Source organism: Pseudobacteriovorax antillogorgiicola (assembly GCF_900177345.1).
Lineage (GTDB): Bacteria > Bdellovibrionota_B > Oligoflexia > Oligoflexales > Oligoflexaceae > Pseudobacteriovorax > Pseudobacteriovorax antillogorgiicola.
The window spans coordinates 56,940-114,610 of sequence record NZ_FWZT01000001.1 but is presented as its reverse complement, the minus strand read 5'-3'; the positions used below and the strand labels follow the sequence as shown (position 1 = coordinate 114,610).

Below are 57,671 nucleotides of genomic sequence, written 5' to 3'. Positions count from 1 at the left end.
AATCTCGGCCATGAAGCATTTTTCAATTGGCGAAACATCAGCCAAATAGGCTTAAAATAGGGAGCTTTGAAAAAATCAGCTAAATTGTATCTAAACTTTGTTTAAGAGTTGCAACATTTATTCAATAGTTCCATATAACCATTAGAAGAGTGTAGGCCTGGGGTATTATCCCTAGGGACCTTGGGCAATATGTTCCCGGCTTAACTAAGTCAGCATGTCTTATGATTATGATTGGTGATTTTCTTACTCAAATCGACAAGTAGCAGGCAAAAAAAGAGTAAGTTTTAGCCCCCCACTGGCCGAAGATCAAAGTCAAAAGGACGACTGAACCTCAGGAAAAATTTTAGGAGATAGTATGGCCTTTGAAGTCCGTGTTCCAGCAGTAGGTGAATCTGTACAGGAAGGCGAAATATACAAATGGCACAAGAGCGAAGGCGACTACGTAGAACTTGACGATGTTTTGGTAGAGCTTGAAACGGACAAGGCAACCGTTGAGATCGTAGCTGAAGCTTCGGGTGTGATCTCACTGAAGAAGGCAGAAGGCGATACCGTTACCGTTGGTGACTTATTAGCGTCAATTGATACTTCTGCCTCTAAGCCAGCTGGTGGCGCTAGCGAAGCTAAAAAAGAAGAGAAGAAAGATGATGTCCCCGAACCATCGTCATCAAGCAGTTCAGCGCCTCCTCCCCCTCCACCACCGCCTGCACAGAAGTCGCAGTCATCTCAGGATGACCGACCTCAAAGCCCAGCAGTATCGCGGATGGTCAAAGAGAATAATATCGATAGTTCGCAAATCAGTGGCTCCGGCCGGGGTGGTCGTATTACCAAAGACGATGTGGTGAATCACTTGCAAAATCCGCCACAGCCGCAGCAGACTAGCTCAGGTAGTAGCGCAAGCTCTGCTTCATCTGACTCTGGAGAGCGTGGTGTTCGCCGCGAGAAGATGTCTCGTTTACGCCAGAGGATTGCAGAGCGTTTGGTAGAAGCCCAGCACAATGCTGCCATGCTGACTACGTTTAATGAAGTTGATATGTCGGCAGTGATGAACCTGCGTAAGCAGTATAAAGAAGACTTCAAAGAAACTCATGGTGTCGGTCTTGGCTTCATGAGCTTCTTTGTGAAGGCTGCTGTAGAGGCCTTGAAGGCCTACCCCGCCATCAATGGCTATGTCGATGGTACTGATGTTGTCTACCATGACTACTATGACATAGGAATCGCGGTATCTACCAACCGTGGCTTGATGGTTCCTGTAGTCCGCAACTGTGACAAGCTTGATTTCCCTGGAGTCGAGTCAGAGATTCTATCCTACGCTAAAAAAGGTCGAGACGGAAAAATCTCTCTCGATGACTTGTCTGGGGGTACTTTCACCATTTCTAACGGTGGTGTTTTTGGGTCTCTCTTGTCTACGCCGATTCTAAACCCGCCACAGAGTGCTATTTTGGGAATGCACAAGATCCAAGAACGGCCTATGGTGGTGAACGGTGAGATCGTCGTAAGGCCTATGATGTACTTAGCCTTGTCGTATGACCACCGGATTGTTGACGGCAAAGAGGCGGTAAGCTTTTTGGTCAAGATCAAAGAAAACATAGAAGACCCAGCACGATTGTTACTAGGAGTGTGATATGGCGGAAGATCAATTTGATGTGCTAGTGATTGGCGGCGGACCTGGTGGCTATGTGGCAGCGATTCGCGCTGCCCAGCTAGGGCTAAAAACTGCTTGTATCGAATCCCGGGGCAAGCTTGGGGGAACGTGTCTCAACGTAGGTTGTATCCCCAGTAAAGCTCTCTTGCAATCATCAGAGAGCTATCATCATGCTCTGCATAAGGCAGAGGCTCTAGGCTTGACCTATGAAAAGGTAGGTTTTGACCTCAAAAAAATCCACGAGCATAAAACTAAAGTCGTGGGTCAGCTCACTGATGGTGTTGAATACCTTTTTAAGAAAAATAAGGTTACCTACCTAAAAGGCTTTGGCAGTTTTGTGGAGCCCGGCAAGGTGAAAGTGAAGAGCGATTCGGATGAGAAAGTCTACTCGGCAAAGAATGTCATTATTGCCACTGGTAGTGCGCCGGTAGAGCTTCCATCTGCACCTTTCGATGGCAAGACTGTTGTGGACTCAACGGGCGCCTTAGATTTCGATAAGGTTCCAAAACACCTTGTTGTGATTGGTGGAGGCGTCATTGGGCTTGAGCTTGGCAGCGTGTGGGCTCGCCTTGGGGCTAAGGTCTCTGTTGTTGAGGCTGCTGACACAATCTTGCCAATGATGGACAAGGATGTGATCCGCGCTATGAAAAAGTCGCTCGGTAAAGAGGGGCTTGAGTTCTATGAAAAAACTAAGTTCGTTGAGCTGAAGAAAAAAGGTCGATCAACGGTTGTTGTTTGCGATAAGGCCGGTGAGGCTGTGGAGCTATCCTGCGATAAGGTGCTTGTTGCGGTTGGTCGACGAGCTTACTCCGAGGGCTTGGGGCTTGATGCGGTTGGGATCGAAACCGAACGCGGCAAGATTCCAGTCAACGACCGTTTTCAAACTAAGGTAGACGGTGTTTGGGCCATTGGCGATGTGATCGATGGTCCGATGTTAGCTCACAAGGCGGAAGAGGAAGGGGTGGCCTGCGCTGAGTTCATCGCGAACAAGCATGGTCATGTCAACTATTTCGCAATTCCTAATGTGGTCTACACCTGGCCTGAGGTGGCTAGTGTTGGGATGACAGAGCAGGAATGCAAGGAAAAAGGCCTAGAAGTGAAAATTGGCAAAGTGCCATTTTCTGCCAATGGCCGCGCCAAGTGTCTTGGTGAAACAGACGGCTTTGTAAAAATTATTGCAGATAAGCGAACAGATCGGATGGTGGGGGCTCACATTGTGGGGCCAAATGCATCCGAACTCATTGGTGAGCTGGCAATCGGCGCAGAGTACTCAGCAAGTGCGGAAGACATCGGTCGTTCGGTACATGCTCACCCGACGCTATCAGAAACCATCAAAGAAGCAGCCCTAGCGGTCGATAAGATGTCTTTGAATGCTTAGATGGTGCGAAACACTTTAGGGCGATGATCCCAGAATAAGGAAAGGTCTTCTCAATGAAGGGTGTAATTGACGAGGGAAAGTTTACGTTTGCCAATGGCACGAACGCTGCGTTCGTGGATGGTCTTTACAAGGACTATCGCAACGATCCAAACAGCGTAGATGAAACGTGGCGTAAATTCTTTGAAGGGTATGAGTTTGCACTTTCCGGCAAACCGCAGGATGGTGGTGGCAATGGCGACGATGCCGAAGCCAATGTGGAATCATACATCAACCTTTACAGGCGCCTTGGCCATCTCAACGCTCACTTGAATCCTCTCGATGACAGCCCCACGGTGCGAGAGTCCTTTGCTCCTGAGGATCACGGTCTGGGTGATGTGGACATGAAGAGACTCTTCCATCCATCGAACCTACCTGTGAAGGCAGTGACCTTTGGCGAAGTACAGAGCCTGCTGCAAGAAACATACTGCGGCAATATTGGAGCTGATTTTCGTGATATAAACGAGATCGAGTCTGTGCGCTGGTTTCAAGATAAGATGGAGCGTTGCCGGAATAAGCCCGAAGTCGATACCTCAACGAAAAAGCGTGTATTTGAGAAGTTAATCCATGCGGAAGGCTTCGAAAAGTTTCTCCAGGATCGATACCTGGGTCAGAAGCGCTTCTCGGTGGAAGGGCTGGAGGCCTTGATCCCACTTCTTGACATGATTGCGACTGAGGCAAAGGCTGCCAATGTTGATGAAGTATGTATGGGTATGGCTCATCGAGGCCGACTCAACGTGCTGGCTAACTTCATGGGCAAGCCTTATGAGCTGATGCTCAAGGAGTTCGAAGGCAGCGAAATTGATTCTTATGGCATCGACGGTGATGTGAAGTATCACATGGGCTTTGCTAATAATATCAAAACTATGACAGGTGCTAGCCTAAGAGTTTACCTCTCTCCCAACCCAAGTCACTTGGAAGCGGTAAACCCTGTGGTGGAAGGTTTTGCTAAGGCACGGCAAGTTATGCTTGGCGACGAGCAGCAGAAGGGTGTGATGCCAATTCTTATTCATGGGGATGCTTCATTTATCGGCCAAGGCTTGGTCGCTGAAACTCTTAACCTTTCCGAACTTGAGTCCTACAAGACCGGTGGCACGATCCACGTCATCACCAACAACCAGGTTGGCTTTACCACCAATCCAGACGAGGGACGATCATGTCACTACAGCTCTGATATCGCAAAAATCGTGAGAGCACCTGTGCTTCATGTGAATGCAGACGATCCTGAAGCTGTGATATGGACTGCTCAAATGGCAGTTGCTTACCGGCAGAAGTTCCAACGAGATGTGGTGATCGACCTTATAGGCTATCGTCGACACGGACATAACGAAACAGATGAGCCAGGCTTCACACAGCCTCAGATGTATAAGAAAATCAAAAAGCATCCTACCGTACTTAAGATTTACGGGGATAAGCTTGTTAAGGAAGGGGTTCTTACTGAAGATCAAGTTAGCTCATCCATGAAGGAATTCCGAGCTAAGCTTCAGGATTGCCTGAATCGCGTCCGCGGTGAAAAGGTCGAAGTTCTCACCACCACTCCAAAAGAGCTAGAAAGTAGCACCAAGTTGGTGAAAGCGGAGCTAAGCGAGACTTTCAATCAGATCGACACTGCTATCAAACCCGATGTCATCAAGACTATCGTTGAGAAAGTGACCAGCTTTCCAGACAGTTTCAAGCCGCACCCGAAAGTGGCTAAGTTATTCAAGAACCGCAAGGCTATGATCGATGGCGACGGCAAGATCGATTGGGGGCTCGCAGAAGTTCTTGCCTTTGGCTCTCTAGCCCTTGAAGGTAAACATGTTCGCCTCTCGGGGCAGGACTGTCGGAGAGGAACGTTCTCCCATCGTCACGCGGTGATCCGCGACTATGAAACTGGTGCTGAGTTACACACTTTGAACCAACTTTCAGACAAGCAAGAATTCGTCGAGGTGATTAACAGCCCGCTTTCTGAGCAAGGAGTACTTGGTTTTGAGTTTGGTTACTCAGTTGCGAACCGAGAAGCTTTGGTCATGTGGGAAGCCCAGTTTGGTGACTTCAGCAATGGTGGGCAAATCATAATCGATCAGTTTTTAGCTGCTTCAGAAGCTAAGTGGAAGCAAGCGTCAGGCTTGGTCTTGCTCTTACCTCATGGCTACGAAGGGATGGGGCCGGAGCACTCTAGCGCGCGCCCAGAACGATTCTTGCAGCTATGTGGTGACAACAATATGCAGGTGGCGAATCTAACAACGCCAGCGCAGCTATTCCATATCTTGCGCCGACAATTGCATCGGCCTTATCGCAAGCCTCTTGTGATCATGACTCCTAAAAGCCTTCTGAGACATCCAGAGTGTGTTTCTGCGGTAAAAGACTTCACAGAGGGCTACTTTACAGAAGTTATCGACGACCAGTTTATCCAAGATAAAGGCTCTGTCGAGCGGGTGGTTTTCTGTACTGGAAAGATCTTCTATGAATTGGACAAGGCCCGTCGCGATGATGACAATCAGAAAGTTGCGATTGTTCGTGTTGAGCAGCTCTATCCATTCCCAGAGGAGCAAGTGGATAAGATCCTTAAAGAGTACAGTAAGGCAAAAGAAGTGCTATGGACGCAGGAAGAACCCTCCAATATGGGTGCATGGACTGCTATTCGCCACAAGATCAAGCAGCTCTCAACGAGAGAGCGGTCATTCCGCTACAGCGGTCGTACGAGCGCTGGTACCACAGCAGAGGGTAGTAGTAAATCTCACAACATTGAGCAGCAGCGTATCATCGAAGACGCTTTAACAGTTGGCTCTAAGCCGGGTAAGAAGCGAGCTAGTAGCAAGTAGTCATTCAAAAGCTATCACAAACCAAGCACCATGGATTTAAATCCATGGTGCTTTTGTTTTATCAGTAGCCCATAGGCTGGCCATCACCACGAGTATCACTCACCCCAATCCACTCGTCCCCGTCTCGAAAGACGGCTTGAATATCGCCAATAGGATAAGGGGTTGATTTGATATCATAGCCTAGCTCCTCCAAGCTTTTGGAGGTCTGCAGAGGCAAGAAAGAGTTCTCTACAAATACCATATCTGGCAACCACTGATGGTGGATGCGGTAGCCATGAACAGCATCTTCGGGGCTCATCCCGTAGACATAGCGATGAAGAATGGTCTGGAACGTTGCATTGATAATGCGTGAGCCTCCTGGCGACCCGACAATGCCAACCAACCTGGAGCCTTGAAAGATAAATGATGGCGACATGGAGGACAGCATTCTTTTGTTCGGTTGAACCTCGTTTGCCTTGCTACCCACGAGCCCAAAGGCATTGGGAACGCCAGGCTTTTTGGAGAAGTCGTCCATCTCGTCGTTTAGTAGAATGCCAGTGCCTGCTGCAACGACCCCAGATCCGAAGGTATAGTTGATCGTTTGTGTGGATGAAACGCCGTTGCCCCATTGATCAACGATGCTGAAGTGGGTTGTTGATGGAGACTCATAGGGAACCGGGTTTCCTGCGCCAATGACTTTCGAGTCGCCGGCTTTGTCAAGTGGTAGCTCCTTCCGTAGGGCGGCCGCATATTCCTTGCTGATGAGGCCTTTCACCGGAATTGAAACAAAGTCGGGGTCACCCAGGTACTTCGCGCGATCTGCATAAGCGCGGCGCATGCTTTCCACGAGTAGCTGTATGTAACGAGGGGAATCCAGAGGGATTTTTCCCATCTCGGTGCCCTCTAAAATATTCAACATCTGAGCGATATGAACGCCGCCAGAAGATGGAGGTGGCATGGAAGCTAGTTCAAAGTTGCGAAAGCTTGATTGAATGGCCTGCCGGACCACCATCTTATAGCTGTCCAGGTCTTTTTGTGTGATCAAGCCGCCGCCGTCTTTCATTTCAGCAATAATCTTCTCTGCAACCCAGCCGCTGTAGAAGCCTTTGTCGCCGTTATCTCTGATGGCCTTGAGGGTTTTGGCGAGGTCGGCTTGGATCAGGACTTCTCCCGCTTTCAAAGGCTTGCCATCAGGAAAAAAGATCTTAGCTGTGGCAGGGAACGCCTGAAGAACCTGGGCTCTCCTCTCGATGGCTTTAGCAAGGTTAGGGTAGACTTTGAAGCCGTCTTCAGCCAAGCGGATCGCTGGCTCTACGAGCCTATTCCATGGTAGGGAGCCGTGGATTCGATGAATGTCCCAGAGGCCGCGAATAAGCCCAGGAACCCCTACTGAAAGATGGCCATTGACAGAAGCGTTCGGAACCGTCTTTTTCTTGTAGACGAAATCTTTTGGGTTCTTATCCTTATCGAGAAACATGTCCCGACTAGCTTTAAGCGGAGCGACCTCCCGAAAGTCATAGGCAACAACATCGGTGGTATTGCTGTCATAGTGAAGGAGAAAGCCCCCTCCCCCAATTCCAGTAGACTGAGGTCTTACCACAGAGATTGCCATGGATACGGCAACGGCAGCATCTACGGCATTGCCACCTAGCTTTAGTATCTCCACCCCGGCCTGGGTTGCGAGGGGGTGTGCAGTAGCTACCATGCCTTTTTTACCATCAGCTATGTAGGCGTCCCTTTCGGGGTTGATTCCTCGTGGCGGATGGGTGCCAAGGGGCTCTCCTTGGATAATATTATGAGCGCAGGATGTGATTCCTAGGAGGAGGAGTGTGCAGGTAAAAATTTTCATAAGTAAGCAACCTCGCTATTACATTTTTCCCAATATAGCAACTTGGTGAAGAAATAAAATCGTGCTCTTTGGCATATGCTGAGAGAAAGGCCTTGACTTTCAATCACAAAAAAATTAGCGTCATGTCCGCTTTCATGTATGAAAGTACGATCATCTCAGGAGAGGTGGCCGAGTGGTTGAAGGCGCACGCCTGGAACGCGTGTAAGTGGGAAACTGCTTCGAGGGTTCGAATCCCTCTCTCTCCGCCAGTGAGGTTAGAATCGACACTTTGCTTTAAAAAGCGCAAAGTGATAGCTAGATCCTAGATGATGCTTCTCCATGAACCCCGCCAGGACCGGAAGGTAGCAACGGTAGTGGATGTGAGTAGGTGTCTGGGTCATCTAGCTATCACTTTGCGCTTTTATCGTTTTCGGGAGAGTTCGTTGTCTTACCAGTCCTTAGCCCGCAAGTATCGGCCTCGCCATTTCCAAGATATGGTTGGTCAAGATGCAATCACCAAAGCCCTCGCCAATGCTATTCGTTTGAAGCGAATTCCTCAGGGAGTGATCTTCTCAGGGGTCCGTGGTATCGGCAAGACAACCACAGCGCGGCTTTATGCTAAGGCTTTGAATTGCGAGCAAGGACCTACAGCTGAGCCGTGCAATCAATGCGAGAGCTGCCTTGCAATTAACGACGGTAATCACGAAGACGTTCTAGAGATTGATGGCGCATCCAACACCAGTGTCGATGATGTTAGAGCCCTGCAAGAAACCTTGGAATACGTTCCACAGCGCTCTCCCTATAAGATTTACATTATCGATGAAGTGCATATGCTGTCGCAGAGTGCCTTCAATGCCTTGCTCAAGACATTAGAAGAGCCGCCGCAGCATGTGGTGTTCACTTTTGCAACTACAGAGCTGCAAAAGGTCCCCGAGACGATTCTCAGTCGTTGCCAAACCTTTCATTTGAAGCGTTTGAGCTTGGCAACCATTACCGACCGCCTCAAAGAAATTCTGAATCAAGAGAAAGTGGCGTTTGAGGATCACGCGATTGTCACAGTGGCGAAGGAAGGTCGTGGCTCCATGCGGGATGCCTTAACCTTTTTGGATCAAGTGATTGCCCTTGGCGATGGTCAGGTGACGGCTGCCTCTCTCAAAGGTTTGGTCAATGCAGCGTCTTCTCAATCCTATATCGACTATATCCAAGCCCTAGTGGAACGCAATGGCCACGGGATCATTAAAATTATAGATCAGTGGGATGAGCGTGGCATTCCACTTGATGATGCGGTGGAAGAGGTGGCTAAGTTTTGTCGCCATGGTTTCGTTTTGAAGGACTTGGGGCTCGATGCTCTCGATACACAACTCTTGGGGCTTGCACCTACAGAGCTAGAGCATCTTTATAGAGTTGCTGATCAATCGCCCAGCTTCGACTTGAACAGGATTTTTAGGTTCCTTGTTAAATGTCGCAAAGACTTGGATGGCTCGGAACTAGATCGCTTTATTTTAGAAAATTACAGTCTTGAGTGGTGCTTTGACCCTGGCTTGCCTTCTCTGGATGATCTCAAGCAGCTTGCTGAGGGTAAGGGCTCTAGCCCTGCAAAACCGGAAAGCCAACAGGGCTCACGGCCGAGGCAGTCAGCAGAAGATACTTCTGGGACTGGGAACCGCTCTGGAGCGTCTTCTGGCGCGAGCCTGAAGCAACGCTGGGCTAGTGCCTTTGCTCAGGACGAATCTAAACAAACCCGTCCTGCAGCTCCCATCGACACTGCTCCAGCGCCATCACCTTCCCCTGCTAAAGAGCCTATAGTGCCTCAGAGGAATAGCGAAGTACAATCTGGAGCAGCTCGTGCCAATTCACAATTTGAGCCATCCTCCAAGTTGGTGATGCAAAAAGAGGCCGAGGCAGCGCCGGCGTCGGGCCCTCCAAGCTCAGATGCGCCGCCACCTAGAAAGAAGGCTATATCATCGGTCCTTCAAAAAATTGCTGCTTCAGCAGAGCCTAAGCTAACAACGGATCAACCATCTGCACCCCAAGCGGCTGCCCCAGAGCCAGTGCCGGATCAGAGGGGGGCGGCGAGCTTTCCTGAAAGTTGGCGGGCTCTCGTTGACATCTGGAAATCAAAGATGCCGCTTCAGGGGCGTATTTTAGAGGAAACTGTCCCACTGGCCTACTCAGTGGACACCATTCGCGTCGCTGTTGATCCCAGCAGCATGGCTGGAGCGAAGCTTCTCCACCAAGAGCATCGCAAGAGAGTTGTGGATGGGATTCGCGAGTTATTTGGCTTTTCCGGGGAGCTGTTGGTAGAAAGCCAAGAGTCCAGCGTCAATCAGGAAAGTTCTGATGAGGCTCCAGCCCCAGAATCTCTGCTCCAAGTCAGGCAGAAAGAAGAAGAGGCAGCTCGGCAGGAGCTGTTCGAAGAACTGCGCCAACATCCGATAACCCAGGAGGCACTTTCCGTTTTTGGTGGTAAGATAGACGGAATCGATATGCTAGATGTCTAGTGGAGCGAATTCGTCATGGCCTTTACCAACTTGGAAACCAAGGAAATAAACTGCAAGGTTCTATATTTTGGACCCAAGGGTGCTGGTAAAACGGCTAACTTTGCTTCAATTTTTCAGCAAAGCCAAACTAAGTTGCACCAGGGTCGATTTGAATTAGATGCTGATGAGCAACCCTTTTTTGAATTTATTCCTATCAGCTTGGGGCATCTCAAAGAGTTTCATGTCAAGCTCCACCTCTACACACTTCCAGCTAATCCACTTTATGAAACTGTTCATTCAGTAATGTTAAAGGGTCTCGATGGGTTTGTTTTTGTTTTCGATAGCCGCTTAAGTTCTATGAGGGAAAATCTTAAAAACTGGCTCGAAACGAAGGAGCTTCTGAGTCGCGAGGGTTATAACATGCTCACGCTGCCACGGGTTTTACAGTATAACAAACGAGACCATCCTGAAGCTGTTTCCCTTGATGTCTTGCGCCATGAGTTGAACCCAGGGGGCACAACGGACATTGAAAGTTCGGCCATCAACTCTGTAGGGACTATGGAAACAGTTCATCAGGTCGCTCAGAAAATACTTGATCAACTAGCACAGCCCTAGGAGAAGCCTTCCATGGATACAGACTTTATTTTGCTTGTCGGGTGTCGTGACCATCGCGATTTGCTCAGATTTCCGACCGACGGCGGTGAGTTTCATGGCTTTCAAACTAAAATGGAACGTGATGCTAACAAGCTGGAAGAGGTGCTGCGGGCGGTGAAGAAGGCTCTTTCCTTGCCGAGTATCGATTCAGTGAAGGTGCATACTTTTATTGAAAATGGGCTTCAGGATGCCTCTGGGCGAAAGTTTCAGCTGGCGATTGTAGAAGTTGAGTCTCAAGCAATGCAAGCGCCGGAAGAGTGGCAGACGCTCCCAATCATCCTGCGAAAGATGGAAAAGGGGCCAGCTCGCCTCATATACAATAAAGCAATGCAAGTCTATGCTGGTGCCATGACAGAAGATGTCGCGGCCCTTGAAGTCGATGAGGAAGTTCGCGAACGTCTGCGAAAATTGGAGGACGAGGGCAAGCTCTGAAGCCAACTTGACTGCAAATTCCTCCTTGGGGTACCTTTAAGTATACGCCTGTTCCATAAAACTCTCCGTTTGCTGGTTTCACATCAGGGATACGTTGCGAGGTACCCAATTTTGAGACGTCTGCTATTAATCATCTCACTCCTAGTATCGTCTTCCAGTTTTAGCCAAGGTGATACGCTCCGATGTAATCGCAAACAGTCAGTCTGCGAGATTCAAAACAGGCGGATTACCATCGGGGATAAGATTGGGGTCTTCGCCCGTGACGGCTTTTTGGTGGCTATCGGTGAGGTGATGAAGATTCGCGGCACCCTGCGCATCATTGAGATTAAAACAGCCTACGGTCGGATTCTTAAGTCCCATCGTGCAGAGATCATAAGGGATCGGGAAGCTAAACAACCAGAAAAGTTCTTCAAAGTGATGAAAGGCTTGAAAGAGAGCTTCTGGGGTGGGCACTTGGGGATATATTCTATGGGCATTGGTGATGGCATCACGGCGACTAGCTTCGAAGGTCAGTATCAGTGGAAGTGGAAAAAGTTCACCTACTTTATTATAAAAAGCAGTTTTATCACCGGCTCCGGAGAAGCGTCAGCCAAGCTTCTGGATGTGACCAATACGACCGTCGACATCAGTGTTTTTACGGTGGCAGGTGGCCTGTCAGAAATTTTTAGGCCCTATGAGCCACTTTCTGTGCGAGCATCGGGGGTTGCAGGATTCGGGCAATCATCGGTGTCTTTGGGAGTGGATGGCAGTGTGAGTGATATCCTCAACGATCGGATTGTAGAAGGCACGGTACTCTTGATTCATGGGGAAGTGTCAGCCTTTTATCGGATGGATGCAGGCTATCACCCCATGGTGAGCCTGAATGTGATGTCGCTCCATAATTCAACGAATATTGGTTTTTCCGTCGGAGTATTTGCTGAACTCTGAGCACTAAGAAAACAGCTGATTATGAATATGGCTGAGAGTGGGCTCTAAGTCCTTCTGTTCTAAAAATAGGCTCACTGTGCTGTCCTTACTATCCATCAAGACAATGTCGCAGTTTAGCCCGTCTAGGATCTTGGCAAGAATCTGTGGTTCCTGCCAAAAGCCTTCGCCAACAATGGTTATAGCGGATAGGTCTTCTGCCACTGTGGTGAGTGTCCCGCCTAAGTTCTGCATAAATCCTTCAAAGGCTGAGCGTACCTTACTTTCCACCACCAAGAAAATATCATCGCCCTGAGTTTGGCAATATAGAGGTGTACTGCCTTCAGACCAAAGCCAATCAAGGAGTTTTGGTAAGTGAGTGCTTTTTAGCTGACTGATGCGGAGCTGATCAAGGTGGTCCTTGTGGGCAATGCCATGGGCTCGTGCTGATTCCATATTTTTCTTAGGTCCTATTTGTGTGCCTGGGGCATCAAGGTTAAAGCTGGAACGTATCTCCAAGGGAATCGATTCTTTCTTGGCCAAATTGCTAGCTCGACAGTGAATCACTCCTGATCCATGCCAGGTCAAGTGGCAGAGGCTATCCCAATCTAAGTAGGGCAGCACCTTAGCTTTACGAGCAATCCTGGGATCGGCGGTGCAGATGCCATCCACGTCTTTGTAGATCTCGCATCGATCGGCTTTTAGGCTATGGCTTAAGGCAATTGCGGTGAGATCTGATCCGCCCCGGCCTAAGGTTGTGATTTCTTTGCTACGAGGACTCATGCCCTGAAAACCAGCAACAATGACTACTTTATCGCGTCTGATACCCTCCCGGATGCGGTCACCTAAAATACTTTCAATCCGAGCATTGCCATGGCGTTCGTCAGTAAGAATGCCACTTTGTGATCCCGTCAAAGATACCGTGGGAACTCCATCGCTATTAAGGGCGATACTTAATAGAGACATTGTGATTCGCTCACCTACCGAAAGAAGCATATCGACCTCCCGTTGAGGAGGCTTGGGCGAAAGTTCCAGGGCCATTTTTAGAAGTTCGTCCGTCGTTTTGCCCATGGCGCTAACGACCACAACGATCTGATCTCCATTTTTCTTTTGTGAGATGATATGCTTCGCCACATGACGGATGCGCTCTAGGCTACCGACTGAGGTTCCGCCGTATTTTTGAACTATGAGGGCCACGTTGCTTACTCCAAATCTCGGTTAGACTGCCTACCGAGCTACATGTCTGTCATCCATTGGTCAAAGCAAGTCCGCTGGTCTCCCTACATTATGCGAATCGCCAATGAGTTCAAGTTGTTTCAATATCTATGGGTAAGCTGTGAGCGAAGTTTTTGGTGCGAGCGAGGTGAGCGTTGAATCCCCTGAAGTTCTTAAAGCTCTTGGAGTCGAGGGTTTGCGAGCTTTTCAAGCAGAGGCCATTCAATCGGTAATTGATGGCCGAGATACCCTAGTGGTGGCTCCCACCTCAGGAGGAAAGTCTTTCTGCTACACGGTTCCAGCGATTTTAAAACCAGGGTTGGTGCTGGTGATTTCTCCCTTGATCGCTCTTATGAGAGATCAGATCCGGGAGCTGCAAAAGCGCAATATCAGGGCTTTGGCGCTCGATAGCATGCAATCTCCCGAAGAGAAGGCGGCCGTGTTAGAAACTGTTCGTCGCGACCAGGTGCAGGTTCTTTTTGTGTCCCCTGAGAGGCTGGCTCTACCATCGTTTCGAAACTTTCTAAGCCAAACTGATCTGCAGCTTGTCGCTATTGATGAGGCCCATTGCGTGAATCAGTGGGGCTTAGACTTTCGTCCTGAGTACAGTCGGATCGCGTCGTATCTGAGAGACTTTTATGAAGGGCCAAAGATCGCTTTAACGGCCACGGCCACGGCCAAAGACAGGCAGAAGATTCAAGACTTATTAGAGCTGGCCAAGCCTAAGATTGTCACCAGTCAATATGCTCGCAAGAATCTAAGCCTTAAGGTGTTTCGCTCGCGAAGCAGAGATGATCACCAAAACGCGCTGTTACAAGGTGTGCTGTCGACTGAGGGCTCAGGCATTGTCTATGTTGCTACCCGGAAGCTTTGCAATGAGATTCATGAGTCTTTGCGTCAGGCGGGAGTCGCCGTGGATCGCTATCATGGGGGGATGTTTGCGGACCAAAGAACTCACGCATTTAATCGCTTTATGAATGGTGAGGCTCGGGTCATGGTGGCCACCAAGGCGTTTGGTATGGGGATCAATAAGAAAGATATTCGCTTTGTATTTCACGGAAGCCTGCCTGGGTCTATCGAGGCCTATACCCAAGAAATCGGTCGAGCAGGACGGGATGGAGGTCCTGCACGATGCTATTTATTCTTCACCTCTCGGGACTATCACGTTCAAAAGTTTATGATCGAAAAGTCGTTCCCAAGTATGGAGTCTCTTAAGAAAGTTTATGCCCTTCTCGAAGGGGTTTTTGAGCGGCGGCCTGCTATTGGTGAGGCTGAACTAATGTCTGACTTGGCTAGACGATCAGGTCAAGCTGAGGATCAAATCGATATGGTTCTCGACTTCTTATATCGCGATCGCGTCTTGAAGCGCATGGACTTTGTTCGCGAGTCTTGGGAAGATCAAGGTATCGATGTCATGGTCGCCTTGGCGAGTGAATACCCGGGGATTGAAAGTATTTGCCAAGATATCGACCTAAGAAAAAAAGAGAAGCTCGACAAGTTATCGGCCATGTACGATTTGGCAAAGGGTGAGCAAGATCCCGAATACTATATCGAACGCTATTTTCTAAGGTGAGGTTGTCATGCGGGTTCATATTTTAGGTTCAGGAACATCAGCTGGAGTGCCGGTTATTGGCTGCCACTGCGAAGTTTGTCAAAGCACAGAACCTAAAAATAAGCGCACCCGCGCGTCGATAGCTGTAGAAGTTGATGGCAAGACTATACTCATCGATACAGCCCCTGAAATGCGACTCCAGGTGGTCAGGCAAGGTATCGAAGCCATCGACGCCGTATTTTATACCCACATGCATGCCGACCATGCTCATGGTTTCGATGACCTGAGAGCTTTTTGGTTTCACTCCAAAAGCGTACTTCCATTATATCTGATGCCGGAATACGAAGAGGAGCTAAAAACGCGCTTTTCCTATGCGTTTCAAGACACGGGTTATCGGGGTGCTGTCCCCCAAGTTGATGTCCGTATAATTGACGGAGACTTTGATTTTCAAGGGCTCAAAATCGAAACGGCCCGTCTGCATCACGGCTCGGTGGATTCATGCGCTTTCAAAATCGGTCGATTTGCTTATGCTACTGATTTTAAAAAATTTTCTGAAGAACAGATCGAAAGCTGGAGAGGCAAGATCGATGTGATGGTGGCTAGTGGTATCCACTTTGGTGAGCATTATACCCATAGTGTGATCCCCGAGACCCTGAAACTGTTCGAAGATTTAGGTGTAAAGGCTGGCTATATCTCACATTTGGCTCATGAAGTTGAGTACTTAAGAGACTCGGAGAGGCTGCCCTCGTTCGCCTCTCTAACCTACGACGGAATGATCATTGACCTGTAAGCCTGACTAGCGTAATAACGGTCTGTTTTCGGTGCGGATCCTTTAACTATGAACATGGGGTAGTCTTATGATCATCGGTGTACCCAAAGAGGTAAAAAACAGAGAGAATCGCGTGGCTGTGGTGCCAGGCGGAGTGAAGATGTTCACGGCTGCGGGACATGAAGTACTCATCCAGCAAGGCGCTGGTTTGGGTGCCGGTATCACGGACGAAGAATATAAACTAGCTGGTGCTAAAATCCTTCCTACTGCGGGAGATGTTTGGGGCCAAGCTGAAATGATAATGAAAGTCAAAGAGCCCATCGCTGAGGAATTCCCTCTCATGCGTGAAGGCCAAATTCTATACACTTACTTACACCTAGCTGCTGCTCAAGACTTGGGACATGAGCTGGTGAAGCGTAAGGTATCTGCCATTGCTTACGAAACCATTCAATTGCCCAATGGCGCTTTGCCTCTCCTCACGCCCATGAGTGAAGTTGCAGGTCGCATGTCTGTTCAGGTTGGTGCGCAGTGCTTACAGAAACACCGTGGTGGTAAAGGCCTCCTACTGGGTGGCGTTCCCGGTGTTCGTCGCGGTCGCGTAACAATCATTGGTGGTGGCGTGGTTGGTATCAATGCAGCGAAGATGGCTATTGGCCTCGGTGCTCGTGTGACGATGCTAGACGTGAATGCTGCTCGCCTTGCCTACCTGGATGACGTTTTCGGCACTGATATCGACACTCTGATGTCGAACCCAGAGAATATCTCTAAATCAGTTGAAGAGTCGGATCTCGTCGTTGGCGCGGTTCTTATCGCAGGTGCAAAAGCTCCATGCCTTGTCAATCGTGAGATGATTGCAACTATGGAACGCAACTCTGCGGTGGTCGACGTTGCAATCGATCAAGGTGGTTGTATCGAAACCATTAAGCCAACCACTCACGACGACCCTGTATTCGTTGAAGAGGATGTCATTCACTATGGTGTGACGAACATCCCTGGTGATGTACCTAGAACAAGTACGTATGCCTTGACTAATGTTACCCATAAGTATGCGATGGACCTCGCTAATAAGGGTCTGGAAAAAGCATTGGCGTTAGATCCAGCGTTGAAACTAGGATTGAATACCTTCCAAGGTATCGCGACTTACCGTGCCGTGGCTGAAGCTCTTGGCCTCGATTATCAAGATATCAACTTCTAAGAATTTGAACCGATTGTTAGGAGTTCGAAAACGGCTTTGTCTGCCCCCTAGTGGGGAGACGAATTTTCGAACCCCTGCTGATGGGAGCCTATGAATACCTACCAACTCATCGATTCTGGAAACTTTCAAAAGCTTGAACAAATTGGACCCTATCGCATGGTTCGGCCTTCACCCCAAGCTGTGTGGCGACCTCGCCTGCCAGCATCCGAGTGGAAGCGGGATGTGGATGTGGTCTTCAAACGCTTTTCCGGGGGAGATGGTAAGTGGACGGTATTGAACAAGCGTCTCGATCGTGAGTGGTTCATTGACTATGGTGGCTTGAATTTGAAATTAAAGCGCACCGACTTTGGTCATTTGGGTGTGTTTGCCGAACAGATAAGCAATTGGCAAACTATACGCTCCCTGTCGAAGCCCGATATGGAGGTCTTGAACCTTTTTGCTTACACCGGTGGCTCTTCGCTTGCAGCGGCTCAAGGGGGTGCTAAGGTCGTTCATGTCGATGCCTCGAAGACCAGTGTCGCTTGGGCTCGTGAGAACGCTGAAGCGAATCAGCTAGCAGATCACCCGATCAGATGGATCGTTGATGATGCCCAGAAATTTGTTGCGAAGGAAGCGCGCCGAGGTCGACGCTATCATGGAGTCATCTTAGATCCACCGAGCTTTGGTCGCGGGAGTAAGAACGAGGTCTGGAAGATCGAAGAGCACCTTTCGCCTCTTTTGGATGGCATTAAAGAGATCCTCCATGAGGACTTTAAGTTTATTCTTCTCAGCTCTCATTCTCACGGCTATACCCCTGTGGCGATGAAAAATAATCTGCTCGAACTCGTGGGCGATATAACCGGAGAGTTCCAGCTCAGCGAGATGCTTGTTGAGGAGCAAGATGGAGGCCGAGCCCTACCGAGCGGTGCGAGCTGTTTCTTCATTCGGAACTAGAGTCATGATTGAATCCCTTAAAAACCAAAAGATCAAAGACTTAATCAAGCTGCGGGACGGGAAGCACCGGCGGCGGATGCAACGTTTTTTGCTTGAGGGTGATCGGGAAACGGATCGAGCCATTCGAAACGGGATTCAGGTTCTAGAGATCTATGCTTGCAAGGCTAGTCTTGGAGAGCTAGGAAAAAGTCTGGTTGAGAAAAATCCAGACTTGGTGACCTGGGTGAGCCCGGCAGTTTTTGAAAAAATTGCTCTCCGAGATAGCACCGGTGGGCTATGCTCTGTGGGTCAGCCGCGATATGCGTATCTGGATGATCTACCTCGGGAAAACTTATTTCTTATAGTTGCCGAAGGCTTAGAAAAGCCTGGCAATCTGGGTGCTATCCTCCGCACAGCAGATGGGGCTGGTGCTGATGGTCTGGTGTTGTTGGATGAAACCGCCGATCTTTACAACCCTAACTGCATCCGTGCTAGCCTGGGAGCAGCTTTTTCGGTACCCGTAATCAGGTCTCGCCATCAGGAGTTTTTAGATTTTTGCCAGCAGCACAAGGTTCAGTTGGTAACAGCTTCCCCCCATAGCGACTCTTTCTACTACGGCCTCGATCTTAAATCCTCGGCGGCAATTGTTTTAGGTAGTGAAGCTCATGGCCTCTCTGGCTTTTGGGAATCCCATGGGACCGCAGTGAAGATTCCCATGCTGGGGGTCTGCGACTCTTTGAATGTATCGGTTTCTGCTGCTATTCTGGCCTATGAAGTCCGTCGGCAGCGATCTTAAGTAGCATGGCCGTACTAACCATAACCAGCTGTACTCCAATAGAATACAGCACGTTCCCTTGAAGGAACGCACGTCAAGCTTCCGTCTGCTCTTTGCCCTTGCGGCTACCTCGATACATTTCAAAGATGAGGAGCTTGCAGCGAATGCTGCCGTTAAGCAACGGGATCTTTTTGCTAGGGCGCAATCCGATAAACTTATAGGGGGCATCTTCTGCAGCGAGCAAAGCCACACGCCATCCAGAATATTGCCGTTTTAGAGTGTTGCCAATTTCTTGATAGAAGTCTTTGATAGACTCTTGGCCTTGACCATCCAACCGCTCGCCATAAGGCAGGTTACAGACGAGGAGGCCAGGATCGCATGGGGGCTGAAGTTCGAAAAAGCTGCCGTGCTTGAACTGAATGTGCTTCTCAACCCTAGCGCGCAGAGCATGAGACCGAGCCATCTCGACAAACTCACCGCTGATATCAGAAGCATAAATGCCTGCTGGAGCTTCGCCGCGCTTGGACTGACGAACCTCGTCTTGCACTGAACGCCAAAGCTGGTAGTTGAAGTCCTTTAAATTTTCTAATGCAAACTCACCCTTCTTACGATGAATCAAGGGTGCCTTATCTAAGCTGATATACGCTCCTTCGATAGCGATAGTCCCACTGCCGCACATAGGGTCGTATAAGTTTTCCGACCCATCGTAGCCCGCAGCACTTAGGATCGCTGCGGCGAGGGTCTCCTTGACCGGTGCTGGGTGAGATTCTAGCTTGTAGCCACGCTTATGAAAGGTCTTGCCGGAAGTGTCTATGCTGATGGTAAGCCGTTGCTCGTGAACGAAGGCTATGATTTTTGCTTTGGGGTTCTTAAGGTCGACCCTAGGCTTTTGCAGACCCTTCCGCTGGTAGTACTGCTCCAGCCCAAATCTCACCGCCTTGCTGATCTGTGTTGAACTAGGTGCCTTAGGGCCTCGATCGCCAGCTACGCCTTCGATCAGAAAACTGGTAGATTCATTGAGGTAGTCGTCCCATTTCACCTTGCTGGCTTGGTTTGTGATGATGGCGAGAGAGCTTCCTGAACCAGTTTTAAGTACTTTAAGAAGGCGACTCACAGTGCGAAGGCCGAGGTGCATGCGATAGATGTTCTCCTCCTTAGCCTCAAACTGGATGGCTTTAAAACCACTTCGGATTTTGGTGCCTCCCTGTGTGCGCAACTCAGCTGCGACAAGGTCTTGAATTTCCAGGGGGCAAGTAGCGATATATGGCTGAAGCATGGCGAATCCTATTCGGCAATCTGATCGTTTTTCGAGCCCTAGCTTATTGCCTTTTTGACGTAATTTGTCAATCCATTTGCAAGAATTGGGAGCAGTTTTCGTAATTTGCCGTTGACCAGAGGAGCCCTTTCCTTTAGCAGGAAGACATCGTCGTTCAGTAAAGACAAGGATGCAACATGGCAAATGTAACAAGCGAAGTTCAGGAAGCCCTTAAAAACATTGACTTTGAGAAAAATTCCTACGAATTGACTTTCGAAACTTCGATGGGTGATATCAATCTTGAGTTCTATCCGGAAATTGCACCAGGACATTGTGGTAACATGATCGCCCTGGCAAAGGTTGGATATTATGACAATCTTACGTTTCACCGTATCGTACCCGGCTTTGTGATTCAGGGTGGATGTCCTGATGGCACTGGTATGGGTGGCCCCGGATACACGATCGATGCTGAGTTTAACGACAAGCCTCACCTTCCAGGTGTGCTGTCTATGGCCCGAACTAATGACCCCAACTCTGCAGGATCACAATTTTTTCTTTGCCTGGAGAAGGTGCCTTATTTGGATAACCAATACACTGTCTTTGGAGCGACCAAGGATGATGAAAGCCTGGCAGTAGTTAAGGCGATCGGCGCCGTGAAAACTGGTGCTCAGGACCGCCCACTGGAAGATGTTGTTATCAAAAAGGCAACTGTCTCAGAAAAAGCGAAGTAAGAGTAAAGCCACTTCGGTGGCTTCTCTAAAGAGGTTTTTTCACAGCCATAAATGCTGCGCCCCAGCCCAGTAATAGAATCAAGATCCACATCATCCCAGCAATATTTTGCTTTCGAGCTGCAATCGCGCCAACGCCCCCTAGCAAGACCCAGATAGCCAACTTGACCATGACCCAGCCTTGAACGCCTGTGCCGATGCGCGCCAACAGGCCAAAGCCCGCAATAAGTGCGATTAGGAGGCCCAAGCCATGCATGATGCCCAGCCATTTTCTCCCTTTATGGTTCTTATCGCCACCGTTCAGAGCGTGCAGGCACTGGGCACCCAAGCCGGAGAAAACCATGAAAATTCCCAGGTAGTGTAGAATCTTGTAGAACGTATAAGAAAACAACGGGAGACCTCCTCAGTGTCAATTGCAAAGTCCCCAATGTACGGGATTTCTTAGGGGGGATAAATGGTGAAATCATCGATTGTAAAACTCGATAGCTTTTTTGTGGCAATCCTTCTGGGTGGCCCACTTTATTATTGGCTCTATCTGGGGTTTAGCGATGGACTTGGTGCCAATCCGGTGGAGGCTATAACCCATGAAACGGGAGTTTGGGCTCTCAACCTTTTGGTTCTAAGCCTTACTTTGACCCCTCTTCAAGTTCATCTTAAATGGCGTAGGCTGGGACGCTATCGTCGAGCTGTTGGGCTGTCGGTGTTCTTTTACGGAACTCTACACGCCTTGTCCTATGTCGTTCTCGATCATGGTGGCGATGTGAATCTTATGCTTGAAGACATCACAGAGCGGAAGTTCATGGCGGCAGGAATGCTGGCTTATCTTCTACTTGTTCCATTGGCGATCACATCTAATCACTGGTCTGTTAGAGCGATGGGGTATCGGCGTTGGAAACGACTCCATCTCCTGGCTTATGGTGCTGGGGCGATGGCAATACTGCACTTTGTCTGGCTCGTGAAGTCGGACTATCAGGAGCCCATGCTTTATGGAACTGTATTTCTAGTCGTCCTTCTGCTTCGGCCGGCGCTTGCGCCGAAAAAAATCTTTAAGTACTTGGCTGCACTCATCGGCAAATAAACCATGCTCTACTGGAAAGGCGTGATTGAGGCGCTCGTCCTGATGGATGGAGTAGAGGCTTCCCAAGGCCCCACCTTTAGGGTCGGCTGTGCCGTAAACAACCCGACGGAAGCGGCTTTGAAAAATCGCCCCACTGCACATGACGCAGGGTTCGAGGGTGACGAACAGGTCGCAGTCCACCAAACGCCACGTACCCAAGAGTTTTGCTGCCTTCTTGATGGCCAGGAGTTCTGCATGGGCTGTGGGATCTTGTAGCGTTTCGCGCAGATTTAGACCTGTACAAAGAAGGCGATCTTGGAAGGTGATGACGGCTCCCACAGGAACTTCATCGATCATGGCTGCGGATCGAGCTAGGCTCAAGGCTAATGCCATCCAGCGCTCATCGTCATGACTTGGAATTGTCCTGCTCCTCCTGGCGTCGCCATTTCTGGGCGTGTTTACCGATGTTCCCCAGGCGTCTTAAACCAAAATGGGCCATGATGTCTCCAGGGCTTTTTCCTAAGCCTAGCTGGAATTGCACTGCGTAGTGCCGCAAGAGTTCCGTATTAAGGTGTTTGATTCCAGCAAGATGGCCTAGTTCGTAGACGAGAAACTTGAGCCCATGACGGCTCATCTTGGGTAAGATAGTGGCGAAGTCACGGCCTTTAAACGATATAAAGAGGCTTTCTTTTTCGAAGCTGAATCCTTGAGCTCGCTCCGTAAATGCGTCCCGATAGGCAGTTAGCGCTGCGAATGTTGTAGGGGAAAGTTCTATCGTTCGCGATCGGTTGCCGTGGAGCTGCATCGTTGCTCTTTCAGCACCCAGAAATAAATGAGTCCATTTCAGATTAATCACTTCCGTGGCCTTCAAGCCTTCAAACGCTAGAAGATGGAGAATAGCTAGGTCCCGTTGGGTTTTGATCCCCTTGGGTTGCGCCTTTAAGATCAAGAGAATTTCGTCAATATCTTCATCTGCAAGGCCTTCAGGGAGTGATTCATCGCGCTCCGGTATCGGCACGTGATCGAGAGGTGATGTATAAGTGCGGTCTTCATCGGCTAGGAAACGAAAAAACTGACGAATTCCTATGATCTTACGCCTGACGGAGTTATCGCGCTCCGAAGATCCTAGCTGGGCTTGGTAGGCTAGCAAAGTTTCTGGCTCTACCTCATCGGTGCGGATCGCACAATCGTTTAGGTACAGCAGGAAGTCTGCTGCATCGCGACAGTACGATTCGATTGTAGAAGGGCTTTTGCCGCTGGCCTTCAAAGCGAGCAGAAATCTCTTCACGGATTCTGGGTGTGCCTTCATGGTATATCTTCTTATAATATAGCAAGCCAGTTCAACCTTTAGAATCTAGCAAAGCGGGCAAAATCTCGAAAGATTTACTTATTTGGAGGCGTTATGGGATATCGATGGTTCATTCTTGCTATGTTACTGAGCACCCAAAGCCAAGGGAAGGACCTTTTGGACCACATCACGATTCAGGTAAACGGAGACATCACGAAAGTAGAACCCGGGAAGGCTTTGAAGGTTTTTGAGGGTGACCAAGTAAAAATAGTCGCTGCAAAACTAGCAAGTGGTAAGCAGCCTGAATTCGTGAATCTCGTAGGCTTCAGGCGCCCCGGAGGGGATAATCCATTTGACGACACCGGCAAATTAGTCTTAGTTGGGGATGAGCTTAATCGGCAGTGGGCGATCAGGCGTCAGTACCTAAGATACCGGATCAATGTTAGGACGAAGTCAATATTGCATGGTAGGGTGTTTTTGGATGTTCACCAGCCGATCGTCAGAAGTATTCGGGTCCAGGTGAATGATAAACTGCTCGATATCAAGCCAAATCAAACTCTACGGATCAAAGAAAGTGATCAGATCAAGCTCGATCGGGTAGACGCCAATTTCGATGTTCAAAGTCCCGGTTTTCGCTATCGATTTAAAAATAGCGATCGTGAACATGACATTGTCATGACAAGATATGGCCGTAAGGTCGCTGTGTTTCCAATAAAGGTCTATTAGTATCATGTTCAAGGTCCAGCTTGCGACTCACGAGGAAAAGAAACGACTGGTCGAGTTTATCCTGATCATTGTGATCTCGGTGGTGCTCGTTGCATTGTCGCGCCTGGAAGGTAACCTATTCGAGCTAAGCAAGCAGCTCTCTGAGCACCAAGACTTTCTCACTTCGGTCGTGTATTTCAGCCTTATCAATATCAACGTAGTCCTGGTCCTAGTTCTGAGTTTTCTCATATTTCGAAATGTGGCCAAACTAGTCCTTGAACGTCGTCGTGGGGTCATTGGCTCCCGCTTGCGGAGCAAGTTGGTGGTTGCTTTGGTGTTCTTTGCCTTGGCCCCTACTGCTTTGCTTTTTTATATCTCCACAAGGTTTCTAACTGAGAGCTTCGATACTTGGTTTTCTGCTAAGGTCGAGGCCACAATGCACAAAACCCGCGAGGCAGGAGCCTTGGTTTATGAAAGGGATAAGAGGCGGATCGAGGGCTTGGCTCGCATTGCCTTACAGCGGATTGATGTAGCATCAAGCTATCCTTTTGAAAACTCTTGGTCGCAGATCGATACTCAGAGGCTAAAAGGTTTTGCTCAAGAGTATCGGGTGTTTGGGGTGCGTGTTTTTGATCGGGATGGGCAAGTGATCTGGAGTTCGGCTTTATCTTATAACGACGAGCCGATTTCGATCCAAACCAGGCAGTTCGTGCTGGGGGCCATCGAACGCTTTCGCGCCTACCCAGGGATGACGTCGCGAGCAGTGGTCGACGTGGACCAGGGGCGCGATGTGGTGCGTGGAGTCGCACCGATTGTTGATCCCAGCTCTCAAGCGATCGTTGGGGTCGTGCTCACCGAGGAGCGATTTGATACCCAAATCCTAAAGAGCGTGGAAGGGATCATTCAGGAGTTTGCGAACCTTAAACCCGGTGCCGAGTTGATCCGACTAAGCTATTTGATTCTCCTCGTTTTAATGGTTTTGATCATCTTGTTTTCAGCTACCTGGCTGGGTTTCTATGTATCCAAGGGCATCATGGCGCCTATTCAAAGCCTTGCCGAAGCTACCAAAGAGGTGGCACTTGGAAACTATGAGGTGAATTTGGTTGCAAAAACAGACGATGAAACTGGGCAGCTGATTCGCTCCTTTAATAGTATGACTGCTGATTTGAAAGCTCACGAGCAACAGGTTCGAGACTTTACCGCCAAGCTTGAAAAAACCAATGTTGAGCTTGATCAGCGCCGTAAGTATATGGAGGTGATCCTTAGGAACATCTCTGCAGGTGTGATCTCGGTGAGTTCATCCGGTATTGTGACATCCATCAATCGAGCGGCAGAGAAGCTGCTGGGAATTTCGGCGGAAGGAGCCATCAATCATCACGAGTCATTAGTTTTTACTGGCTATTTGATGGAAAGCTTCTGGAAGCCTATCCAAGAGAGAGTTTCCGAAAGTGCCGAGTTCACTGGGCAGATCGAGCTAGATGTGGGAGATCGTTCGTTAACGCTGCTAGCTGATGGCATCAAGATCTCGGATGAAGCTGGGGAAGACCTTGGTATGATCGTTGTCTTTGATGATGCAAGCGAACAGGTGAAAGCCCAACGAGTTGCAGCCTGGCGTGAGGTTGCGCGGCGGATCGCTCATGAAATTAAGAACCCCATCACACCGATCAAGTTGAGTGCCCAGCGTTTGCTACGGAAGTTTGGCAACCAGTTTGAAGGGAAGGACCAGCAGGTATTTTCCTCCTGTGTTGAAACCATTGTCTCAGAGGTCGATGGCCTGAGAGATCTGGTTAATGAATTCTCTAAATTTGCCAGAATGCCTGCGGTTCGGACCCAGCCAGAAAACTTGTATAATTTGATTCGCGATGTCGTGGGAATGTATAGCTTGAGCTACAGCCACGTCACCTTCGATATAGGTCAGCTGCCTAAAGATTTGCCCTTGGTGCAGCTCGATCGGGAGCAGATGATTCGGGTTTTCACCAATCTGATAGCCAACAGTATCGATGCTTTGGCTGAGGTGGGTCTGATTTCCATATCAGCCTCAATGCTCCCAGGCTATGAAGTGGTGCGAGTTTCCATTGCCGATACAGGGTGCGGTATCCCCGACCGGGTGAAGCAGAAGGTTATGGAACCCTATTTTTCGACTAAAAAACATGGCACGGGCCTTGGCCTTGCGATCGTGAATCAAATTGTCTCCGATCATGGTGGATACTTGAGAATTCAAGACAATGTTCCGGAGGGCACGATTGTGGTGATGGAGCTGCCGGTAGGATAAGGAAGAATCGATGGAGAACCAGTTGGATAAAAGCCGCCCTTTGGCGTTGATCGTTGACGATGAAGAAAGCATTCGCAATACCCTCGCTGACGTACTGGATGATGAGGGTTGGGATACGAAGTTGGCCGCCAATGGCTATGAAGGGGTTGATCGGTTCAAAAAAGCTTCCCCAGATTTGGTTTTTTTAGATGTTTGGATGCCGAATCTGGATGGCATTCAGACCCTGCAAATATTAAAAGAGCTGAATCATCAAACTCCGGTCGTTGTCATGAGTGGGCACGGGACCATCGATACTGCAGTTCGTGCAACCCGTATCGGAGCTTTTGAGTACCTTGAGAAGCCCTTGTCTCTTGAGAAGATCTTGCCTTTGCTGGAGCATGCGAACAAGCTCCGCAAGGCTCACTCTCGCACGAGTCAGCTAGTGGAGGCCACCGAAATGATCGGCCGAAGCGAAGGCCTGATGCAAATCAAGCGGCAAATCAACATGGTTGCCCCTCGCAACGCATGGATCTTGATCACTGGGGAAAACGGTACGGGTAAGGAGGTGGTTGCTCGGAATGTTCATGCACGTAGCACCCGCTGCAATGAAGCTTTTATTGCTGTAAACTGCGCGGCGATTCCTGAGGAGCTGATTGAGAGCGAGTTGTTTGGCCATCAGAAGGGGGCATTTACCAATGCCATTGCGAGCAAGCAGGGTAAGTTCGAATTGGCAAATAACGGAACCTTGTTTCTAGATGAAATTGGGGACATGTCTCTGAAGACTCAAGCTAAGATCCTGAGAATCCTACAGGAGCAGAAGTTTGAGCGGGTTGGGGGTGTTGAAGCGATAGAAGTTGATGTGAGGGTGATCGCAGCAACCAATAAAAATTTAAAAGAAGAGATTGAAAAAGGCCAGTTTCGAGAAGACTTGTACTATCGCTTGAATGTAATCCCCTTTGAGCTTCCTCCGTTGCGTGACCGTGGAGACGATATCTCAGATCTATGTGACTACTTTTTTCAGCAGTTTTCTTTGGAATTAGCTGAACCGCAAAAGCGTCTTTCAGATGATGCCTACCTGATGCTCAAGCAGTATCGCTGGCCAGGGAATATTCGTGAGCTAAAGAATATGCTGGAACGAATCTGCATCATGATTCCCGACGAAGTAATTCGTGTCGAGCATTTGAAGGGCTTGCTGCCGGTTGATGATGAGCCACGCCCCACTCCGACACTCAATGCTCAAGCTGCAACTCTGAAGCAGGCAAAAACAGATTTTGAAAGAGCCTTTATTCTTGATAAACTTGAGGAAAATCAGTGGAACGTAACTAAAACGGCGGAAGCGATCGGTGTTGAGCGCAGCAATCTGCATCGGAAGCTGAAAGTATTTAAAATCGACCCCAAGCAAAGAGGCTAGCTTATGACGCAGTTCACTCCCATTGGAATTGGCGCCACCGAAGGAGGTGAATTGCTTCTGCAAGATGAACTCAGTGATGGTCAGTGGCGAGCTCTAAAAGTCGGCACGGACACAGTGCTGCTTCATAATGAAGGCATCGCAGACCAGATTAGCTCTGCTTCAGGGCGATGTGGTACAGATGTTTTAGTCAGCCTTATGTATGGTTTGGTTCATCGGCGCTTCACAGGTATTTTTAGTATTAAAGTCGATGACAATCACAAGTCCCTATACTTTCAAAACGGCGAATTGGTGTTTGCGCGATCCGATCTGATGGACGATCGGCTGGGCGAAGTTATCTATCGGGGTGGGCGTATCACGATCGATCAGATGACAAATGCTGCAGTTGAAGTCACAAGAGAGCGTAAATTTGGTAAGGTGCTGCTTGAAAGTAAGGAATATAACAGTGCCGATCTTTGGGACTTCTTGAAGCTTCAGATTAAAGAGATATTCCAGTCGGTTTTCTTGACCTCTCATGTGGTTTACGAAATTAGAGCTGATAGTAGTCAGCCCCCCGTTTCGATTATCCTTGAGGAAAGTACAAAAACTCTCATTGAGCAGTGCGCTAGCTTTAGCCAAATGTTTCGTGGGTTTCGGAGCCGCGTCGGAGCCAGGTCTAGGCTAATTGTGAGGGAAGAGGATCGTGACCACAAACACGAAGAGGGAACACATCTCTACGATATGCTGTTGCTGATTCGAGAAAATCCAACAGTCGCAAACCTATTGGCAAAATCGAAACTAACCGAAAGCAACACCTATCTCAATCTATTTCATCTGGTGGTGGAGAGATATATCGAGGTTGAAGAACTGGATGAAAATAGCCAGGTGTTTATCGCCAGCGACCACCAGCAGCGTGAGCTTAAAGGCTATATCGATGCTTATCACATTGTCCTGAGGACGTCTGTGAAAGCCTTTGGTGATGCTAAGGTGACGTTTCCATACCTCGACCTGCAAAGCTTTGTCAGGCGGCTCTATCAGGATCGGAACACCCCCATATACTTGAAAAGCGATGGTAGTATAGCCGTTGAGAGTGTAAGACACCTCTACGAAAAGGGGCGTGACAGCGCCACACAGCAGCAGTCCATCGCATGGGCTCTGCAAGGCCTGATTCAATTTGTCCTGCAAATCACTGGTGACTTGCTGCCGAAGAACGGATGGGCAGTCAAAAAATCTATTCAAGAAATGTTAATATGAAAAAACAAAATTTTAGAAGAAAAAACAAACCTTCAACAAAACCCGAGGGCTTGTATGTTGAAAGTTGGTCTGCTCTTCAAGAATATCTCCAGTATCAAGAACAGAGAATCAAAAAAATTGAGTGCCCTGACCGAGACATGAATCGATTAGGGAAGCTACTTGAAGGCCGTAGCTTACCGTGTCCTATCGAGCAAGGTGCCGAGTCTCTAAAAGTTTTTGTTCAAGAAGACTTCCGTGATGAATTCAGGCTTGAAGAGAAGCTTCCAGACCAACTTTCGCCCGTGGTTCTTGCCTTGGATCACATCACGGATACGAGGAACCTGGGTGCGATTTTACGGTCAGCATCTTTCTTTGGTGTTTCCGATATTGTTGTTCCTCAAAAGCGTCAGGCTCCTATTGCCTTGGGTACGATGTCTACGTGCCAAGGGGCACTAGTCTTCACGGACGTCTACTCCGTGGTGAATCTGGTTCGGACCTTGAGAAAGCTAAAAGATCACGGTTACTGGATAGTTGGTACGGATATGGGAGGTGAGCCTATGGACCGATACTCCAGTAAATATGAAAAGGTTGTCTTGGTGATGGGGTCGGAGGATAAAGGTTTATCACGTCTCGTACGCAAGGCCTGTGATGTGATTGTATCTATTGAAGGTGCACCCAATCGCGTGGAGTCCTTGAACGTAGCGGTTGCCGCTGGAATTGTGCTGCAACAATTCAGTAAGTCATTATAAACCGTCTAAAAAATGTGTATTTTTCTTTTCCTTTATCCTTGACAGTTGGGAGAAGAACAGTGTAATTCACTCTAACACTTGAGGCGGCTGAAAACAGTTACTTAAGTGACTGCTGGCGTAGCTCAATTGGTAGAGCAGCTGACTTGTAATCAGCAGGTTGCGGGTTCAAGTCCCATCGCCAGCTCCATATTTTTCAGCTTGTTTTTGGTGCTCTATGGAGGGGTGCCCGAGTGGCTAAAGGGGGCGGACTGTAAATCCGTTGGCTCAGCCTACGATGGTTCGAATCCATCTCCCTCCACCATTTTTGTTACCGGTGTTCGTTTTGGATATGCGGGAGTAGCTCAGCTGGCTAGAGCATTAGCCTTCCAAGCTAAGGGTCGCGGGTTCGAATCCCGTTTCCCGCTCCATACGTCTGCTTGTAATTTAGCCCAGGTGGCTCAGGGGTAGAGCACGTCCTTGGTAAGGACGAGGTCACGGGTTCAAATCCCGTTCTGGGCTCCATCTTACCTGTGGCTCTTTTAAATCAAGATTTTCATTTTTAATAATTCGATGTATTATCGTGCATCTTACGGTTTTACTATATAGAACAGTATCATAGGAATCGCTTTCTGCCGATAGCGGGAGGAATAAAATGGCAAAAGAAAAATTTGAACGAGGAAAACCACACGTTAACGTTGGTACTATTGGCCACGTCGACCACGGTAAAACAACTCTAACTGCAGCAATCACAAAGGTCATGAGTCTTGCTTACGGTGGCGAACTGAAAGCGTTTGATGAGATCGATAATGCTCCGGAAGAGAAGGCTCGCGGTATCACTATCGCGACATCTCACGTAGAGTACGAATCTGAAAACCGTCACTACGCTCACGTTGACTGTCCAGGTCACGCTGACTATGTGAAGAACATGATCACTGGTGCTGCTCAGATGGACGGTGCGATCTTGGTTTGTAGCGCGGCTGATGGCCCCATGCCTCAGACTCGTGAGCACATTCTACTTGCTCGTCAGGTAGGTGTTCCAAAGATCGTAGTATTCCTTAATAAGTGCGACATGGTCGACGACGAAGAGCTTCTAGAGCTCGTCGAAATGGAAGTTCGTGAGCTTCTAAGTCAGTACCAGTTCCCAGGAGATGACACTCCGATTGTTAAGGGTTCTGCTCTAAAAGCTCTTGAAGCTGGCAGCGCTGATGATGAGTGGGCTAAAAAGGTTGTTGAGCTTATCGCAGAATGTGATGAGTACATCCCAGTTCCTGATCGTCCAGTTGACAAGCCTTTCTTGATGCCGATCGAAGATGTTTTCTCCATCTCTGGTCGTGGTACAGTTGTTACTGGTCGTATCGAGCGCGGTATTGTTAAGGTTGGTGAAGAGATCGAAATCGTTGGTATTAAAGAAACAACGAAGACGACCTGTACTGGCGTAGAAATGTTCCGTAAGCTTCTAGACGAAGGTCAAGCGGGTGACAACGTTGGTATCCTTCTTCGTGGTACTAAGCGTGAAGAGGTTGTACGTGGTCAGGTTCTTTCTAAGCCTGGCTCCATTACGCCGCACAAGAAGTTCAAGGCTTCTGTCTATATCTTGACTAAAGAAGAAGGTGGACGTCACACTCCATTCTTCAAGGGTTACCGTCCTCAGTTCTACTTCAGAACTACTGACGTAACTGGCAACATCATCCTTCCTGCTGATGTAGAGATGGTTATGCCTGGTGACAACATTGATGTTGAAGTTGAACTTATCCAGCCAATTGCGATGGATAAAGAGCTTCGCTTCGCGATCCGCGAAGGTGGACGTACTGTTGGTGCCGGTGTTGTTGCTGAGATCACTGACTAATTAGAGTGAGGAAGCGTTTTCGCTTCCTTTTCTATAGGCGAGTAGCTCCAATTGGTAGAGCGGCGGATTCCAAATCCGCATGTTGGGGGTTCGAGTCCCTCCTCGCCTGCTTTTTTGTGTTTAATTTTTTACTAGTTACAGTGTTGCTTCTCGGGTTGAAGAGCTGGAGGAAGTTTTTATGAAAAAAGATGATGCATTCTATCTTCGCCTGGCTTACGTTATTTTTGCAGGCTTGGTAGCGTTTACTAGTTACAAAGCTCTGGAAACCATTGGCGTGCAGACCGGTTTTTCCGAGAAGTTCGATGAGTTATTCCAGCCAGCGTCCCTCATAGTTGCTCTTCTTATTGGTGCAGGTACGTCGCTTTTCTTGTCTCGTGACAAGGAAAGGCATGAGTATTTCCTAGCTTCCGTCGGGGAGTTGCGAAAGGTTACTTGGCCGAGCTTTCCTGACACGAGGCGTATGACGATCGTCGTTTGCGTGGTCGTGGGTATATTCGCTGCCATCCTTGCTGCATTTGACCTGATTTGGGCTGAACTTCTTGGTATTATATTAACCTAAGATAGAAGTCCATTGAGATCACCGAGGTTTTAGTGGCCTGCATGGTCTAATTTTATTTTAAAGGCAAGATATATGAGCGGCGAATTCAAGTGGTATGTCGTCCATACCTATTCAGGCTATGAAGAGCGAGCAAAGCAATCCCTTTTAGAACTCGCAAAGAACGAAGGATGCGAAGAGCAGTTCGGAGAGGTTTTTATCCCGCAGACGGTGAGTGAGACCGTCACCAAGTCGGGTAAGAAAAAGGCTGTGTCGAAGACATCTTTCCCGGGTTACATCCTAGTCCAGATGGATCTTACCGATCTCACCATGCATATCGTCAAAAGCACCCCTAAAATTACCGGCTTTGTTGGGAATACAAAACGACCTAGGCCTTTGCCAGATCACGAGGTGCTTCAGATCACTTCCGAAGAAGCTCGTGAGCAAGCGAAAGAAGTTATTCCAGACGTGCAGTTTGCAAAAGGCGAGGCGGTCAAGGTTATGGAAGGGCCGTTTAGTAACTTCGACGGCGTCATCGATGAGGTTAAGCCTGATAAAGCGAAAGTCAGGGTATTAGTTAGTATTTTTGGGCGAGAAACCCCAGTGGAACTCGAGTTCGGACAAGTTGAGAAGATTTAGATATCTTGGACTCGGGAAATTCCTTGACGACTGTGGAAAAATAACGTAAATCCCGTTTTCCAAGTCAGATAGTTGGCGTAAGCCAGTTTCGATGAAATAGGAGCAATAAAGTGGCAAAGAAAGTTGTCGGATTTATCAAATTGCAGATTCCGGCAGGAAAAGCGAACCCTGCTCCACCCATTGGTCCAGCTTTGGGTCAACGCGGTGTGAATATCATGGCGTTCTGCAAAGACTTTAATGCTAAAACTCAAAAGCAGGCTGGATCTGTTCTGCCTACCGTGATAACTGTATACGCGGATAAGTCTTTTAGTTTTATCACTAAGAGTCCCCCTGCTTCAGATCTTTTAAAGAAAGCTGCTCAGTTGCAGAAGGGTTCACAAACTCCTGGAACTAGTGTTGCTGGATCTGTGACGATGGATCAGGTTAAAGAAATCGCGAAAACAAAGATGAATGATCTTAATGCTTACGACGAAGATGCGGCAGCGCGAATCATTTTAGGTTCAGCTCGTAGCATGGGTCTCGAAGTAAAGTAATAAGGTTCGGATTACATAGTAGGAGAGCGTAAGCTCGATAGCACTACGGAGAATATTATGGCAAAACGCGGAAAAAAGTATCGCGAAGCCGTCGGGAAGATTGATCGTGAGCACGATTATGAACTCGTTGAGGCTTGCAAATTAGTGAAAGAGACATCCTACTCTAAGATGGATGCTTCGGTTGACCTTGCAGTTAACCTCGGTGTGGACCCTCGTCACGCCGACCAAAACATTCGTGGGGCGACTCCTCTTCCCCATGGTCTCGGAAAAAAAGTAAGAATCGTAGTGTTCGCTAAAGGTGAAAAAGCTGCCGAAGCTTCTGAACTCAACGTTGATTTCGTTGGTGCGGATGACCTAGCGAAGAAGATCACAGATGGCTGGTTGGACTTTGACCATGTTATCGCAACCCCTGATATGATGGGTGTTGTCGGTCGTCTCGGTAAGCTTCTTGGCCCTCGAGGCTTGATGCCGAACCCCAAACTTGGAACGGTTACCTTCGACGTTGCTAAGGCTGTTAGCGAGCTACGAGCTGGTCGAGCAGAATACCGAGTTGACAAGGCTGGTATCGTTCACACATCTATAGGTCGTGTGGGATTCACGGAGCAGCAACTATCCGAAAACATAAAAACTGTTCTCGATGCCTTGCTGAAGGCGAAGCCTTCTACAGCTAAGGGTACTTACATGAAGAAGGTAAGTCTATCGGCAACAATGGGGCCTGGTGTTCGAATCGATCCAGCTCCCTTTAGAAATTAAGGGAGGAGTTAAGTTATGGACCGTCAGGGAAAAGAACAACTCAAAAATGATCTCGCTGAGAAATTCAGCAAGTCTAGTGCTGTTATCGTAGCGGAGTACCGCGGAATGACAGTTGAAGAAGTGACTGACCTAAGAGTCAAGCTTCGCGAAGTAAGTGCTGAATTTAAGGTCATTAAGAATCGAATCGCTAAAAAAGCGATCGAAGCTGAAGTGACAGATATGAAAGACCTTTCAGACAAGCTAGTTGGGCCCATTGGGATCGTCTGCGCCTATGGTGACTCGGCTCAAGCAACAAAGACCGTGCTGGAATTTGCGAAGGGAAATCCCAATCTCAAAGTTACCGCTGGTCACATGGAAGGCTCAGTAGTCAATACTGATGAGCTAAAGGCAATCGCAGATCTACCAAGCAAAGAGGTGCTTTTGGGCCAGATTGTCGGCTCTCTCGTGGCTCCTCACCGTGGCTTGCTAGGTGTGCTTAATGGTGTCAGCCGCAATCTTGTACAGGTTATCAACGCTATCAAAGATAAGAAGTCTTAAGCCGTCACTGTAGCCAAAAAAGATTTTGGAGTAGTGACGAGCGATTTTGGGAGGAAATAAAATTATGTCAAACGTGACTAAAGAACAAGTTGTTGAGTTTTTAGAGAATCTAACTCTTTTAGAGGCTGCTGATCTTGTAAAAGAATTAGAAGACAAATTCGGTGTGAGCGCTGCTGCTCCAGTTGCTATGATGGCTGGTGGACCAGCTGCTGGCGCTGCTGCTGAAGAAGAGAAGGATGAATTCTCTGTAGTTCTAGCTGACCACGGTGCTAAGAAGATCAACGTGATTAAAGAAATCCGTGCGATCACTGGCCTAGGTCTTAAAGAAGCTAAGGATCTTGTAGAAGGTGCTCCAAAGGAAATCAAAGCTGGTGTTCCTAAGGACGAAGCTAACAAGATCAAAGAAGCTCTTGAAAAAGCTGGCGCTAAAGTCGAACTTAAGTAAGACTCAACGCGGAAAGATTGCTGATTTGGGCTACGTTAATGTGGCCCATTTCTATCTTTCCGCTTTTTTGTTGTCAAGTTTCGATATATCCTATTGATTCTGGAATAGAATATTTAATAAGTTTGCATTAAGAGCTCATCATAGAATTTGAGACTGTGGTTTTTCCACGAAAATTGGGAAGCAGCGGCAGGGGATACAGGGCCTCTGTCTTTGTTTAATTGGGATTCCGTCGATAGGAGTGCTACATGACCTCCCTCGCTTCTAGTTTTACTCGTCCGCGTAAGAAGTTTGAAAAGATTCCGGCAGCAATTGATATACCTTACCTGATCGAATTGCAAAAGAGCAGTTACAATTCTTTTTTACAGGCTGAGGTTTTGCCGAATGATCGGAAAAACGTAGGCTTACAATCTGTCTTCAACTCCGTTTTCCCCATTTCTCACTTCGCTGAGACGGCTTCTGTCGAGTTTGTTAGCTACTCGTTCGAGGAGCCCAAATATACCGTCGATGAGTGTCGACAGCGAGGCATGAGCTTTGCGGCTCCACTCAAAGTGGTCATCCGGCTTGTCGTCTGGGACATCGACAAAGATACTTCCGTAAAAAGTATTCGCGATGTCAAAGAGCAGGAAGTTTACTTTGGTGAAATCCCACTCATGACCGAAGATGGTACCTTTATCATCAACGGTACCGAGCGAGTTGTTGTTTCCCAGCTACACCGTTCGTCAGGTGTATTCTTCGACCACGATAAGGGGCGCAACTCAACGTCTGGTAAGTTGCTTTACACAGCCCGCGTTATTCCTTATCGCGGAAGTTGGTTAGATTTCGAGTTTGATACGAAAGATATCCTATACCTTAGAATCGATCGCCGCCGCAAAATGTATGCGACCATTCTGCTCAAGGCTCTTGGCTATACCGAGCAGGAACTTCTTGATTATTTCTACAAGAAGGAATGGATTCGTATTAAAGAAGGTAAGCTTGAGAAGCGCCTTAACTACGAGATTCTTCGCGGCCAGCGAGCCCTTAGTGACCTCATCGATCCGTCATCTGGTAAGGTCCTTGTAAAACGGGGCCGGCGAATCTCGGTTGGTGCAATTCGTCAAATGGAACAGGCTGGAATTGAGTACGTCGCAATGGAGCAGGAGGAGCTAGTCGGCAAGTTTGTAGCCGAGCCGATCCTCGATAAGTCCGGCGAAGAAATCGTTCCGGTCAATGGTGAGCTTGACATGGAGGCCTTGACTGAAATCGTTAAGGCGGGAGTTTCTGAGTTTTCGGTACTCTTTATTGATAATGTCAATGCTGATGCATCGTTCCGTAATACACTTGTCGGTGATAAAGTTGATACCAAGGACGAGGCGATTCTCGAAATTTACAAGAGAATGCGCCCTGGTGATCCCCCTACGATCGAGCCCGCAACGGCACTATTCGATAACCTGTTTTTCAACCCAGATCGCTACGATCTCAGTGCTGTTGGGCGTATGAAGCTCAATGAAAAGCTGGGGCTTGATCTTCCAGTTGAGACTCGTACTCTAACTAAAGAAGATATTCTAAAAACAGTTGAGTACCTCCTGGCTCTTAAAAATGACAAGGGTCAGATTGATGATATTGACAACCTTAGTAATCGTCGAGTCAGAGCGGTTGGTGAGCTTTTAGAAAACCAGTATCGGATCGGCCTCTTAAGAATTGAGCGCGCTATCCGCGAGCGTCTACAGTTGGGTGATGTAGAAACCTTACTTCCCCATGACTTTGTCAACAATAAGCCAGCGTCTGCAGTGGTGAAGGAATTCTTTGGTAGTTCCCAGCTAAGCCAGTTTATGGATCAGACAAATCCACTTTCTGAGGTGACTCACAAGCGTCGTTTGTCAGCCCTTGGTCCGGGTGGTTTGAGTCGTGAACGTGCTGGTTTCGAAGTTCGAGACGTTCATCCCACTCACTATGGCCGAATTTGTCCGATTGAGACCCCGGAAGGTCCAAACATTGGCTTGATTTCGTCTTTAGCTAGTTATGCGAAGGTAAACGAGTACGGCTTCATCGAAACTCCGTTCCGCACCTTGGCTGATGGTGGAGAAGAGGTTAAATACTACTCCGCTGCCGAAGAGCATACGGATCACGTCATTGCCCAGGCTTCTATTATCCAAAGTAACGAAGATCTGGTTTATGCGAGACGTTCTGGTGAAAGTGAGATCGTACGTGCAGACGAAGCGGATTTGATGGATGTTTCGACATCTCAGCTTGTTTCTGTCGCAGCGAACTTGATTCCCTTCCTTCAAAATGACGATGCAAACCGAGCCCTTATGGGATCGAACATGCAGCGCCAAGCCGTGCCTCTACTAAAAACTCGTGCTCCACTTGTGGGGACGGGAATGGAGAGAATTGTAGCCCGAGATTCTGGAGCAACGATCGTCGCTAAGCGGGACGGTGTCGTTGTTGCAGTTGATGCGGAGCGGATCGTCGTCAAGTCTGAAGATACAAGCGAGTCTCTCACCGAGGTAGGTGCAGAGGTTGATATCTACAAACTTGAGAAAAACAAGCGTTCAAACGTTGACACCTGTATCAACCAGAAGTCTATCGTTCATAAGGGCGAGAAGGTTAAGAAAGGTGACATCATCGGTGATGGTTTCGCCACGGAAATGGGTGAACTAGCACTTGGTCAAAATGTGGTAGTGGCATTCATGCCTTGGAGTGGTTACAACTTCGAGGATTCTATCCTCATTTCTGAACGGGTAGTTAAAGAAGACCTATATACAAGTATCCATATTCAGGAATTTGAATGTATCTCCCGTGATACCAAGCTAGGTCAGGAGGAAATTACTTCTGATATTCCTAATGTCGGTGAAGATGCGCTCAAAAACCTGGATGACGCCGGTATCATCAGAATTGGTGCAGACGTAAGACCAAATGATCTTCTCGTCGGTAAAATTACACCTAAAGGTGAGACTCAGCTGACTCCGGAAGAAAAGCTTCTCAGGGCGATCTTCGGTGAGAAGGCCGGTGACGTCAGAGATACCTCTTTGAGGGTTCCTCCTGGTGTTGTTGGTACCGTTATCGGTGCTAAAATCTACTCTCGGGAAGGTGCGATCAAGGATAGCCGTAGCCAGCAAATTGAAGACACTGAAATTGCAAAGCTGCGTAAAGACGAGAATGACCGCATCGCGATTATTAAAGAGTCAGCAGCTGGTAAGATCGCTCGCATTACGTCAGGCGAATCTTTAGCAGGTGATATCCGTGGTCGTGATGGTGAAGTGATCGCCCCATCGGGGACCTTGCTCGACACTGAGTTCCTGACGAACCTTGACTACGTTTACTGGGAAAGTGTTTCTGTTAACGACGCCGAGAAGAGCAGCTTGCTACTGAAGGTCGTTGAAAACCTCCGTGAAAAGATCAATTTGATCCGTTTCATGACAGAGGAGCAGATCAAAAAGGTTCGTAAAGGTGACGAGCTGCCTCCTGGTGTGATCAAAATGGTTAAAATCTATGTCGCCATCAAGCGTAAGCTTCAGGTTGGTGATAAGATGGCTGGGCGTCACGGGAACAAGGGTGTTGTGTCGCGAATTCTTCCAGAGGAAGACATGCCATTCCTAACAGATGGTCGCCCTGTTGATATCGTGTTGAACCCACTTGGTGTTCCGTCACGTATGAACGTGGGACAGATTCTAGAAACTCACCTTGGGTGGGCCGCGAAGGGCGTTGGTGAGCGATTGAACACCATGCTTGAAGAAAGCTTCCCAAGAAAAGAGATCGAGGATCTCGCCTGTAATATCTGGAAAGATGATAAAGAGATCGAAGAGTTCGTCCGCAACTGTACGGATGATCAGCTGAAGATTTTCGTGAAGAAGTATCGGGAAGGCGTACACCTTGCGAACCCAGTGTTCGACGGGGCAGTAGAAGACGATATTGAGCGATATCTTGAGCTTGCAGGTCTTGATAAAGATGGTCAAAGCGACTTGTATGACGGACGAACCGGCAACAAGTTCGACAATAGAGTTACTGTTGGTGTGATGTACGTACTCAAGCTACATCACTTGGTGGATGAGAAGATACATGCAAGGTCAATTGGCCCCTATTCACTTGTTACGCAGCAGCCTCTGGGTGGTAAGGCTCAGTTCGGTGGTCAGCGTCTCGGGGAGATGGAGGTCTGGGCTATGGAAGCGTACGGAGCTGCCAATACTCTACAAGAGTTCTTGACAGTGAAGTCCGATGACGTTCTCGGACGGACGCGGATGTACGAGTCCATTGTAAAAGGTCAGAATATGATGATGCCGGGGCTACCCGAAAGCTTCAACGTTCTGGTCAAGGAGCTTCAGAGTCTTGGTCTCGATGTAAACTTGATTCGAGATAACGAAGAAGTCGGATTGGATGGGTTTGCATAGTTAGCCACCTGCTCATTAACCTGAGCAGTAACCTTTGACCTCATGGAGGTATTGAGTTTTGAACGATCTAGTTAATTTTTTCGATAAGCCAACTGATCCCCTAAGTTTTAGTGCGATCAAAATTTCTTTGGCGTCGCCTGAGAAAATCAGAAGTTGGTCGTTCGGTGAGGTTAAGAAGCCAGAAACCATCAACTACAGGACTTTCAAGCCTGAGCGTGATGGCCTTTTCTGCGCTAAAATATTCGGTCCCGTGCGGGACTACGAGTGTATTTGCGGCAAGTATAAGCGCATGAAGCACCGCGGTATTGTTTGTGACAAGTGTGGTGTCGAAGTTATTTCATCTAAGGTTCGGCGTGAGCGATTAGGTCACATCAACCTTGCGGTCCCAGTGGCCCATATCTGGTTCTTGAAGTCGCTACCATCGCGTATCGGCTCGATTCTTGATATCGCTTTGAAGGATGTCGAGCGCATTCTTTATAGTGAGTCCTATGTTGTTCTTGATCCAGGGAACGAGGAGCTAACCGGCCTTACTGTCGGTCAGGTGATTGGTGAGGAAGAGTACGATGCCCTTCTCCAAGAACATGGTAATGGCGCTTTCCGTGTGGGCGTTGGTGCAGAGGCGATTCAAGAGCTTCTTGGTGGTCTTAGAATCGAAGACTTGGCAGATGACTTAAGAAAAGCCCTTGTAGATGCGACATCTGAAGCAGCCCGTAAGAAGCTTCAAAAGCGACTCAAGGTTGTGGAAGCTTTCAATAACACGGACGCAAAGCCAGAATGGATGATGCTTTCTGTAATTCCCGTTCTGCCACCCGATCTAAGGCCTCTCGTGCCGTTGGACGGTGGTCGTTTTGCGACATCAGACCTTAACGATCTTTACCGTCGCGTTATCAATCGTAACAACCGTTTGCTGCGCTTGATTGAACTTAATGCTCCGGAAATCATTATCCGCAACGAAAAGCGTATGCTTCAAGAAGCTGTAGATGCGCTCTTCGATAACGGTCGACGTGGCAAGGTTTTCACTGGTCCAAATAAGCGTGCGTTAAGATCCCTTTCTGATATGTTGAAAGGAAAGCAAGGCCGTTTCCGTCAAAACCTTCTTGGGAAACGTGTCGATTACTCCGGTCGATCGGTGATTGTTGTAGGCCCACAGCTAAAGCTACACCAGTGTGGTCTGCCTAAGAAGATGGCTATCGAGCTATTTAAGCCATTTATTTATAATAAGCTAGAAGAGCATGGTATCGTTTCCACGATCAAGTCTGCGAAGAAGCTTGTGGAAAAAGAACGTCCCGAAGTTTGGGATATTCTGGAAGAAGTTACCAAAGAGCACCCTGTGTTGCTCAACCGTGCTCCGACTCTTCACCGTCTAGGTATTCAGGCGTTCGAGCCAGTATTGATTGAAGGTAAGGCGATTCAGCTTCACCCGCTTGTTTGTTTTGCTTTCAATGCTGACTTTGACGGTGACCAGATGGCTGTGCACGTGCCATTGTCTGTGGAAGCGCAGATGGAAGCACGAGTACTCATGATGTCAACCAACAACATCTTGAGTCCTGCGTCTGGTTCACCCGTAATTGTTCCTACGCAGGATATCGTTCTTGGCATCTACTACATGACGAAGGAAGATGTAGAAGCACGTGGTGCTGGTAAGATCTTTGCCACTGTGGAAGAAGTTCGAGCTGCTTACGATCACGACGGTGTGGATCTACAGGCGCCGATTCAGGTGCGCGTGAATGGTGTTCGTACAGAGACTACTGTCGGCCGTGTGCTTCTGTCAGAGATTCTACCTGAGGAACTACCGTTTTCTGTGATTAACAGAATGATGGGTAAGAAAGAGCTAGCTGCTCTTGTCGATGAAACGTTCCGGGTCGCAGGGCCGAAAAAGACGGTTCTCCTAGCTGATGCCTTACGTGCTACGGGTTATCGTTACTCAACGAAAGCCGGATTATCCATCTCCATCGGTGACATGGTTGTTCCTGAGGGCAAGCAGGCCCTTTTGGATGCCGCCTACGATGAAGTGAAAAAGATTAAAGAGCAATATTCTGAAGGTCTTTTGACTGAAGGTGAGCGTTATAACAAGGTTGTCGATATCTGGGCGAAAGTTACGGAAAACATCGCAGAAGAAATGTTTAGTAACATAGCGAAGGATAGCAAGACCAACCATAAAGGTGTCGATATTGAAGTCCCGAGTGATAACTCGATCTTCATGATGGCCGACTCTGGTGCTCGGGGTTCCGCGCAGCAGATTCGTCAGCTGGCTGGTATGCGAGGCCTCATGGCTAAGCCGTCCGGTGAGATTATCGAAACACCCATTACGGCTAACTTCCGCGAGGGACTGTCCGTACTTGAATACTTTACTTCGACTCACGGTGCTCGTAAGGGTCTTGCGGATACGGCGTTGAAAACTGCGAGTTCTGGTTACTTGACTCGCCGTCTGGTGGATGTTGCTCAAGATGCTACTATCTCAGAGCTAGACTGTGGCACTGGGTCCGGCATTCAGATGACAGCATTGCGCGAAGGTAGTGAGGTTAAGCAGACAGTTGGTGACCGAACTCTTGGTCGAACTCTCCAAGAAGACGTGGTTAACCATGATACCAACGAGCTGATCGCATCTAAGGGTGACGTTGTCACTGAAGAGATCGCAGCTAAAATGGATGACTGTGGCGTTGAGATTGTTAACATCCGCTCTGTTCTTACCTGCCAGACTCGCAAGGGTATCTGTGCTCGTTGCTACGGTCGAGACTTGGCAACAGGTCACTTGATCAATGTCGGTGAGGCGATTGGTGTGATTGCAGCCCAGTCCATCGGTGAGCCGGGAACGCAGTTGACGATGCGTACCTTCCACTTTGGTGGTACTGTGACGCATAAAGTAGAGAAGAACACGTTAGAAACCAACTTCTCTGGTATCGTCAAATTTGAGCGAATTAAGCAGGTTACGAACCGTGATGGCCAGACTGTAGTCTTGAGTCGGAACGGTGAGATCAAGATCGTCGACAAAGATACAGATCAAGTCCGGGATACTTACCCGATTACTTACGGCTCTGTCCTTGTCGTGAAAGAAGATCAGCTGGTGGAAGCTGGTGACTCTCTTGCAGAGTGGGACCCGTTTGCTATGTCGATATTGGCAGAGGTGAAGGGTGCGATCAAGTACTTCGACATGAAGGAAGGTCAGTCCATAGAAGAGAGAACTGACGAAGCTACATTCCTAACAAGGAAAGTGATCATCGAAACTCGCGGAACCGACCTAAAGCCGGCTCTTGAGATTGTTGATGGCACTGGCAGCACCGTTGTCCTTGATGGTAAGCGCGAGGCTCGTTACTCGCTACCAGTTGGTGCGACGGTGTTCATAGATAATGGCAAAGAGGTTGAGCCTGGAGATATCCTGGCAAAGATTCCTCGTGAAACTGCCAAAACTAAGGATATTACAGGTGGTCTACCACGGGTTGCCGAGTTGTTTGAGGCGAGAAAACCCAAGGATATTGCCATCATGTCTGATCGAGATGGTGCTGTGACATTCGGTGCTGACTCCAAGGGCAAGCGGAAGGTAATCATTGTTGGTGACGACAATGAAACCACAGAGTATTTGATTCCCAAAGGACGCCATGTAATCGTGACTGAAGGCGACTACATCAGGAAAGGTGAAGCCATTGTTGATGGTTCGCCTAGCCCGCACGATATCCTGGCGATTATGGGACACCTTGCTCTGGCTCGCTTCCTTGTTGACGAAGTCCAGGACGTTTATCGATTGCAGGGTGTGAAGATTAATGACAAGCACATTGAAGTGATAGTTCGCCAGATGTGCCGCCGCGTTAAGATTCTTAGCCCAGGTGATACGCGCTTCCTACCAGGGGAGCAAGTGGAACGCTTTGAGGTCGATGATTCTAATGTTCAGATTAAGGCGTCAGGGGGCCAAGAGGCAACCTACGAACCTCTTCTTCTGGGTATTACCAAAGCATCCTTGTCGACAGATAGTTTCATCTCAGCGGCATCCTTCCAGGAGACGACTAAGGTTCTCACGGAAGCTGCTATCAACTCCAAGGTGGACCATCTTCGCGGCCTCAAAGAGAACGTCATTATGGGACGATTGATTCCAGCAGGTACAGGCTCTATGCACTACCGTCATTTGGAATCAAGACTTCGTGATGCCGGTCCTAGTAAGCCGAACCCAGAAGTTGCTGAGGCGACAAACGGATAAGATTACTGGATAAATTTTGGTTTTGGGCTTCTCCTGTAGGAGGGCCCTTGATTTTTGTCTTAAGGTACAATTTTGACCTTGCTTTCTTTCGAAGAGCTTGGTAGTCATACACCCCTCTCGATAGGTGTTGTAGTAAGGATTTTGAAGTATGCCAACAATCAATCAGATTATCGCCCAAGGGCGAACAATACAGAAAAACAGAACTAAGGCTCCAGCACTTAAAAGCTGCCCTCAAAGACGCGGTGTTTGCGTTCGAGTTTATACAACAACTCCCAAGAAGCCTAACTCTGCACTCCGTAAGGTAGCTAGGGTTCGATTAACAAACGGTATCGAAGTGACTTCCTACATTGGTGGTGAAGGACACAACCTTCAGGAGCATAGTGTTGTTCTTGTTCGCGGTGGTAAAGTGAAAGACCTTCCGGGTGTTCGTTACCACATCGTTCGTGGCTCTCTAGATACTTCTGGAGTTGCGAATCGTCGTCAGGGCCGTAGTAAGTACGGTGCGAAGAAGCCTAAGGCCTAAATAAACAGAATTTTCATTGGAGATAGACGATGGCCCGTCGCCATGTAGCACAAAAGAGAAAGGTTCTTCCAGATCCTAAGTATAAAGAAGAACTTGTAACCAAATTCATGAACTGCATGATGAAACACGGTAAGAAGTCAGCTGCTGAGAAAGCATTCTACGGCGCGATGGAAGAGATCGAAGGCCAAGGCCTTGAGCCGATCGAAACCTTCAAGAATGCAGTCGAAAACTCAAAGCCTCTTCTTGAAGTGAAATCTCGTCGTGTTGGTGGTTCCAACTACCAGGTTCCTATCGAAATCCGCCCTGAACGACGCCAAGCACTAGCAATCCGCTGGTTGATCGACTTTGCTCGTAAGCGTGGTGGTAAAAGTATGAAAGAGCGCTTGGCAGCAGAGTTTGTAGACGCTGCAAACAAGCGTGGCGCAACCATCAAGAAGCGTGAAGACGTTCACAAGATGGCTGAAGCTAACAAGGCGTTCGCTCACTACCGCTGGTAATCGTTTAGAGTCAAAAAGACCGTCTTGGTACTTGTTTAACTATGAAGGCGCCGACGGTTTTTTAGGCAATGCCGGGCGCATTCGTTCCCTAAGGGAGATGTCCCGGCCATGGCTAAATCCACAGATCTCACCCTCGTTCGCAATATCGGTATCATGGCTCACATCGATGCTGGTAAGACCACAACTACTGAGCGAATTCTTTTTTACACCGGAAAAATTCATAAGATCGGCGAAGTGCATGAAGGCACGGCTACCATGGATTGGATGGCGCAAGAGCAAGAGCGCGGTATAACCATTACATCGGCTGCAACGACGTGCTTTTGGAATGAACACTGTATTAATATCATCGATACCCCAGGGCACGTAGACTTCACCGTGGAAGTGGAGCGTTCTCTTCGAGTTCTTGATGGTGCCATCGCTGTATTCGATGGAGTTGCAGGAGTCGAACCCCAATCAGAGACTGTATGGCGTCAAGCGGATAAGTATAAGGTTCCAAGGCTTGCTTTTGTCAATAAACTCGATCGAGTCGGTGCAGTATTTGAGAACACCTTAGAGTCAATGAAGGAGCGCTTGGCAGCCAATCCTGTAGCATTTCAAATTCCTATTGGTTCTGAAGATGCGTTTGTGGGTATGGTCGATTTGATCACCATGAAAGCCTATGTCTGGGAGTCCGACGAGACTGGGGCGGCCTTCAATGTGGTTGAAGTCCCCGAAGAGGTTCAGGACGATGCCGAGCTTGCACGGGAACAGCTTGTGGAGCTTGTTGCTGAACAAGATGATGGTCTGATGGAGAAGTTTCTAGAAGGCGAAGAAATTTCTGAAGATGAGCTAAAAAGAGCAGCGCGGCAAGCCACCATTGATATGAAAATCGTACCTGTTTTCTGTGGTTCAGCGTTTAAAAATAAGGGCATCCAGCCACTTCTTAACGCGATCAACGATTATTTACCGTCGCCGCTAGATCTGCCTGCTGTGAAAGGCTACTCCGCAGATGAAGAAGAAGCTAGTCTCACCCGTAAGAGAACCGAAGACGAGCCGCTGTCTATGCTGGCTTTCAAGATCCAGAATGATCCATATGTCGGTCATTTGGCCTATGCTCGCCTCTATTCAGGGGTTCTTAAAGCCGGCGAAACTGTGTTGAACACAAGGCTTGGTAAGCGGGAGCGCGTGTCCAAAATCCTTATGATGGAAGCAAACCAAAGAACAGAAGTCAATCAGGTGGGTGCGGGACATATTGTAGCACTTGCGGGACTGAAAATGGTGGCCACAGGGGATACCTTGTGTGACGCTAAGCACCCCATTAGGCTTGAAAGCCTAGATGTCCCCGAGACCGTTATCTCTATTGCCATAGAGCCAAAGAGTACAGCAGATTCTGATAAGATGCTGAAGGCTCTGGACAGACTTGAAAAAGAAGACCCTACTTTTAAGGTTAAGTATGACTCTGAAACAGGGCAAACACTGATCAGCGGTATGGGTGAGCTTCACCTGGATATCATTACCGATCGGCTCCTACGGGAGTTTCGGGTGGCAGCAAACGTCGGCCAACCACAAGTTAGCTATCGTGAAACCATCTCGAAGCAAGTTTCTAAAAGTAAGGTATTCGAACGAGAAACCGAGAAACTTCGCCAGTATGCAGGTGTGGGGATTTCTGTAGAGCCTGCTGAGAAGGGGCAAGGATTCGTATTTGAGAATAAGCTTGGTAAAGCAGATGGCTTCACGGACGAGTTCTTGCGGGCCACTCAGGCGGGTCTTGAGGAGTCCATGCAGGTCGGGGTACTGGCTGGATTTCCAGTGATCGATGTGAAAGTCACTTTGAAAGATGTCAAGGTCGATCGAGAAGTCTCTGATGCGTCAGCATTTAAAATTGTCTCGTCTCAAGCGTTGCGGGAAGCTCTTCAGGATGCACAGGCGATGCTACTTGAACCGGTGATGGATCTTGAAATTCTTGTTCCAGAAGAGTCTCTTTCGAATGTTATGACCGATCTTAATTCAAGACGTGCTCGGGTCAACAACGTTGGAATGAAAGGTCATCTACAGAAGGTCGATGCTATTGCTCCGCTTTCTGAGATGTTCGGTTATACAACAGGTTTGCGCTCCATATCCCAGGGGCGCGCGACATACTCCATGACTTTCTCATCCTATGAGCAAGTACCGAATGCTGTCTTCGACCGGGTGACCAAGGGAATCTATTGATAAAATAATCTTGACAGGAAGTGTTGGAATGGATAAATAACACTTCCTCATCGGGGTTGTAGCTCAGTTGGTTAGAGCGCTACGTTGACATCGTAGAGGTCCCCAGTTCGAATCTGGGCAACCCCACCATCTCCCATCAGAATAATGAATCCGCGAAATCGCTTGATTGAAACTCTCGAAGATCAGAGGCTTGCTCCCCTACCCCAATATAGCGAATAGGAAGCTTGAATTTATTGGTGACCCCAATGACAACGCCGCCTTTGGCAGTGCCGTCCAGCTTTGTCACAACTATGCCTGACAGTGGTGCAACCTGGCTAAACGCTTCCACTTGTTGGAACGCGTTTTGCCCAGTGGTAGCATCGACAACAATCCAAGTTTCATGAGGAGCTTCTGGTAGATCCTTACCGATAACACGCCTTATTTTTGCCAGTTCGTCCATAAGTTCGGCTTTGTTATGGAGTCTGCCCGCGGTGTCGATCAGTAGGACGTCTGACTTCCGTGCCTTAGCTGCTTTTACTCCGTCATAAGCTACTGATGCAGGGTCCGCACCCTGTTGATGCTTGATCACATCGCAACCTAAACGGTCACCCCAAACTTGGAGCTGGTCAATGGCGGCGGCGCGATAGGTGTCTGCTGCACAAAGCAAAACATTTTTGTCTTGGGCGAGAAAGTGAGCGGCTAGCTTTCCAATACTCGTCGTTTTGCCGACTCCGTTTACGCCAACTACAAGAATCACAAAAGGCCCTTCTTGAGGTTGGTTCAGGTTCCGTTCGCTATCGGCAAACATTCCAGCGACCCGAGCCTTAAGGCTCATCCTTACTTCATCCCAAGTGGGGCTCTGTTCACGGCCAGAGAACTCACCTTTGATATGATCCACTAAGGTATCAGCAGTGTCGATGCCAAGGTCAGCTCGAAACAGTCTCTCATGTAGCTCTTCAAGGAGATCGTCATCAAGTTTTTGCTGGTTGAAAAGGCCTGCAATCCCATCGACCAGGGATCCTCGGGTCTTGGCCAATCCGCCTTTTAGCTTACTGAGCCAAGATGCGTGATCAAGCTCCTTGATTGCTTTGACATCTTGAGGCTGCGTGTCTTGAGGGGTTTCAGCCTCTTGTGAAGGCGAAGCTGGCTTGATGGTTTCCGCTTCGGGGCTAGTCTTGTTAGGAGCGGGAGCGGTAGAAGTAGTCTTCTTCGGGCGAAATATGAAATAAAGGGCTAAAAAGAGCAGGATGCTGGCCCCTACGAGAACTGGGATGAGTATCCGAGGGTCTTGATTTGGTGTATTCTGAATGAGCAGTTCCCAAAGCTTCTGCGGGGGAGTCATATTCTCCATGAATTCCTCTTTAAATGGTATTTTGATAAATGCGACAGGAGCGTGCCAGGTCTACCCTTATATCCCAAGCATCCTGCAAATTAAAGGTATTATACAATGTCACAGAAGGCCCTAGCTGCTGCTTTATTCTTATTGTTATCAATGGCTTATAGTAGTTTCTCCTATGCTGAGCGGGAGGACTTAGAGGACTCTCCAGATTTAAAGGACCTTATCCAGCAGAAATTTGAGGATATTAAGCAGTTTCGGTCGAGACTTCACCGGTGGGAAAGGTCGATTCGAGGCTTTCGCCGGGACCACAATTTTAGTTTGGGCATTGGAGCGTTTTCAGGAGCTTGGGAGGGCACCATTCCGAGGGAAAACGTCAACGACAGCCAGCAAGAAATTCTTTCATTTCTTTATGATACCGATCGATACATCGTCCGAGGAAGCTATAGCTTTCATTTGGATTTAGGGAGTCGGTTTGGCTACTTCATAGGAACCGGTTTCGGTGTGTCGGTATCCGAGTCAGCCAAGCAGCAATCCTTTGAAGAGCCGGGAATCTACGAGCTACCAGGGATAAACCTTGGTCTTGTTTGGAATATCTCTCCCGCAGTGAGGCTGTCCCTAGCAGGAAGCTTACACTTGGTCAGGATTGATCGCTTCTACCACGAAACAGAAGAGGCTGTAACCACAGCTATAGGTGAGTCTCAGTCCATAGCTATCGATCTGTTCATAACTATATCATCTGGTATCCGTGTCGAGTACGAAAACTATGCAATGAAAGTTGATGGCGGAAATGATGTGCTTATCAAAAGGCATGGAAAAGGTGTCACCCTCAGTTGGGTTAGGCACTTAATATGAAGGTAAGAAATCCGGTAAACTTACGTTATAAAATAGAAAAAATCGGCTAGAAAATTTCGCTTATCCTTGCCCAGGGCGGCCCGAAGAGTTTCATAGAACTTGACACAAGCTAGAGACGTTCGTGTGTGGGAGGATGACGTGCGAATATCTCTACTTATTTTTCTAGTCTCAATCCAAATGGCCTGTGGTGTTGCCGAAGAGCGATATCACATAGACGAAGAAACAACTCCTGACTCAAATACCGACGATCAAGGTGGGGTTGCCTTTCATAGCTCCACAGGGTGGACCGGTTCCGTGACGTTCTTTGTGGAAGCCAATGCCCCTGATCAGATCGTGGAAGCGTCGGAAAATGCCGCTCAAACCTGGAACGACGCTGTCGGTTATAACGTTTTGAGCTTCGGCGGCATCGCCGAGTCAGACCGTGGCGAAGAGCTCTACACCAGTCTAGACGATACAATGACCGTAGTTTACTACGAGGAAAGCTGGCTTGATACCACCGGTAAGCCTTCCACCACACTAGCCACCACAGTCTGGGAAAACGCAGCAGGTTCTGACGAGATTGTGAAGGGTGATATTATTCTGAATGCCGAGATTTATGCATATCAAGATTCGACAGTAGTACCGGACGAAGACGATGAGGTGGAATCCACGAGTTATGTCGTCGATACTGAAACTGTTCTCCTCCACGAGTTTGGCCATCTCCTAGGGCTGGATCACGTAACTGTCGACGAAGATGAAAACTCAGTGATGCATCCAAAAACCTTCATTGGACTCTATATGCACTCTAGGGAACTAAGTGAAGGTGATGCCTTCAATATCCAAGAGCTTTACCCGCAGCCCTGAGCAAGAACACTCTTGATTTAATGGCTAGATCTCTCAAATATAGGAGGTCACCAATTTTCAAGGGACTTACCTCACATGTTTCTGAGAACGCTGGTTCTAATGGTTCTTGCCCTGACTGCAAGCAGCTGCCAAACGCTCGATCACCGTGTCATTGAAAAAAGCAAGAAGGATAGGCCAGAATGGCTTCGTAAGCCCTATGGCGGCCTAAGAAAAACGGCATCTAACGGGTTCGTGCTAGTCTATCAGAAAGCTGATGTTCAGGATCTCGCCCTCGGAATCGATCAAAGTCGCAGCCAAGCCTCAGCACATTTCATGAAAGAGCTGCTCGGTGACATGATCAAGAACCGCCAATCATATGTGTCGAAGAGTAAAAAAGATCAGATAGAAATAAGTCGAATTGGTATGAATGGGCTAGAGCAGGCTCTACAAGAAGCTGCTCTCATCAGAGATATCTATTTTGAAAAGATTCAAGCAGTGGGGCAGATCCAAGCCGAGGAGTCCTATCGAATCTATGTCTTATGTCGAATTTCAGCCAATGACTTAAAAAAAGCCCAAGAGCAGGTGGAAGCTCTTTGGAGGCAATCCTAGAAGCAAGCTGGTGTCTATTGGCCTTTAGGGGTCAGAATGCTTGAGTCAGTTCTTTAAAATAATTACCACATGTATTAGAGTACCGGCCTGGTCTATTTAACTAGTGCGTCTTAACGACTTACTTTTGTTGCTATGGGTTAGTGAGTCCTATGAATCAAACGAGCTTCGGTACAATGTTTATGAATCCCTCTTGGTGGGTCCGATCCTACGAGGTGGCTTCGTCGTCGAAAGCTCCGTTTCTGACTCCGCTTGAGTTGTCTTGTGACAGCGGTCTCACACCAGCGCTCAATGCAGTTGAACTCAGCGCGCTCAGCATCGTACTTTCGAATATACAGAAGCAATTGCTTGCTGGCCGGCGGACGATTCTACTCGATCCGGTTCAGCATAGAAAATTTGTTTCGTCTACCTCAAGATCGCGGATATTTTCCTTCGAACGTATTCTTCAAATTTTAACAGGTCTGCGTTTACTTAGTGGCAATAAGTCTGAAGGCTTTGATGTAATACCTCTATTTGATGGCGAGGCATGGCGGCGCAAGGGCTACTATAATGGGCTCGTGATCGAGCTTGGCCTTGCACCACTTGGAGCCGAGCTAGCGTTTGGTTTAGGTGAGCCGTACTCAGAACTGGAGCGACTTGTTTCTAAGAAACCACGAGCCCAACGGCACCTTGGGTCTCATGGGCCACTGGGATTGTGGCAGTCGATCTGGTTGGACTTGCAGGGATTGGAGCAAATTCTACTGCTGCGGGTTGAAAAAAGCATGCAATGGGAGAATCGTTGGCTCCGTCTCGATGGTGTATTTGGCAACAGCATTCCAGAACTGTTCAAAGACCTAGAGCTACCTAAGGCCCGTGGTAAGAGCAGTCAATGGTCTGCGCATCGCATTCGCCAGAGAGTTTTAGAGCGGCTTGGCCGTAAGTTGATGGAACACGGTCTTCTGAGCTTCGATCTTGATGACGAGTACCTTGCTTTAGGCCCTGATCAGGATGACTTTGCTCTCGTTTGGCAAGCTGGGCCAGAGTATCTAAATCAGATTGATGCTAGCAGCTATCAAAGCAAAGTTGGAGTCTACTTGAGGGACGCGATATTTGAGCAGAACCTACCCAACATTACGAGAGTCTTGCTAGGGCCCATTTTTAAAGCTGAACTCGCGGAAGAGCTTGGCAAGGTATGGCGCGAACTACAAGGTGTGAACGGGATGCAAGACTACCGTGGACTTATCCATGGGAACTTGCCTGTGATGCTGTCTTGCCTGTTTTTTGAGTGGGTCATCCGTCAATTACCTGGCCATGGTTTTCCAATCCCGGCATCCCATGCTGATCGGGACTATATCAAGCTTGCTGTGACTAGTGAATCCCAGTCAGTATCAGAGAGATTCGAGCAGTTTTGTAATCTTGTTCGTGAAGATGATAACTTTCTCAGAGACCTTGAAGATGTAAGTGGCCTCACGCTAGTGAGCCCTAAGACGCAGAGCACCAGCGAAGTCTATCGATATTTTGCTGAGCTACAAAGTTTAGGCCAGCCAACGATTCCAGTAGTGGAGCGAAAAACACCGACAGTTCAGCCACCAACGAGCAAGCCCGCTGAGCAACCAGTGCAGGATAGTGGGCCAGCGCGATACCCAAGTAATTTAAAGAAGGCAGCAACTGAAGAGCTGGCGAGGCTTAGAAAGCAGGTACCGGAAAAGTATGTGGCACTGAAGAACGCTTACATCAATACGCTCGATCCAGAGAAAAAGAAAATCATCGTTGAAGTTATGGACCGCCTCCAGCCTAAAACCTTCGATGATCACCTTAGAAACAGCCTGGTTAAGTACATGGTAGAAAATCCGGAGTCATGGTTGCCCACAGCTGCTAACCAGCAGCCTTAAGGTAACCTTCTAAGACCATGATGAGCTGTTCTTTTTGAACAGGCTTCACTAGAAAAGCATCGACACCAAGTTTCTTCGCCTCTGCAACAGACTCAGTACCACTTTCGGTAGTCAGCATGCAGATGGGAATTTGAGCGAGATTAGGCAGCTTCTTGATTTCTGACACCATCTCTAGCCCTGATAGCCAAGGCATGTTGATATCACTAAAAATTAGATTAATATCTGTATTTTCCTGAATTTTGGCCAAGCCGTCTTTGCCATCAACGGCCTCAATCACGTCACAGCCTTGCTCGACAAGGCAGTCGACAACAAGTTTGCGAGCAGTCATAGAATCGTCGACCACAAGGATTTTACCGTTCATGGTTGCTCCCAGTTTTTCCATCATTAGACTTATTGTACAGAATCCAAGCCAGGGGCTCCAGTTTTAATCAGTTGAGTTCTCGCAAAGACTTGGGGTCCAAAACATCTCGCAGAGCATCGCCGATAAAGTTGAGAGACATCACGAGCATGAAAATCGCGGCTCCGGGAATCAAAGTTAAATGGAGGCCTTGGCTCAGCTCGATCTCGCTACTTTGGCCAAGCAAGGCACCCCAGGTAAGGGTCGAGTCTTGGGCTCCGAGGCCAAGATAACTGAGTCCAGCCTCAACGATAATCACGCCTGATAGGGAGAACGTTCCATGAACGATCAGGGGAGTTAGTGTATGGGGTAGAATATGCTTGAGCATTAACCGTGTTGCTTGTGCACCAAAAGCTTGGCTGGCGAGCACAAATTCTCGTTCGCGAATGGAGAGTACTTGGCCGCGAACAAGCCTTGCAGCGCTCGTCCAACCGGTTGCAGAAATAGCAAAGATTACCGTATTTAAGCTGGGCCCTAGCAGTGCGGTCAGGCACATAGCAAGTAGGATGCCTGGGAAAGCCATAAATATATCAACGATTCTCATGAGAATGCCATCGATAGCCCCCCCGTAGTAGCCGCTCACCAGGCCAACTCCTACACCGACAAATACAGACAGGGCTACGGTTAAGAATCCCACGTAAAGCGAAGTTCTAGCCCCCCATAGCATGATGGTGAGTATATCAGCGCCATTGACATCACAGCCTAACCAATGATCCCCACTAGGAGCGCACAATCGATTGGTGAAATCGCCATCATCGATTTCGTAGGGGCTAATGTAGGGGGCCAGAAGTGCCATAACTAGAGTCAGAATCACGAAGGAAATGCCTAGCAAAAAACGAGGATTCCCAAACAGGATGCCCCAACGCTGCTTTTGAGGAGAAGGTTCCGACATAACCTACTTTCTTAGAGATATTCTAGGATCGACAAGGCCGTAAAGAATATCAGTTGCAAAGTTAACAAAAAGATAAGAGCTAGAGAAAATCAATACACAACCCTGGATGATGGGGTAGTCCCTTGTTTGAATGCCCTCCAAAAGTAGGCTGCCGACACCCGGCCAATCGAATATTTTTTCAGTGATTACAGCGCCAGTTAATAACACGCCAAATTGCAAACCAACAACGGTGACGAGAGGGAGTGAAGCATTGCGGAAGACATGGTTCACTAGGGTTTGCTTGTTGCTGCAACCTTTGGCCCTTGCGGTTCTTACAAAATCCTCTCCTAGAGTATCGAGTAATGAATTTCGAGTGATGCGACTCAAAGCCGCCGCCAGGGCGGTTCCCATAGTTAGGGAAGGTAGAATATAGCTGCTCCAATCGCTTTTCTCGGATACGGGGAGCCAGCCAAGCTCTACTGAAAAAAGCAAGACGAGCAAAGGTCCGAGCCAAAAGTTTGGCATTGCTACCCCGGCGATAGCAAAGCTCATGGCCGTTAGGTCTGTAAGGGTGCCTTTACGCATGGCACTGATGGTTCCAGCCGGTATAGCAATTAAGAGAGCGACTAGGAGCGAGCTGAGAGCTAGTTCAACTGTGGCTGGCAGTCGTTCAGTGATCATGTCAGCAACTGGCCTGCTATAGATGTGACTGGTGCCTAGATCACCCTGAAGCAGCTTCCCGATATAGCCACTAATCTGTTGTGGGATGGGTTGATCCAAGCCGAGTTTGGATCTGAGAGCATCTTTATCCTCTTGGGTCGCATAGTCACCAAGAATCGCGTCCACGGGATCACCGGGCACGAGGTGGGTCATCACGGAAATGATTATAACAACTCCGAGAGTGACCGGAATTAGGCTCAAGATTCGTTTTATTGAGTAGGCGAGCATAGAGCCTCATTATTCATTTTATTGCTTGCTAGCTTTAGTTAGGGCGTTGAAGCGGCCATCAGCATAGATTTCAAAGCCTTTGACCTTTTTGTTAACAATAGCGAAATTTTCTTCATGCCAGAGGAATATATAAGGTTTATCTTCATCTAGAATCTTCTGTACCTTGTGATAGGTCGCACGGCGTTCCTCTGGGTTAAACGTCTGACGCCCCTCTGCTAGTAGCTTGTCCAAAGTAGGGTTAGAGTACCAGCCGCGGTTGCCTCCGTTCGGTGGCGTGCTATCGCTGGCGAATGCGTAGCGATAGATGTCTGGGTCTTTGAAGCCTACCCAAGTCAGCCCCCAGAGTTGTACGCGGCCTTTTTCTACATCTTGTTTAAACCGCCCCCACTCCATGGGTTCAACCTTAACTTTGATACCGATCTTCTTCAACTGACTAGCAATGGCTCTAGCAATATTGATCCGAGTTGCATTTGTCGTGGTCTTGTAGCTCAGAGTGAAGCGATATCGGCCTTTTTTCTTAAACCCGGCTTTGTCCAGTAATTTGTTTGCCCCTGCAAGGTCTAAGGTGGATTTGCTGAGACCATCAAAGTAGAAAGGGGAGTCTGGTGGCAGCATGGTTTGGGCTGGAGTCGCGAGACCTCCCAATATATGCTGGATGATAGGCTGTCTTTCCACGGCCTTTGCAATCGCTTGTCGAACCTTTGGGTTGCCCGTTATCGAATCGCGCATATTGAAGCCAAGATAGGTGGTCTTCAAGGCGGGGCGACGTAGTACCGTGAGCTGCGGGTACTCCCTTTCCACTTTTTTGACGAGATCGCGGTTGATCGTATTCTGAACAATATCGAGTTCGCCTGTTCTTAACTTCGCAAATCTGGTTTTTTCACTTTTGACGACTTTGATCAGAATATGCTCCATCTTAGCCTTGGGGCCTAGGGAGTACTGTGAATTTCTCTTTAGTGTAAGTTCACCGATTTGCTGTTCAGCGATGACGTACGCGCCACATCCAGGAGTGTCCTTGTCTGCTGTTTTTTTTGACTTAACGAATTTTTCTGGGAGAATCCCGACCACTAAATTTGATTCAAATGTTGCGTCAGGTTCGTTGAGTTGGAAGGCAACAGTATACGGTCCTTCAGCAGAAACACTTTTTACTCCACGAAAAGCTCCTGAGCGGGCCAAGTTTTCCGAAATCAGAGACTGGTAGGTTGCAGCGACATCTTTTGCAGTGACGGTGGTCCCATCACTAAATTTCACGGCATCTTTAATTTTAACTTTCATGGTTAAGCCATCTTTACTCCAACTTGGTGTGTCAATTGCTAGTGACGGCATGGTAGTTCCACCAGGGTCAAAATCAATCAATGAGCAGTGAACTAGGCTTTCCAGATACTGGCTGTTGGCATCGACGTTGTTTCTAGGGTCGAACGACCGAACTTGGCTTTCTAGGCCTAAGTAGATAGAATTACTGTTATTTATACTGCTTGCCTGCAAGTTTCCGAAACTGGGAGCAAGAGCAGACAGGAAAGTTATCAAAGTGACCGTTGTGAGCTTCATGGAATACCTCGGCTAAGGGTGAGCAAGGTGCAATTCCTATATTTTATAGAGATTTTACCTTCAAGCAAGGTTAAGCTGCTTAGGTAAGGGGATAGGATTGCTTACAAAACTCTTTTGTCAAATCCGGGTATTTTTACTTTTAGTTCTTGACTTAGGCTGGCAAATTGAGGCACATGATAGGGTATAGAGGTACTATTCTTGTCCCAAGATCTATAGGCCAGCTCCCGCTCCAGCCTAGTTTAATAAGAGAACGATTCGTTTCCTAAATTGGTGATCTTATCATCCCCTGATGGCAGAGATCAGATGTTTTCCAAACTTTTTTTGGAGTTGTTATGTCCGGAAAGGCAAAGGTAAAGAAAGCTAAGTCTGCGGCTAAGAAAAAAGCTAAGACTACCGCCAAGAAGAAAGCTGCGAGCACAGCTAAAAAGAAAGCTGCGAGTAAGAAAAAAACCGCAAAAAAATCTGCTGTGAAGAAAGCTAGCAAAAAGAAAGCTACCAAGAATTCTTCGAGCAAAGTAAAATCAGAAGAGAATGTGGTTGCTGTCGATGCAAATCCTCCACTAGAAGAGAAGTTTTTTAACGCTACCCCCGAAGTGAAAGAAGAGTTGAGTTTGGAAGAAAAAAAGGTCGAAGAGATCGTCGAGCCTAAGTTGGAGCGCGACGAAAACTTGCTTCAAGTAAATTTGTCTAGTGCGCTTATGAAGAAACTAAATAAGCAGGCGGTTGAAGAAGGTATCAGCCTTGAGGACTTTGTAAGCGAACTGCTTGCAGAAAGCGTTGTTCTTCGTGCATGGGAAATTGTTGAGCGTAAAAATCAAATGCGTTCTACGCCATCGCAAAACGTGAATAATCGTTCTGGAAATTCCACCTCAGGTAACAATCGCAATGGACGCAAGGGGCGGATGAGCCACGGTCGCTATCAGTCGATTATGGACGATAAAGCAACCTTTCTAGAGTACGTTCGAAACCAGGAACGATCTCGTCGATAGCCTCATCAGATATATTAGTTCTTAAGGGATCATGCTCCATGCATTTGTGGTTTCAGGAGGAGGATGACTCCTCGTTGCGTTTTGGATATCGTGTCAGCGATGTTCTTTTTAGAGGACAATCAGAGTTTCAAACCGTCGATGTGATCGAAACGGAAGCATACGGACGGATGCTTTTAATCGATGGTCTAGTGATGATCACCGAGAGAGACGAGTTTGTTTATCACGAAATGATTGCTCATGTCCCAGCGCTGCTCCATAATAAGCCAGAAAAAGTGGTTGTCATTGGAGGTGGCGATGGTGGTACTGTGCGAGAGCTTCTCAAGCACCCTGAGATTAAAGAAGTCGTGCTATGTGAGATTGATGGGCTCGTTGTCGATACCGCTAAGAAATATTTTCCTCAAACAGCAGCGTGTCTAAGCGATCCGAGAGTTTCGGTTAAAATTGCCGATGGGATTGCTTACCTTAAAGATCATCAACCGGATTCTCTTGATCTGGTAATCATAGACTCTACCGATCCTATTGGGCCTGGAGAGGGTTTATTTACAAAAGATTTCTATAAGTCCGTTGCCCGAGCCCTAAAGTCAGATGGTCTCATGGTTTGCCAATCTGAATCTCCATGGTATGAAGAGAATATTCATCAACGAATCCAAAACAACTTGTCAGCTGGCTTCGCTCATACGAAGCCTTATGTCGGCTGTGTTCCAACATATCCACGTGGGCTTTGGTCCTGGACGATGGCCGCACAATATGAAATTAATCCTGAGAATTATAGCTGTGAGCGCTTCAATAAGCTTCCTACCGAAGATTTTCAATACCTTAATGAAGCTCTTATGTTGGCCTGTTTTGCCTTACCAAACTTTTTTAAGCGTAAACTTGGTTTAAAGTAGGCATCATCAGTGCGCAGGTATCTCTGTGGGCGAGACGTTTGACCATGGATCCGAAGGAATAACATCGAAAGCATATTGCAGCGGGTTGGGCTGCAGCTTGATCGAAGTTTCAAACATCTTGAAGATATATGTTTCGTAGCTGGCAAAAGAGTCAAAGTTCTGATGATGGCGGTATCTGAAGTGACGAAAAGGGTAGCGCATCTCAAGGCATAAAGCATAAACGTTTTGATCCCAATAGGCCCAATCCTCAAAGGCACCACCATCTCCTAGCTCACCTGCTTTTTTTAAGAAGTAGCCAGGCAGCTCCTCAGAGTGCGTTTCGGCA

The 57,671-nt window shown here is 48.2% G+C and carries 50 protein-coding genes, 7 tRNA genes and 1 other RNA gene (2 of these 58 cut by a window edge); 46 read left to right on the top strand and 12 right to left on the bottom strand.

Annotation, left to right across the window (positions count from 1 at the left end; translation table 11 throughout):
• The 4 genes from B9N89_RS00575 to B9N89_RS00560 form a co-directional block, all read left to right on the top strand.
• Positions 1–49 carry the 3' portion of an alpha/beta hydrolase family protein gene (locus B9N89_RS00575; RefSeq protein WP_132314750.1) on the top strand. It extends 827 nt beyond the left edge of the window, so only the last 49 of its 876 coding nucleotides appear in the window; its start codon lies beyond the left edge, outside the window; the stop codon is at positions 47–49.
• A 306-nt stretch (positions 50–355) separates the two neighbouring features.
• Positions 356–1,621: a 2-oxoglutarate dehydrogenase complex dihydrolipoyllysine-residue succinyltransferase gene (odhB, locus tag B9N89_RS00570; protein ID WP_132314751.1), complete on the top strand. Its 1,266-nt coding sequence runs from the start codon at positions 356–358 to the stop codon at positions 1,619–1,621.
• Position 1,622: 1 nt separating this feature from the next.
• The gene (lpdA, locus tag B9N89_RS00565) at positions 1,623–3,020 is read left to right on the top strand and encodes a dihydrolipoyl dehydrogenase (RefSeq protein ID WP_132314752.1); all 1,398 of its coding nucleotides are present in this window, start codon (positions 1,623–1,625) and stop codon (positions 3,018–3,020) included.
• A gap of 53 nt (positions 3,021–3,073) precedes the next feature.
• Positions 3,074–5,860, top strand: coding sequence for a 2-oxoglutarate dehydrogenase E1 component (locus B9N89_RS00560; RefSeq protein ID WP_132314753.1), 2,787 nt, complete (start codon positions 3,074–3,076; stop codon positions 5,858–5,860).
• A 61-nt stretch (positions 5,861–5,921) separates the two neighbouring features.
• Here the strand turns inward: B9N89_RS00560 and ggt are convergent, their stop codons facing one another.
• A complete protein-coding gene (gene ggt / locus B9N89_RS00555; protein ID WP_132314754.1) occupies positions 5,922–7,688 on the bottom strand; it encodes a gamma-glutamyltransferase in 1,767 nt (588 codons plus the stop codon).
• 158 nt (positions 7,689–7,846) lie between these two features.
• On the opposite strand from ggt, the gene B9N89_RS00550 reads away from it, so the two are divergent.
• From B9N89_RS00550 to B9N89_RS00525, 6 genes are all read left to right on the top strand, one after another.
• Positions 7,847–7,936, top strand: a tRNA-Ser gene (locus B9N89_RS00550).
• Positions 7,937–7,980: 44 nt separating this feature from the next.
• Positions 7,981–8,077: signal recognition particle sRNA small type (gene ffs, locus B9N89_RS00545), an RNA gene on the top strand.
• 33 nt (positions 8,078–8,110) lie between these two features.
• Entirely contained in the window at positions 8,111–10,168 is a 2,058-nt protein-coding gene (gene dnaX, locus B9N89_RS00540) for a DNA polymerase III subunit gamma/tau (protein ID WP_132314755.1), read from the top strand.
• A gap of 15 nt (positions 10,169–10,183) precedes the next feature.
• On the top strand, positions 10,184–10,762 hold the full coding sequence (locus B9N89_RS00535; RefSeq protein ID WP_132314756.1) for a GTP-binding protein: 579 nt from the start codon (positions 10,184–10,186) through the stop codon (positions 10,760–10,762).
• A gap of 12 nt (positions 10,763–10,774) precedes the next feature.
• Entirely contained in the window at positions 10,775–11,233 is a 459-nt protein-coding gene (locus B9N89_RS00530) for a hypothetical protein (protein ID WP_132314757.1), read from the top strand.
• Positions 11,234–11,344: 111 nt separating this feature from the next.
• Complete coding sequence (locus B9N89_RS00525; protein WP_132314758.1) at positions 11,345–12,160, top strand: hypothetical protein; 816 nt, start codon at positions 11,345–11,347, stop codon at positions 12,158–12,160.
• A gap of 3 nt (positions 12,161–12,163) precedes the next feature.
• On the opposite strand, the gene B9N89_RS00520 is transcribed toward B9N89_RS00525, so the two are convergent.
• Positions 12,164–13,333, bottom strand: coding sequence for an aspartate kinase (locus B9N89_RS00520; protein WP_132314759.1), 1,170 nt, complete (start codon positions 13,331–13,333; stop codon positions 12,164–12,166).
• Positions 13,334–13,472: 139 nt separating this feature from the next.
• Here B9N89_RS00520 and B9N89_RS00515 point away from each other — a divergent pair, with 139 nt between their 5' ends.
• The 5 genes from B9N89_RS00515 to B9N89_RS00495 all read left to right on the top strand — a co-directional run bounded on the left by B9N89_RS00515 (position 13,473) and on the right by B9N89_RS00495 (position 18,575).
• A complete protein-coding gene (locus B9N89_RS00515; RefSeq protein ID WP_132314760.1) occupies positions 13,473–14,924 on the top strand; it encodes a RecQ family ATP-dependent DNA helicase in 1,452 nt (483 codons plus the stop codon).
• Between the two features lie 7 nt (positions 14,925–14,931).
• Positions 14,932–15,693: an MBL fold metallo-hydrolase gene (locus B9N89_RS00510; RefSeq protein ID WP_132314761.1), complete on the top strand. Its 762-nt coding sequence runs from the start codon at positions 14,932–14,934 to the stop codon at positions 15,691–15,693.
• A 67-nt stretch (positions 15,694–15,760) separates the two neighbouring features.
• Positions 15,761–16,867, top strand: coding sequence for an alanine dehydrogenase (gene ald, locus B9N89_RS00505; protein ID WP_132314762.1), 1,107 nt, complete (start codon positions 15,761–15,763; stop codon positions 16,865–16,867).
• A gap of 90 nt (positions 16,868–16,957) precedes the next feature.
• Positions 16,958–17,800, top strand: a complete 843-nt coding sequence (locus B9N89_RS00500) for a class I SAM-dependent methyltransferase (RefSeq protein ID WP_132314763.1) — start codon at positions 16,958–16,960, stop codon at positions 17,798–17,800.
• Positions 17,736–18,575, top strand: coding sequence for a TrmH family RNA methyltransferase (locus B9N89_RS00495; RefSeq protein ID WP_159455048.1), 840 nt, complete (start codon positions 17,736–17,738; stop codon positions 18,573–18,575). The genes B9N89_RS00500 and B9N89_RS00495 overlap by 65 nt, the downstream gene beginning before the upstream one ends.
• Before the next feature lie 73 nt (positions 18,576–18,648).
• Here B9N89_RS00495 and B9N89_RS00490 read toward each other — a convergent pair whose 3' ends face one another.
• Positions 18,649–19,830 (bottom strand): THUMP domain-containing class I SAM-dependent RNA methyltransferase, encoded by a 1,182-nt coding sequence (locus tag B9N89_RS00490; protein ID WP_132314765.1) that lies wholly within the window; start codon positions 19,828–19,830, stop codon positions 18,649–18,651.
• 176 nt (positions 19,831–20,006) lie between these two features.
• Between B9N89_RS00490 and B9N89_RS00485 the strand changes: the two genes are divergently transcribed.
• Positions 20,007–20,540 (top strand): peptidylprolyl isomerase, encoded by a 534-nt coding sequence (locus tag B9N89_RS00485; RefSeq protein ID WP_132314766.1) that lies wholly within the window; start codon positions 20,007–20,009, stop codon positions 20,538–20,540.
• 25 nt (positions 20,541–20,565) lie between these two features.
• Here B9N89_RS00485 and B9N89_RS00480 read toward each other — a convergent pair whose 3' ends face one another.
• Complete coding sequence (locus tag B9N89_RS00480) at positions 20,566–20,928, bottom strand: hypothetical protein (protein ID WP_132314767.1); 363 nt, start codon at positions 20,926–20,928, stop codon at positions 20,566–20,568.
• Positions 20,929–20,991: 63 nt separating this feature from the next.
• Between B9N89_RS00480 and B9N89_RS00475 the strand changes: the two genes are divergently transcribed.
• The gene (locus B9N89_RS00475; RefSeq protein WP_132314768.1) at positions 20,992–21,615 is read left to right on the top strand and encodes a protein-methionine-sulfoxide reductase heme-binding subunit MsrQ; all 624 of its coding nucleotides are present in this window, start codon (positions 20,992–20,994) and stop codon (positions 21,613–21,615) included.
• Here B9N89_RS00475 and tadA read toward each other — a convergent pair.
• Both tadA and B9N89_RS00465 read right to left on the bottom strand, forming a co-directional pair.
• Positions 21,538–22,014 carry a tRNA adenosine(34) deaminase TadA gene (tadA, locus tag B9N89_RS00470; protein ID WP_268808652.1) on the bottom strand — a complete coding sequence of 159 codons (477 nt, stop codon included), beginning with the start codon at positions 22,012–22,014 and terminating at the stop codon, positions 21,538–21,540. The two genes, B9N89_RS00475 and tadA, sit on opposite strands and share 78 nt — an antisense overlap.
• Complete coding sequence (locus B9N89_RS00465) at positions 22,001–22,903, bottom strand: tyrosine-type recombinase/integrase (protein WP_132314770.1); 903 nt, start codon at positions 22,901–22,903, stop codon at positions 22,001–22,003. The genes tadA and B9N89_RS00465 overlap by 14 nt, the downstream gene beginning before the upstream one ends.
• A 93-nt stretch (positions 22,904–22,996) precedes the next feature.
• On the opposite strand from B9N89_RS00465, the gene B9N89_RS00460 reads away from it, so the two are divergent.
• The 23 genes from B9N89_RS00460 (at position 22,997) to B9N89_RS00350 (ending at position 46,366) form a co-directional block, all read left to right on the top strand.
• Entirely contained in the window at positions 22,997–23,608 is a 612-nt protein-coding gene (locus tag B9N89_RS00460) for a hypothetical protein (protein ID WP_132314771.1), read from the top strand.
• Between the two features lie 4 nt (positions 23,609–23,612).
• Positions 23,613–25,859: a sensor histidine kinase gene (locus B9N89_RS00455; RefSeq protein WP_132314772.1), complete on the top strand. Its 2,247-nt coding sequence runs from the start codon at positions 23,613–23,615 to the stop codon at positions 25,857–25,859.
• 10 nt (positions 25,860–25,869) lie between these two features.
• Entirely contained in the window at positions 25,870–27,249 is a 1,380-nt protein-coding gene (locus tag B9N89_RS00450) for a sigma-54-dependent transcriptional regulator (protein ID WP_132314773.1), read from the top strand.
• 3 nt (positions 27,250–27,252) lie between these two features.
• Positions 27,253–28,479, top strand: coding sequence for a DUF4388 domain-containing protein (locus tag B9N89_RS00445; protein ID WP_132314774.1), 1,227 nt, complete (start codon positions 27,253–27,255; stop codon positions 28,477–28,479).
• Positions 28,476–29,207: a 23S rRNA (guanosine(2251)-2'-O)-methyltransferase RlmB gene (gene rlmB / locus B9N89_RS00440; RefSeq protein WP_159455047.1), complete on the top strand. Its 732-nt coding sequence runs from the start codon at positions 28,476–28,478 to the stop codon at positions 29,205–29,207. Before B9N89_RS00445 ends, rlmB begins: the two co-directional genes overlap by 4 nt.
• A gap of 111 nt (positions 29,208–29,318) precedes the next feature.
• Positions 29,319–29,394: transfer RNA gene (locus B9N89_RS00435), tRNA-Thr, on the top strand.
• Positions 29,395–29,423: 29 nt separating this feature from the next.
• Positions 29,424–29,508, top strand: a tRNA-Tyr gene (locus tag B9N89_RS00430).
• Positions 29,509–29,537: 29 nt separating this feature from the next.
• Positions 29,538–29,614: transfer RNA gene (locus tag B9N89_RS00425), tRNA-Gly, on the top strand.
• A gap of 19 nt (positions 29,615–29,633) precedes the next feature.
• A tRNA-Thr gene (locus tag B9N89_RS00420) sits at positions 29,634–29,708 on the top strand.
• 130 nt (positions 29,709–29,838) lie between these two features.
• Complete coding sequence (tuf, locus tag B9N89_RS00415) at positions 29,839–31,032, top strand: elongation factor Tu (RefSeq protein ID WP_132314776.1); 1,194 nt, start codon at positions 29,839–29,841, stop codon at positions 31,030–31,032.
• 35 nt (positions 31,033–31,067) lie between these two features.
• Positions 31,068–31,141, top strand: a tRNA-Trp gene (locus B9N89_RS00410).
• 69 nt (positions 31,142–31,210) lie between these two features.
• The gene (gene secE / locus B9N89_RS00405) at positions 31,211–31,591 is read left to right on the top strand and encodes a preprotein translocase subunit SecE (protein ID WP_132314777.1); all 381 of its coding nucleotides are present in this window, start codon (positions 31,211–31,213) and stop codon (positions 31,589–31,591) included.
• Positions 31,592–31,663: 72 nt separating this feature from the next.
• Entirely contained in the window at positions 31,664–32,206 is a 543-nt protein-coding gene (gene nusG / locus B9N89_RS00400; RefSeq protein WP_132314778.1) for a transcription termination/antitermination protein NusG, read from the top strand.
• 110 nt (positions 32,207–32,316) lie between these two features.
• A complete protein-coding gene (gene rplK / locus B9N89_RS00395) occupies positions 32,317–32,739 on the top strand; it encodes a 50S ribosomal protein L11 (protein WP_132314779.1) in 423 nt (140 codons plus the stop codon).
• A 57-nt stretch (positions 32,740–32,796) separates the two neighbouring features.
• Positions 32,797–33,492, top strand: coding sequence for a 50S ribosomal protein L1 (gene rplA / locus B9N89_RS00390; protein ID WP_132314780.1), 696 nt, complete (start codon positions 32,797–32,799; stop codon positions 33,490–33,492).
• Between the two features lie 15 nt (positions 33,493–33,507).
• Entirely contained in the window at positions 33,508–34,029 is a 522-nt protein-coding gene (gene rplJ, locus B9N89_RS00385; RefSeq protein ID WP_132314781.1) for a 50S ribosomal protein L10, read from the top strand.
• A gap of 64 nt (positions 34,030–34,093) precedes the next feature.
• On the top strand, positions 34,094–34,474 hold the full coding sequence (gene rplL, locus B9N89_RS00380; RefSeq protein ID WP_132314782.1) for a 50S ribosomal protein L7/L12: 381 nt from the start codon (positions 34,094–34,096) through the stop codon (positions 34,472–34,474).
• Between the two features lie 245 nt (positions 34,475–34,719).
• On the top strand, positions 34,720–38,838 hold the full coding sequence (rpoB, locus tag B9N89_RS00375) for a DNA-directed RNA polymerase subunit beta (RefSeq protein WP_132314783.1): 4,119 nt from the start codon (positions 34,720–34,722) through the stop codon (positions 38,836–38,838).
• A gap of 58 nt (positions 38,839–38,896) precedes the next feature.
• Positions 38,897–43,027 (top strand): DNA-directed RNA polymerase subunit beta', encoded by a 4,131-nt coding sequence (gene rpoC, locus B9N89_RS00370; RefSeq protein ID WP_132314784.1) that lies wholly within the window; start codon positions 38,897–38,899, stop codon positions 43,025–43,027.
• Between the two features lie 148 nt (positions 43,028–43,175).
• Entirely contained in the window at positions 43,176–43,550 is a 375-nt protein-coding gene (gene rpsL, locus B9N89_RS00365) for a 30S ribosomal protein S12 (RefSeq protein WP_132314785.1), read from the top strand.
• A 29-nt stretch (positions 43,551–43,579) separates the two neighbouring features.
• A complete protein-coding gene (rpsG, locus tag B9N89_RS00360; RefSeq protein WP_132314786.1) occupies positions 43,580–44,047 on the top strand; it encodes a 30S ribosomal protein S7 in 468 nt (155 codons plus the stop codon).
• A 108-nt stretch (positions 44,048–44,155) separates the two neighbouring features.
• A complete protein-coding gene (fusA, locus tag B9N89_RS00355; RefSeq protein WP_132314787.1) occupies positions 44,156–46,237 on the top strand; it encodes an elongation factor G in 2,082 nt (693 codons plus the stop codon).
• Positions 46,238–46,289: 52 nt separating this feature from the next.
• Positions 46,290–46,366, top strand: a tRNA-Val gene (locus B9N89_RS00350).
• Between the two features lie 7 nt (positions 46,367–46,373).
• On the opposite strand, the gene ftsY is transcribed toward B9N89_RS00350, so the two are convergent.
• On the bottom strand, positions 46,374–47,567 hold the full coding sequence (gene ftsY / locus B9N89_RS00345; RefSeq protein ID WP_200820641.1) for a signal recognition particle-docking protein FtsY: 1,194 nt from the start codon (positions 47,565–47,567) through the stop codon (positions 46,374–46,376).
• A gap of 96 nt (positions 47,568–47,663) precedes the next feature.
• Between ftsY and B9N89_RS00340 the strand changes: the two genes are divergently transcribed.
• The 4 genes from B9N89_RS00340 to B9N89_RS00325 all read left to right on the top strand — a co-directional run bounded on the left by B9N89_RS00340 (position 47,664) and on the right by B9N89_RS00325 (position 51,706).
• On the top strand, positions 47,664–48,407 hold the full coding sequence (locus tag B9N89_RS00340; RefSeq protein ID WP_132314788.1) for a hypothetical protein: 744 nt from the start codon (positions 47,664–47,666) through the stop codon (positions 48,405–48,407).
• A 138-nt stretch (positions 48,408–48,545) separates the two neighbouring features.
• A complete protein-coding gene (locus B9N89_RS00335) occupies positions 48,546–49,250 on the top strand; it encodes a matrixin family metalloprotease (RefSeq protein ID WP_132314789.1) in 705 nt (234 codons plus the stop codon).
• Between the two features lie 75 nt (positions 49,251–49,325).
• On the top strand, positions 49,326–49,838 hold the full coding sequence (locus tag B9N89_RS00330) for a hypothetical protein (RefSeq protein ID WP_132314790.1): 513 nt from the start codon (positions 49,326–49,328) through the stop codon (positions 49,836–49,838).
• Positions 49,839–49,987: 149 nt separating this feature from the next.
• Positions 49,988–51,706 carry a hypothetical protein gene (locus B9N89_RS00325; protein WP_143478086.1) on the top strand — a complete coding sequence of 573 codons (1,719 nt, stop codon included), beginning with the start codon at positions 49,988–49,990 and terminating at the stop codon, positions 51,704–51,706.
• Here the strand turns inward: B9N89_RS00325 and B9N89_RS00320 are convergent.
• From B9N89_RS00320 to B9N89_RS00305, 4 genes are all read right to left on the bottom strand, one after another.
• Positions 51,690–52,067 (bottom strand): response regulator, encoded by a 378-nt coding sequence (locus tag B9N89_RS00320; RefSeq protein ID WP_132314792.1) that lies wholly within the window; start codon positions 52,065–52,067, stop codon positions 51,690–51,692. The genes B9N89_RS00325 and B9N89_RS00320 overlap by 17 nt on opposite strands.
• 67 nt (positions 52,068–52,134) lie before the next feature.
• Positions 52,135–52,995 (bottom strand): ABC transporter permease, encoded by an 861-nt coding sequence (locus B9N89_RS00315; RefSeq protein WP_132314793.1) that lies wholly within the window; start codon positions 52,993–52,995, stop codon positions 52,135–52,137.
• 3 nt (positions 52,996–52,998) lie between these two features.
• The gene (locus tag B9N89_RS00310) at positions 52,999–53,922 is read right to left on the bottom strand and encodes an ABC transporter permease (protein ID WP_132314794.1); all 924 of its coding nucleotides are present in this window, start codon (positions 53,920–53,922) and stop codon (positions 52,999–53,001) included.
• An 18-nt stretch (positions 53,923–53,940) separates the two neighbouring features.
• A complete protein-coding gene (locus B9N89_RS00305) occupies positions 53,941–55,470 on the bottom strand; it encodes an ABC transporter substrate-binding protein (protein WP_132314795.1) in 1,530 nt (509 codons plus the stop codon).
• A gap of 332 nt (positions 55,471–55,802) precedes the next feature.
• Here B9N89_RS00305 and B9N89_RS00300 point away from each other — a divergent pair, with 332 nt between their 5' ends.
• Together B9N89_RS00300 and speE are read left to right on the top strand one after the other, a co-directional pair.
• Positions 55,803–56,459, top strand: coding sequence for a hypothetical protein (locus tag B9N89_RS00300; RefSeq protein WP_132314796.1), 657 nt, complete (start codon positions 55,803–55,805; stop codon positions 56,457–56,459).
• A gap of 38 nt (positions 56,460–56,497) precedes the next feature.
• Positions 56,498–57,346 carry a polyamine aminopropyltransferase gene (gene speE / locus B9N89_RS00295; protein WP_132314797.1) on the top strand — a complete coding sequence of 283 codons (849 nt, stop codon included), beginning with the start codon at positions 56,498–56,500 and terminating at the stop codon, positions 57,344–57,346.
• Between the two features lie 6 nt (positions 57,347–57,352).
• On the opposite strand, the gene B9N89_RS00290 is transcribed toward speE, so the two are convergent.
• Positions 57,353–57,671 carry the 3' end of a M14 family zinc carboxypeptidase gene (locus B9N89_RS00290; protein WP_159455046.1) on the bottom strand. 596 nt of this gene lie beyond the right edge of the window, so 319 of the gene's 915 nt are visible here — the last part of the coding sequence; its start codon lies off the right edge, out of view; the stop codon is at positions 57,353–57,355.

Coding starts and splice junctions, on each gene's coding strand:
- odhB (WP_132314751.1), top strand. CDS start 356: ATGGCCTTTGAAGTCCGTGTTCCAGCAGTAGGTGAATCTGTACAGGAA.
- B9N89_RS00340 (WP_132314788.1), top strand. CDS start 47,664: ATGTCACAGAAGGCCCTAGCTGCTGCTTTATTCTTATTGTTATCAATG.
- B9N89_RS00510 (WP_132314761.1), top strand. CDS start 14,932: ATGCGGGTTCATATTTTAGGTTCAGGAACATCAGCTGGAGTGCCGGTT.
- B9N89_RS00455 (WP_132314772.1), top strand. CDS start 23,613: ATGTTCAAGGTCCAGCTTGCGACTCACGAGGAAAAGAAACGACTGGTC.
- rpsL (WP_132314785.1), top strand. CDS start 43,176: ATGCCAACAATCAATCAGATTATCGCCCAAGGGCGAACAATACAGAAA.
- B9N89_RS00330 (WP_132314790.1), top strand. CDS start 49,326: ATGTTTCTGAGAACGCTGGTTCTAATGGTTCTTGCCCTGACTGCAAGC.
- rpoB (WP_132314783.1), top strand. CDS start 34,720: ATGACCTCCCTCGCTTCTAGTTTTACTCGTCCGCGTAAGAAGTTTGAA.
- B9N89_RS00485 (WP_132314766.1), top strand. CDS start 20,007: ATGGCAAATGTAACAAGCGAAGTTCAGGAAGCCCTTAAAAACATTGAC.
- ald (WP_132314762.1), top strand. CDS start 15,761: ATGATCATCGGTGTACCCAAAGAGGTAAAAAACAGAGAGAATCGCGTG.
- ggt (WP_132314754.1), bottom strand. CDS start 7,688: ATGAAAATTTTTACCTGCACACTCCTCCTCCTAGGAATCACATCCTGC.
- nusG (WP_132314778.1), top strand. CDS start 31,664: ATGAGCGGCGAATTCAAGTGGTATGTCGTCCATACCTATTCAGGCTAT.
- B9N89_RS00535 (WP_132314756.1), top strand. CDS start 10,184: ATGGCCTTTACCAACTTGGAAACCAAGGAAATAAACTGCAAGGTTCTA.
- ftsY (WP_200820641.1), bottom strand. CDS start 47,567: ATGGAGAATATGACTCCCCCGCAGAAGCTTTGGGAACTGCTCATTCAG.
- B9N89_RS00315 (WP_132314793.1), bottom strand. CDS start 52,995: ATGTCGGAACCTTCTCCTCAAAAGCAGCGTTGGGGCATCCTGTTTGGG.
- B9N89_RS00300 (WP_132314796.1), top strand. CDS start 55,803: ATGTCCGGAAAGGCAAAGGTAAAGAAAGCTAAGTCTGCGGCTAAGAAA.
- B9N89_RS00530 (WP_132314757.1), top strand. CDS start 10,775: ATGGATACAGACTTTATTTTGCTTGTCGGGTGTCGTGACCATCGCGAT.
- B9N89_RS00460 (WP_132314771.1), top strand. CDS start 22,997: ATGGGATATCGATGGTTCATTCTTGCTATGTTACTGAGCACCCAAAGC.
- lpdA (WP_132314752.1), top strand. CDS start 1,623: ATGGCGGAAGATCAATTTGATGTGCTAGTGATTGGCGGCGGACCTGGT.
- B9N89_RS00325 (WP_143478086.1), top strand. CDS start 49,988: ATGAATCAAACGAGCTTCGGTACAATGTTTATGAATCCCTCTTGGTGG.
- secE (WP_132314777.1), top strand. CDS start 31,211: ATGAAAAAAGATGATGCATTCTATCTTCGCCTGGCTTACGTTATTTTT.
- B9N89_RS00475 (WP_132314768.1), top strand. CDS start 20,992: ATGGTGAAATCATCGATTGTAAAACTCGATAGCTTTTTTGTGGCAATC.
- rlmB (WP_159455047.1), top strand. CDS start 28,476: ATGAAAAAACAAAATTTTAGAAGAAAAAACAAACCTTCAACAAAACCC.
- rpsG (WP_132314786.1), top strand. CDS start 43,580: ATGGCCCGTCGCCATGTAGCACAAAAGAGAAAGGTTCTTCCAGATCCT.
- B9N89_RS00450 (WP_132314773.1), top strand. CDS start 25,870: ATGGAGAACCAGTTGGATAAAAGCCGCCCTTTGGCGTTGATCGTTGAC.
- rplL (WP_132314782.1), top strand. CDS start 34,094: ATGTCAAACGTGACTAAAGAACAAGTTGTTGAGTTTTTAGAGAATCTA.
- fusA (WP_132314787.1), top strand. CDS start 44,156: ATGGCTAAATCCACAGATCTCACCCTCGTTCGCAATATCGGTATCATG.
- B9N89_RS00490 (WP_132314765.1), bottom strand. CDS start 19,830: ATGCTTCAGCCATATATCGCTACTTGCCCCCTGGAAATTCAAGACCTT.
- tuf (WP_132314776.1), top strand. CDS start 29,839: ATGGCAAAAGAAAAATTTGAACGAGGAAAACCACACGTTAACGTTGGT.
- B9N89_RS00445 (WP_132314774.1), top strand. CDS start 27,253: ATGACGCAGTTCACTCCCATTGGAATTGGCGCCACCGAAGGAGGTGAA.
- speE (WP_132314797.1), top strand. CDS start 56,498: ATGCATTTGTGGTTTCAGGAGGAGGATGACTCCTCGTTGCGTTTTGGA.
- rplA (WP_132314780.1), top strand. CDS start 32,797: ATGGCAAAACGCGGAAAAAAGTATCGCGAAGCCGTCGGGAAGATTGAT.
- B9N89_RS00305 (WP_132314795.1), bottom strand. CDS start 55,470: ATGAAGCTCACAACGGTCACTTTGATAACTTTCCTGTCTGCTCTTGCT.
- rplJ (WP_132314781.1), top strand. CDS start 33,508: ATGGACCGTCAGGGAAAAGAACAACTCAAAAATGATCTCGCTGAGAAA.
- B9N89_RS00500 (WP_132314763.1), top strand. CDS start 16,958: ATGAATACCTACCAACTCATCGATTCTGGAAACTTTCAAAAGCTTGAA.
- B9N89_RS00310 (WP_132314794.1), bottom strand. CDS start 53,922: ATGCTCGCCTACTCAATAAAACGAATCTTGAGCCTAATTCCGGTCACT.
- B9N89_RS00465 (WP_132314770.1), bottom strand. CDS start 22,903: ATGAAGGCACACCCAGAATCCGTGAAGAGATTTCTGCTCGCTTTGAAG.
- B9N89_RS00560 (WP_132314753.1), top strand. CDS start 3,074: ATGAAGGGTGTAATTGACGAGGGAAAGTTTACGTTTGCCAATGGCACG.
- B9N89_RS00320 (WP_132314792.1), bottom strand. CDS start 52,067: ATGAACGGTAAAATCCTTGTGGTCGACGATTCTATGACTGCTCGCAAA.